The 56,863-nt window shown below is 69.0% G+C and carries 54 protein-coding genes and 2 pseudogenes (1 of these 56 cut by a window edge); 43 read left to right on the top strand and 13 right to left on the bottom strand.

Translation table 11 applies throughout. The features are described from left to right. The 3 genes from ACWCO2_RS13605 to ACWCO2_RS13595 all read left to right on the top strand — a co-directional run. Window positions 1-169, top strand: partial view of a hypothetical protein gene (locus ACWCO2_RS13605; RefSeq protein ID WP_450128046.1) — the 3' portion only. The gene continues 17 nt to the left of window position 1, outside the view; only the last 169 of its 186 coding nucleotides appear in the window; the start codon falls outside the window, past its left edge; it ends in the stop codon at window positions 167-169. 43 nt (window positions 170-212) lie between these two features. Further along, window positions 213-854: a class I SAM-dependent methyltransferase gene (locus tag ACWCO2_RS13600; protein WP_450128045.1), complete on the top strand. Its 642-nt coding sequence runs from the start codon at window positions 213-215 to the stop codon at window positions 852-854. Window positions 855-1,171: 317 nt separating this feature from the next. Next, window positions 1,172-1,633: a DinB family protein gene (locus ACWCO2_RS13595; RefSeq protein ID WP_450128112.1), complete on the top strand. Its 462-nt coding sequence runs from the start codon at window positions 1,172-1,174 to the stop codon at window positions 1,631-1,633. A gap of 4 nt (window positions 1,634-1,637) precedes the next feature. Here ACWCO2_RS13595 and ACWCO2_RS13590 read toward each other — a convergent pair whose 3' ends face one another. Both ACWCO2_RS13590 and ACWCO2_RS13585 read right to left on the bottom strand, forming a co-directional pair. Continuing rightward, complete coding sequence (locus ACWCO2_RS13590; RefSeq protein ID WP_450128114.1) at window positions 1,638-1,847, bottom strand: hypothetical protein; 210 nt, start codon at window positions 1,845-1,847, stop codon at window positions 1,638-1,640. An 84-nt stretch (window positions 1,848-1,931) separates the two neighbouring features. Beyond that, window positions 1,932-3,092 (bottom strand): trans-sulfuration enzyme family protein, encoded by a 1,161-nt coding sequence (locus ACWCO2_RS13585; RefSeq protein WP_450128044.1) that lies wholly within the window; start codon window positions 3,090-3,092, stop codon window positions 1,932-1,934. Between the two features lie 551 nt (window positions 3,093-3,643). Here ACWCO2_RS13585 and ACWCO2_RS13580 point away from each other — a divergent pair. The 5 genes from ACWCO2_RS13580 to ACWCO2_RS13560 all read left to right on the top strand — a co-directional run bounded on the left by ACWCO2_RS13580 (window position 3,644) and on the right by ACWCO2_RS13560 (window position 8,565). After that, entirely contained in the window at window positions 3,644-4,213 is a 570-nt protein-coding gene (locus ACWCO2_RS13580) for a M23 family metallopeptidase (RefSeq protein ID WP_450128043.1), read from the top strand. A 271-nt stretch (window positions 4,214-4,484) separates the two neighbouring features. Further along, window positions 4,485-5,297, top strand: coding sequence for a DUF4231 domain-containing protein (locus ACWCO2_RS13575; RefSeq protein WP_450128042.1), 813 nt, complete (start codon window positions 4,485-4,487; stop codon window positions 5,295-5,297). A 164-nt stretch (window positions 5,298-5,461) separates the two neighbouring features. Beyond that, entirely contained in the window at window positions 5,462-6,244 is a 783-nt protein-coding gene (locus ACWCO2_RS13570; protein WP_450128041.1) for a hypothetical protein, read from the top strand. 305 nt (window positions 6,245-6,549) lie between these two features. Then, a complete protein-coding gene (locus tag ACWCO2_RS13565) occupies window positions 6,550-6,792 on the top strand; it encodes a hypothetical protein (protein ID WP_450128040.1) in 243 nt (80 codons plus the stop codon). 159 nt (window positions 6,793-6,951) lie between these two features. Then, window positions 6,952-8,565: an MDR family MFS transporter gene (locus ACWCO2_RS13560; RefSeq protein ID WP_450128039.1), complete on the top strand. Its 1,614-nt coding sequence runs from the start codon at window positions 6,952-6,954 to the stop codon at window positions 8,563-8,565. A 208-nt stretch (window positions 8,566-8,773) separates the two neighbouring features. On the opposite strand, the gene ACWCO2_RS13555 is transcribed toward ACWCO2_RS13560, so the two are convergent. After that, window positions 8,774-9,262: an inorganic diphosphatase gene (locus ACWCO2_RS13555; protein ID WP_450128038.1), complete on the bottom strand. Its 489-nt coding sequence runs from the start codon at window positions 9,260-9,262 to the stop codon at window positions 8,774-8,776. Window positions 9,263-9,408: 146 nt separating this feature from the next. On the opposite strand from ACWCO2_RS13555, the gene dacB reads away from it, so the two are divergent. The 11 genes and pseudogenes from dacB (at window position 9,409) to ACWCO2_RS13500 (ending at window position 22,665) form a co-directional block, all read left to right on the top strand. Then, window positions 9,409-13,008, top strand: a complete 3,600-nt coding sequence (dacB, locus tag ACWCO2_RS13550) for a D-alanyl-D-alanine carboxypeptidase/D-alanyl-D-alanine endopeptidase (RefSeq protein ID WP_450128037.1) — start codon at window positions 9,409-9,411, stop codon at window positions 13,006-13,008. A gap of 323 nt (window positions 13,009-13,331) precedes the next feature. Then, window positions 13,332-14,414, top strand: a complete 1,083-nt coding sequence (locus tag ACWCO2_RS13545; protein ID WP_450128111.1) for a zinc-dependent metalloprotease — start codon at window positions 13,332-13,334, stop codon at window positions 14,412-14,414. A gap of 47 nt (window positions 14,415-14,461) precedes the next feature. Then, window positions 14,462-15,448 carry a tRNA lysidine(34) synthetase TilS gene (gene tilS, locus ACWCO2_RS13540; RefSeq protein ID WP_450128036.1) on the top strand — a complete coding sequence of 329 codons (987 nt, stop codon included), beginning with the start codon at window positions 14,462-14,464 and terminating at the stop codon, window positions 15,446-15,448. Between the two features lie 77 nt (window positions 15,449-15,525). Beyond that, on the top strand, window positions 15,526-16,080 hold the full coding sequence (gene hpt, locus ACWCO2_RS13535; protein ID WP_450128035.1) for a hypoxanthine phosphoribosyltransferase: 555 nt from the start codon (window positions 15,526-15,528) through the stop codon (window positions 16,078-16,080). A gap of 221 nt (window positions 16,081-16,301) precedes the next feature. Then, entirely contained in the window at window positions 16,302-18,644 is a 2,343-nt protein-coding gene (gene ftsH / locus ACWCO2_RS13530) for an ATP-dependent zinc metalloprotease FtsH (protein WP_450128034.1), read from the top strand. Window positions 18,645-18,701: 57 nt separating this feature from the next. Then, a pseudogene (locus ACWCO2_RS13525) lies at window positions 18,702-18,977 on the top strand (GTP cyclohydrolase I); the annotation flags it as partial. Between the two features lie 969 nt (window positions 18,978-19,946). Further along, a pseudogene (gene folE / locus ACWCO2_RS13520) lies at window positions 19,947-20,288 on the top strand (GTP cyclohydrolase I); the annotation flags it as partial. After that, a complete protein-coding gene (gene folP / locus ACWCO2_RS13515) occupies window positions 20,288-21,136 on the top strand; it encodes a dihydropteroate synthase (RefSeq protein WP_450128033.1) in 849 nt (282 codons plus the stop codon). The pseudogene folE and the gene folP, both read left to right, overlap by 1 nt. Then, on the top strand, window positions 21,129-21,518 hold the full coding sequence (folB, locus tag ACWCO2_RS13510) for a dihydroneopterin aldolase (protein WP_450128032.1): 390 nt from the start codon (window positions 21,129-21,131) through the stop codon (window positions 21,516-21,518). The genes folP and folB overlap by 8 nt, the downstream gene beginning before the upstream one ends. A gap of 148 nt (window positions 21,519-21,666) precedes the next feature. Beyond that, a complete protein-coding gene (gene folK, locus ACWCO2_RS13505; protein WP_450128031.1) occupies window positions 21,667-22,161 on the top strand; it encodes a 2-amino-4-hydroxy-6-hydroxymethyldihydropteridine diphosphokinase in 495 nt (164 codons plus the stop codon). 66 nt (window positions 22,162-22,227) lie between these two features. Beyond that, a complete protein-coding gene (locus ACWCO2_RS13500; RefSeq protein WP_450128030.1) occupies window positions 22,228-22,665 on the top strand; it encodes a hypothetical protein in 438 nt (145 codons plus the stop codon). Between the two features lie 83 nt (window positions 22,666-22,748). Here ACWCO2_RS13500 and ACWCO2_RS13495 read toward each other — a convergent pair whose 3' ends face one another. Further along, window positions 22,749-23,687: a MerR family transcriptional regulator gene (locus tag ACWCO2_RS13495; RefSeq protein WP_450128110.1), complete on the bottom strand. Its 939-nt coding sequence runs from the start codon at window positions 23,685-23,687 to the stop codon at window positions 22,749-22,751. Between the two features lie 91 nt (window positions 23,688-23,778). Between ACWCO2_RS13495 and ACWCO2_RS13490 the strand changes: the two genes are divergently transcribed. The 13 genes from ACWCO2_RS13490 (at window position 23,779) to ACWCO2_RS13430 (ending at window position 38,614) form a co-directional block, all read left to right on the top strand. After that, window positions 23,779-24,267, top strand: coding sequence for a DUF3180 domain-containing protein (locus tag ACWCO2_RS13490; protein WP_450128029.1), 489 nt, complete (start codon window positions 23,779-23,781; stop codon window positions 24,265-24,267). 246 nt (window positions 24,268-24,513) lie between these two features. Next, window positions 24,514-25,428 (top strand): DUF6779 domain-containing protein, encoded by a 915-nt coding sequence (locus tag ACWCO2_RS13485; protein ID WP_450128028.1) that lies wholly within the window; start codon window positions 24,514-24,516, stop codon window positions 25,426-25,428. 50 nt (window positions 25,429-25,478) lie between these two features. Then, window positions 25,479-26,747 carry a PrsW family glutamic-type intramembrane protease gene (locus ACWCO2_RS13480; RefSeq protein WP_450128027.1) on the top strand — a complete coding sequence of 423 codons (1,269 nt, stop codon included), beginning with the start codon at window positions 25,479-25,481 and terminating at the stop codon, window positions 26,745-26,747. Window positions 26,748-27,177: 430 nt separating this feature from the next. Beyond that, window positions 27,178-28,077 (top strand): Rossmann-like and DUF2520 domain-containing protein, encoded by a 900-nt coding sequence (locus tag ACWCO2_RS13475; protein WP_450128109.1) that lies wholly within the window; start codon window positions 27,178-27,180, stop codon window positions 28,075-28,077. 29 nt (window positions 28,078-28,106) lie between these two features. Beyond that, window positions 28,107-28,994, top strand: coding sequence for a pantoate--beta-alanine ligase (panC, locus tag ACWCO2_RS13470; protein WP_450128026.1), 888 nt, complete (start codon window positions 28,107-28,109; stop codon window positions 28,992-28,994). Window positions 28,995-29,072: 78 nt separating this feature from the next. Further along, the gene (panD, locus tag ACWCO2_RS13465; RefSeq protein ID WP_450128025.1) at window positions 29,073-29,549 is read left to right on the top strand and encodes an aspartate 1-decarboxylase; all 477 of its coding nucleotides are present in this window, start codon (window positions 29,073-29,075) and stop codon (window positions 29,547-29,549) included. Window positions 29,550-29,586: 37 nt separating this feature from the next. Beyond that, entirely contained in the window at window positions 29,587-30,384 is a 798-nt protein-coding gene (locus tag ACWCO2_RS13460) for a type III pantothenate kinase (RefSeq protein ID WP_450128024.1), read from the top strand. Window positions 30,385-30,520: 136 nt separating this feature from the next. Then, on the top strand, window positions 30,521-31,975 hold the full coding sequence (lysS, locus tag ACWCO2_RS13455) for a lysine--tRNA ligase (RefSeq protein WP_450128108.1): 1,455 nt from the start codon (window positions 30,521-30,523) through the stop codon (window positions 31,973-31,975). Window positions 31,976-32,161: 186 nt separating this feature from the next. Then, window positions 32,162-32,521 carry a histone-like nucleoid-structuring protein Lsr2 gene (locus tag ACWCO2_RS13450; protein WP_450128023.1) on the top strand — a complete coding sequence of 120 codons (360 nt, stop codon included), beginning with the start codon at window positions 32,162-32,164 and terminating at the stop codon, window positions 32,519-32,521. 268 nt (window positions 32,522-32,789) lie between these two features. After that, the gene (locus tag ACWCO2_RS13445) at window positions 32,790-33,860 is read left to right on the top strand and encodes a FecCD family ABC transporter permease (protein WP_450128022.1); all 1,071 of its coding nucleotides are present in this window, start codon (window positions 32,790-32,792) and stop codon (window positions 33,858-33,860) included. Continuing rightward, the gene (locus ACWCO2_RS13440) at window positions 33,857-34,939 is read left to right on the top strand and encodes a FecCD family ABC transporter permease (protein WP_450128021.1); all 1,083 of its coding nucleotides are present in this window, start codon (window positions 33,857-33,859) and stop codon (window positions 34,937-34,939) included. Before ACWCO2_RS13445 ends, ACWCO2_RS13440 begins: the two co-directional genes overlap by 4 nt. Then, on the top strand, window positions 34,936-35,793 hold the full coding sequence (locus tag ACWCO2_RS13435) for an ABC transporter ATP-binding protein (RefSeq protein ID WP_450128020.1): 858 nt from the start codon (window positions 34,936-34,938) through the stop codon (window positions 35,791-35,793). The genes ACWCO2_RS13440 and ACWCO2_RS13435 overlap by 4 nt, the downstream gene beginning before the upstream one ends. 268 nt (window positions 35,794-36,061) lie before the next feature. Next, a complete protein-coding gene (locus tag ACWCO2_RS13430) occupies window positions 36,062-38,614 on the top strand; it encodes an ATP-dependent Clp protease ATP-binding subunit (RefSeq protein WP_450128019.1) in 2,553 nt (850 codons plus the stop codon). A gap of 69 nt (window positions 38,615-38,683) precedes the next feature. On the opposite strand, the gene ACWCO2_RS13425 is transcribed toward ACWCO2_RS13430, so the two are convergent. Beyond that, window positions 38,684-39,415 carry a DedA family protein gene (locus ACWCO2_RS13425; RefSeq protein ID WP_450128018.1) on the bottom strand — a complete coding sequence of 244 codons (732 nt, stop codon included), beginning with the start codon at window positions 39,413-39,415 and terminating at the stop codon, window positions 38,684-38,686. A gap of 201 nt (window positions 39,416-39,616) precedes the next feature. On the opposite strand from ACWCO2_RS13425, the gene ACWCO2_RS13420 reads away from it, so the two are divergent. The 3 genes from ACWCO2_RS13420 to ACWCO2_RS13410 all read left to right on the top strand — a co-directional run bounded on the left by ACWCO2_RS13420 (window position 39,617) and on the right by ACWCO2_RS13410 (window position 42,392). Beyond that, a complete protein-coding gene (locus ACWCO2_RS13420) occupies window positions 39,617-40,306 on the top strand; it encodes a helix-turn-helix domain-containing protein (protein WP_450128017.1) in 690 nt (229 codons plus the stop codon). 53 nt (window positions 40,307-40,359) lie between these two features. Continuing rightward, complete coding sequence (locus tag ACWCO2_RS13415; RefSeq protein WP_450128016.1) at window positions 40,360-41,247, top strand: hypothetical protein; 888 nt, start codon at window positions 40,360-40,362, stop codon at window positions 41,245-41,247. 152 nt (window positions 41,248-41,399) lie between these two features. Beyond that, window positions 41,400-42,392, top strand: a complete 993-nt coding sequence (locus ACWCO2_RS13410; RefSeq protein ID WP_450128015.1) for an endonuclease/exonuclease/phosphatase family protein — start codon at window positions 41,400-41,402, stop codon at window positions 42,390-42,392. Window positions 42,393-42,442: 50 nt separating this feature from the next. Here ACWCO2_RS13410 and ACWCO2_RS13405 read toward each other — a convergent pair whose 3' ends face one another. From ACWCO2_RS13405 to ACWCO2_RS13385, 5 genes are all read right to left on the bottom strand, one after another. Next, a complete protein-coding gene (locus tag ACWCO2_RS13405; protein ID WP_093156509.1) occupies window positions 42,443-42,751 on the bottom strand; it encodes an antibiotic biosynthesis monooxygenase family protein in 309 nt (102 codons plus the stop codon). A 43-nt stretch (window positions 42,752-42,794) separates the two neighbouring features. Further along, a complete protein-coding gene (locus tag ACWCO2_RS13400) occupies window positions 42,795-44,735 on the bottom strand; it encodes a YhgE/Pip family protein (protein WP_450128014.1) in 1,941 nt (646 codons plus the stop codon). Continuing rightward, window positions 44,732-45,415, bottom strand: coding sequence for an ATP-binding cassette domain-containing protein (locus ACWCO2_RS13395; protein WP_450128013.1), 684 nt, complete (start codon window positions 45,413-45,415; stop codon window positions 44,732-44,734). The genes ACWCO2_RS13400 and ACWCO2_RS13395 overlap by 4 nt, the downstream gene beginning before the upstream one ends. A 301-nt stretch (window positions 45,416-45,716) precedes the next feature. Beyond that, on the bottom strand, window positions 45,717-46,232 hold the full coding sequence (locus ACWCO2_RS13390) for a 2'-5' RNA ligase family protein (RefSeq protein WP_450128012.1): 516 nt from the start codon (window positions 46,230-46,232) through the stop codon (window positions 45,717-45,719). Then, window positions 46,232-47,137 carry an A/G-specific adenine glycosylase gene (locus ACWCO2_RS13385; RefSeq protein ID WP_450128011.1) on the bottom strand — a complete coding sequence of 302 codons (906 nt, stop codon included), beginning with the start codon at window positions 47,135-47,137 and terminating at the stop codon, window positions 46,232-46,234. The genes ACWCO2_RS13390 and ACWCO2_RS13385 overlap by 1 nt, the downstream gene beginning before the upstream one ends. A 170-nt stretch (window positions 47,138-47,307) precedes the next feature. Here ACWCO2_RS13385 and ACWCO2_RS13380 point away from each other — a divergent pair, with 170 nt between their 5' ends. Further along, on the top strand, window positions 47,308-47,883 hold the full coding sequence (locus ACWCO2_RS13380) for a hypothetical protein (protein ID WP_450128010.1): 576 nt from the start codon (window positions 47,308-47,310) through the stop codon (window positions 47,881-47,883). A gap of 38 nt (window positions 47,884-47,921) precedes the next feature. On the opposite strand, the gene disA is transcribed toward ACWCO2_RS13380, so the two are convergent. The 3 genes from disA to ACWCO2_RS13365 form a co-directional block, all read right to left on the bottom strand. Beyond that, window positions 47,922-49,028 (bottom strand): DNA integrity scanning diadenylate cyclase DisA, encoded by a 1,107-nt coding sequence (disA, locus tag ACWCO2_RS13375; RefSeq protein ID WP_450128107.1) that lies wholly within the window; start codon window positions 49,026-49,028, stop codon window positions 47,922-47,924. Between the two features lie 2 nt (window positions 49,029-49,030). After that, window positions 49,031-50,401: a DNA repair protein RadA gene (gene radA / locus ACWCO2_RS13370; protein WP_450128009.1), complete on the bottom strand. Its 1,371-nt coding sequence runs from the start codon at window positions 50,399-50,401 to the stop codon at window positions 49,031-49,033. A gap of 110 nt (window positions 50,402-50,511) precedes the next feature. After that, on the bottom strand, window positions 50,512-51,069 hold the full coding sequence (locus tag ACWCO2_RS13365; RefSeq protein ID WP_450128008.1) for a hypothetical protein: 558 nt from the start codon (window positions 51,067-51,069) through the stop codon (window positions 50,512-50,514). Window positions 51,070-51,368: 299 nt separating this feature from the next. Between ACWCO2_RS13365 and ACWCO2_RS13360 the strand changes: the two genes are divergently transcribed. The 7 genes from ACWCO2_RS13360 (at window position 51,369) to rlmB (ending at window position 56,737) form a co-directional block, all read left to right on the top strand. Next, window positions 51,369-51,857, top strand: coding sequence for a CarD family transcriptional regulator (locus ACWCO2_RS13360; RefSeq protein WP_009947449.1), 489 nt, complete (start codon window positions 51,369-51,371; stop codon window positions 51,855-51,857). 19 nt (window positions 51,858-51,876) lie between these two features. Next, window positions 51,877-52,581, top strand: coding sequence for a 2-C-methyl-D-erythritol 4-phosphate cytidylyltransferase (gene ispD, locus ACWCO2_RS13355; RefSeq protein WP_450128007.1), 705 nt, complete (start codon window positions 51,877-51,879; stop codon window positions 52,579-52,581). Continuing rightward, a complete protein-coding gene (gene ispF / locus ACWCO2_RS13350; RefSeq protein ID WP_450128006.1) occupies window positions 52,578-53,060 on the top strand; it encodes a 2-C-methyl-D-erythritol 2,4-cyclodiphosphate synthase in 483 nt (160 codons plus the stop codon). The genes ispD and ispF overlap by 4 nt, the downstream gene beginning before the upstream one ends. Window positions 53,061-53,170: 110 nt before the next feature. Next, entirely contained in the window at window positions 53,171-53,371 is a 201-nt protein-coding gene (locus tag ACWCO2_RS13345) for a hypothetical protein (RefSeq protein WP_450128005.1), read from the top strand. A gap of 258 nt (window positions 53,372-53,629) precedes the next feature. Further along, a complete protein-coding gene (locus ACWCO2_RS13340) occupies window positions 53,630-54,310 on the top strand; it encodes an HAD family hydrolase (protein ID WP_450128004.1) in 681 nt (226 codons plus the stop codon). 72 nt (window positions 54,311-54,382) lie between these two features. Beyond that, window positions 54,383-55,777 (top strand): cysteine--tRNA ligase, encoded by a 1,395-nt coding sequence (gene cysS, locus ACWCO2_RS13335; protein WP_450128003.1) that lies wholly within the window; start codon window positions 54,383-54,385, stop codon window positions 55,775-55,777. A 3-nt stretch (window positions 55,778-55,780) separates the two neighbouring features. Next, a complete protein-coding gene (gene rlmB / locus ACWCO2_RS13330) occupies window positions 55,781-56,737 on the top strand; it encodes a 23S rRNA (guanosine(2251)-2'-O)-methyltransferase RlmB (RefSeq protein WP_450128002.1) in 957 nt (318 codons plus the stop codon). The last annotated feature ends 126 nt before the right edge of the window (window positions 56,738-56,863 follow it).

The following is a 56,863-nucleotide window of genomic DNA, read 5'->3' as shown; positions in this document are numbered from 1 at the left end:
GCGGTTGTTCCAAAGCGTCGGTCGTGCCTTGGGCGACGAGTCCCGGACGCTGTCCCAGCTCGCGGCGGGCCACGAGACGCCGAACGGTATCAACGAGCGCATCCGGACCATCTGGTTCGACCCGGCGAACGCCAACGCCCTCGACGAACTCCTGCACGACCTCACCTAGAGCCTGTCCGTTTGGTCGGTCGGTGGCTCTAGAGTTCTCGCTCGTGGCTGAACCTTCCTCGTACCTCGAAGCAACGGCGGGCGCCTACGATGCCGTTGCTGTCCTTTATGCCGAACTCTTCCGCGATTCGCTTAACGGATTTCCGCTGGACCGCGCCATGATCGCCGCGTTCGCCGAGCTCGCTCGGACCCCTGGTGCCGGACCCGTCGCAGAGCTGGGGTGCGGCCCCGGATTCCTGACCGCGCATTTGCAGGGCCTGGGGCTGGACGTCTTCGGCGTCGACCTGTCGCCGGTGATGATCGATCTGGCTCGCGAGGCGTACCCGGACCTGCGGTTCGAGGTCGGCTCCATGGACGCCCTGGACATCGCCGACGGGACGCTGCAGGGCATCCTGTCCTGGTACTCGGTCATTCACGCCCCGCCGCAGGACATGCCCTCGTACTTCGCCGAGTTCCAGCGGGTGCTCGCGCCTGGCGGTCACCTCTTGCTCGGCTTCTTCGAGTCGGAAGACGGGCTGATCGAGGCGTTCGACCACAAGGTGACGACCGCCTACCGGTGGCCGATCGACGATCTCGCGGAGCTGGCCGGCAAAACCGGGTTCGTCGAAGTCGGACGGATGTTGCGCGAGCCGCACGAGGAGGAACGGCAGCTCCGCCACGGCCACCTGCTGATGCGCAAGGGCTGATCGCCTGCCCATCCACGGTTGTCGGCCCGTCGCACGACTCATCGGACAGGCCCTGATCGTGGGGCACCCGGGGCTGTGTCAATTTCTCGCGAAATTGACCATCACCCGGGTGACGCCGCCGCAAGGAGGTGCGGAAGTGGTTGTGGGGTTGGGCGTTTCGTTCTGTGGTGCTGCGTTCGATGCAGTCCGGGGTCAGGAGGGACCGGGCGTGGAAAACCTGTTTTTCGGGTCGGCAGAAGGGGGCATGATGACCGGGGAACCAGGAGAGGGGCGTCGTGGAGCGAGTTGGACCGCCGATCGTCGGTGCTGAGCGGGAGATGTTGCGGGGGCACTTGGACTTTCACCGCGCCACGTTGGCGATGAAGTGTGCGGACCTCGGCGACGACGAGCTGCGGCAGCAGGCGATGCCACCGTCGACGTTGTCGTTGCTCGGGTTGGTTCGGCACATGGCCGAGGTGGAGCGGGCGTGGTTCCGGCGGACCATCAACGAAGAGCACGACCTCCCATTGGTGTGGTCGGACGAAGGCGACTTCCAGGCTGCGTACGCCGCGAGTAGATCTAGTCGGGAGGAGGCGTTTCCGGCTTGGCAGAACGAGATCGAGCACGCGCGCAGGATCGAGCGCGCGGCTGAGTCGCTGGACGTGACCGTGCACAACGCCAGGTGGGGCAAGGACGTGTCGCTGCGAATGGTGATGTTGCACCTGATCCACGAGTACGCCCGCCACAACGGCCACGCGGACCTCCTCCGCGAAGCCATCGACGGAACCGTCGGCGTGTGAGCTGTCAGGCTTCGGCGAGGGTTGCGGCGAAGGCTCGCAGTTGCGACGTTTCCGCTGCTCGCGGATAGGTCAGGGCGAGCGTTGACGGCGGGAGTCCGGTCACCGGGACGAGGCTGATGTCCCGGCGGGCGTGGTGCTGGGCACGCTCCCGCTCATCGCCGGACGTTGGGCGCTCGATCCGCTGCACTCCTCGGTCGGCTTCCCGATCCGGCACCTCGGGGTGTCGGAGGTGCGCGGCCGGTTCACCACGTTCGACGCCGAACTCGTGGTCGGGGAGGGGATCGCGGACGACGCGAGGTCAGAGCTTGGTGAGGGCTTGGGTGAAGTCTGCGATGAGGTCCTCGGTGTTCTCGATGCCGACGCTGATGCGGACCAGGTCGTCGGTGATGCCGAGGGCCTCGCGGTCTTCGCGGCTCATGCCCGCGTGCGAGGTCGCGGCTGGGCGGGTGATCAGGGACTCCACTCCGCCGAGACTTGGTGCTTCGTAAGGGAGTTGGAGCGCGTCGATCAGGGATTGGGCCGCTGATATGCCGTCGGTGAGACGGAGGCTGAGCATTCCGCCGAAGCCGGTGAACAGCTCTGCGGCGTGCTGGTGGTCCGGGTGTGTGGGCAGACCGGGGTAGTTCACCTCGCTGATTTTCGATTGTGCGGCGAGGAATTCGGCCAACTCCAGGGCGCTGGCGTTCTGCGCTTTGACGCGCAGCGCCAGCGTCTTCAGGCCGCGGGCCAGCAGGAATCCGGCGTGCGGGTCGAGGCTTCCGCCGAAGTGGTTCAACGTGGTGCGGACGCGTTCGACGCGGTCCGCGCGGCCGATGACGGCACCCGCGACGATGTCGGAGTGGCCGTTGAGGTACTTCGTCGCGCTGTGCAGGGAGAGGTCGAAACCGAGCTCGGCAGGGCGGAAGTTGACCGGCGTGGCGAAGGTGTTGTCGATCAGACTCACCAGGCCGTTGAACTGCGCGAACTCCACCACCTCGCGCAGCTTTCCGACGCGCATGAGCGGGTTCGCGATGCTCTCCACCAGGATCGCCTTGGTGTTGGGCGCTGCTTCCCAGGTGTCCGGTCGCTGCGGGTCGATGAACGTGACCTCCCAGCCGAAGTCGGTGGCGTGCTCGGTCAGGAAGTCGTGCGTGCCGCCGTAGAGGCAGTTGCCAACGAGCAGGTGGTCCCCGGCGCGCAGCACGCTGTGCAGGGCCGTGGTGATCGCTGCCATGCCGGACGTGGTCGCCAGCCCGGCCTCGGCGCCTTCCAGCGCGGCGAGCTTGTCGTGCAGATACGACTGGGACGGCGTCGAATTCAGCCGGATGTAGCGGAGGTCGTGGTAGTCGGTGCCGGGCGGCACGGAGTAGACCGTGCTCTGGTAGATCGGGAACACCACGGCGCCCTCCGGGCCCGGACGCCGTTCGCCGCCGTGCACCGCCACTGTCTCGATCCGCGACATCGCAACCTCCATCGGCATGGACCCGCTCCGCCGTCACACTAGGTTCGCGGTCACCGGGGCGGAAGCCGCTGATCCCGCGATCGCTCACCGCAACCGGACCGCCGTGTCCGCACCCGGTCGAGTGGATCTTGGGGATGAAGCGTGTCGACGCCCGGATTGCGAAGGATCGACGTCGGTCACGGCGCCACGCCGGGACGGTGATCACTCGATCAGGTGAGTTTTGCGGAGTTGAAGGGGTGAATCGGAGCCCGGATGTCCGCTCGACACCGTCCGTGAGGAGCCGAACGGTCTTCGGATTCCACCAGGCTCCGGTTCACCGAAAATTGTGACCACTGTGGACTCAGGGTGTTCGTCGCGGTTTCTTGTGGCGGACTTTCCAAGTCCTCCGGGCGATGTGCGCAAAACCTTTCCCGCTCATGCCATCGGGCCATTCCGGAATGCATTCCCCGAGCACCTCGGCTGGAATCTTCCTGGGCCGCCCCGCGCCGGATCGAACGGCATTCGGCGCCTATGCGGAATTCAGCCCGGCCACCGCCCGATGCGGCGGATGGCGGGAGGAGTGGAATCCGATGGCAATTCGAGAGAAGACCGCACTCGGCGGTCTCGCCGCGTTGTTCGCAGTCAGCATCCTGTGCACCGCGACCGATCTGTCCGCCGCCATGACCGCGCCGGACCTCGACCCCGGTCCCGCGGGCAACTTCGCAGCCGACATCGCTGCTCCGAGGCCTGTGCAGGCCCCGGAGTCCGACGCGGAGTGGGTGCCGCCGACCACGGGCGAGATCAGCAGCGAATTCGGCGATCGTTGGGGGACCGTGCACAACGGCGTCGACATCGCCAACGACGAAGGCACCCCGATCCGGGCCGCTTCGGAAGGAGTCGTCATCGATTCCGGACCGGCCAGCGGATACGGCATGTGGATCAGGATCCAGCACGACGGCGACATCATTTCGACGTACGGGCACATCGACTCCAACTTCGCGGAAGTTGGTGAATCCGTGCGGGCCGGTGAGGTCATCGCGACGATGGGCAACCGCGGCCAATCCACCGGACCGCACCTGCACTTCCAGCTCGACGTCGCCGGACGACCGGTCGACCCAGTGCAGTTCTACGCCGACCGTTCCGCCGAATTGCTCGGCTGAAAACCGGTCCACGCGCTCCAGCCCCGGTTGGTCGTCGCGCGATCGGCGCTGCCACAGTGGCAGGCCCCGGAGCCGGTCGAGCCGCCCGACGGGCGGTAACCGCTGTTATCACTGCGGAGTGTCGCGCGGCGAACGACCTCCGAACCCAGCGGCGATCACCCGGCGCAGCCGGAAGTCGTCCGGAAGGACGAACCGACCATCACCCTCCTGGTCGATTGTCGTGGTGCTCCGGTAGCTACTTCGATCGCATTAACGCGCTGGAAGGATAGTGATGGAGCGAGTGGACATGGCTGGGATCGTCGGCGGCGGAGTGCTCGCCGGGGACAACCGACCGGATGACTGGGAGCGCCGGATCACGGTGCGCTCCGAGCAGCTCTACCGCACTCGGATGGTTCAGCGGATGCTGCTGCTCTGGGCGGTGCCGGGCAACTTGTTGCTGGTGGTCCTCGGAGCGATCGCGCTGGCGTTATGGGGGATAGCGGTACCGGCCGCGGTGGTGTTCGTGCTGGCGGTTGCCTCGATCGCGGTGGCGGCGAGGTTCGTCTACCAGCAGCACTTTAAGGTGCGCGCGGTGGAGACGGAACTGCGTGCGCTGGAGCACGGCTACCGCGAGAACCTGCTGGACGAACTGGGGAACGGGGACCTGCTGGGGGTGCACAAGCGCTACCGGGCGCAGCTGCCGGAGCTGGTCGAGCGCTACCGCGGCGAAGCGCGGCGCGACCAGTGGAAGGACAACGCCCTGCAGACCGTGGTGGTGGGCGGCTCGATAGTTGCTGCTGCGGTCACCGCCACTGCTATGTCCATTGTGGATATGCGTTGGGTGGCTGCGGTGCTGAGCCTGCTGGTCGCGGTGTCCGCGGCCTTCGCCGGGTACGCGAAGTACCGGGACCGCGCGCAGGCGCTGCAGCGGACCGCGGACTCCTTGGAGCGGGAGTACGAATCGGTGGAGCTGCGGGTCGGGCGGTACCGTCGGTTCGACAGCGAACGCCAGGCGTACGCGGAGTTCGCCGATGCGGTGGACGCGCTGCGGGCCGAGCAGGCGCGGCGGTTGCCGTCGGCAGCGATCAATGGGCCGAGCCAGTAATCACGCCAGGTCTGTTCGCTCGAAAGTGGGGCGCAGGGACGGGAAATCGGTCACCAAGTGTCTACATTTCCCACCTAAGTGATCGCTGAATAGTGGAGGTTGATCCTTCCGTAATCTCCGCCCGGGCACAGGAATTTCGGCCTGTGCAGAGAGGAGATTGCGAGATGAAGCGCACCCTTACGGCCGCGGCGGCTGTGCTGGTCGGCGGCGCTGGTGCCGTCGGATTCGCCGGTGCTGCGAACGCCGAACCCGTTCCGATGCCGGCGCCGGCGCCGGCGCCGGGGCAGTTGCCCGCCGAACTGCCCACGGACAACAACCTCGCGCAGACCGCGTTCCACGCTGCGGGGACGCTGCACTCCGCGCAGCAGACCATCGGCGACGTGGTTCCGCTGGACAGGCAGCTCGCCGGCCGCAGCGGCGACCCGCTCGGCGACCTCGCCAGTGGCCTCCTGGGCGGCCTGCCCGCCAAGGACCTGCTCGGCGGTCTCACCGGTGTGGCCGGCAAGGCCGGCGGGCAGACCAACGCGGTCACCGGCCTGCCGGAGCAGCTGCTCGGCACCCTGCCGGTCGGCGACGTCGTCCCGGTCGCGCACACCATGCCCGTGGGCAGGAGCGGCGTCACCGACATGCTGCCGCCCGGCGTTGCGCCGTCGGTGGACTACCTGAAGCCCACCACCAAGCCCGCGCAGCTGCCGCAGCAGCTCCCGCAGGACGTGGACCTGGTCGGCGAGACGGTCAACGGCGTCGTGAACAGCACCCCGCTGGGCCGCGTCGGTGACCCGGCGGAGGTCCTCGGTGGCGGTAGCGACGTGGTCGGCGGCCTCGCCGGCAACCTGACCCAGAGCCTGCCGGTCGGCAGGGCGGCCGCGGGCGATCTCCCGCTGGAGCCGGTCACCGACCTGATCCAGCACGGCCCGCTCGGTGGAAACCAGCAGCTGGGCGGCTGATCCAGCACAGCGGTCCGCCACATCTCCGCCCGCGTCGGAGCGCTGAACTGCAACGGGCGGCCCCGAAACCCGCGCTGTCGGCGATCGGTAGCGCGGTCGTAGGACCGAACCGGCGAGTGCGTAGCCGGTAGCGCCCTCGAATCAAGACTCGATGGCCCTCGCGAACACGCGGGGGCCATCGTCATGCCTCGTGAGCGGTCGCAAGCGCCACCACCGCCGCGTTGGGCCAAAAGGGTGGAGCGCGTCCGACCCGCATCATGAACCGGCGCCCCGCGCATTTCCCTTCCGCGACGGGAGGGGACGCGATGTTGTGGTCGACGGTGGTGGTCGTGGCGGGACTGGCGCTCGCCGTTCCGGGAATCCGCAGGTACTTGCGCCGACGCCGGGCGGTGTCCCGCGCGCGGACCGAACTGGCCTGGTTCTACCAGCAGCGACCGCAGCGCGAGCGGTTCACGCCGGGCAGCGGCAAGCACGCATCGACGGTCCCGGTCGTCGTGCTGCGCCGCGTCGACGGCACGGCGTTGGGGAGGGTGCCCCGGCATCGGTGACGTGATCCGGTGCGCGAGAAAGGAAGTTGCTCCGCCCGTTCGGGGGGTGGATATTGGTCTCCGTCTACTAGTTGAGTGCTGCAAGCAAATTTCTGGGGATGTCGGGGTGCCGCAGCGCTCCAGCCGGATTCGCACGCCGGCTCCGAACGAGGAGAACAGATGTCGGAAACGGCTGTGCCGTCAGCACGGCCCGCGGCTTCCGCGCTCAGCCACCGCCAGATCCTGACCGTGCTCACCGGCCTCCTGCTGGGGCTGTTCCTGGGCGCGCTCGACCAGACCATCGTCAGCTCCGCGATCCGGGTGATCGCCGACCAGTTGCACGGCCAGACCGCGCAGGCGTGGGTCACCACCGCCTACCTCATCGCCTCGACCATCACGACCCCGCTGTACGGCAAGCTCTCCGACATCTACGGTCGGAAACCGCTGTACCTGACCGCGATCTCGCTGTTCCTGGCCGGATCGCTGCTGTGCGGCATGGCGAACTCGATCTACGAGCTGGCCGCCTTCCGCGCGGTCCAGGGCCTCGGCGGCGGTGGCCTGATGTCGCTGGCGCTGACGATCGTCTCGGACATGGTTCCGCCCCGGCAGCGCAGCCGATACCAGGGCTACTTCATGGCGACCTTCGGCAGCGCCAGCGTGATCGGGCCGGTGGTCGGCGGACTGTTCGCCGGGATGGACAGCTTCCTCGGCATCGACGGGTGGCGCTGGGTGTTCCTGGTGAACCTGCCGGTCGGGCTGGTCGCGCTGGCCGTCGTGACGAAGGTGCTCAACGTCGCCACCGAGCGCGTCCAGCACCGCATCGACTACCTGGGCGCGGCGTCGCTGGTCGTGCTGCTGGTGCCGCTGCTGACCGTTGCCGAGCAGGGACGCGAGTGGGGTTGGCTGTCGTCGCTGTCGCTGACCATGTTCGGCATCGGGACGCTGGGTCTGGTGCTTTTCGTGCTCGCCGAGCGGCGGATGGGGGCGGAGGCGCTGCTGCCGCTGCGGATGTTCCGGCTGCCGTCGTTCCGGATGGGCAACATCCTCAACTTCCTGGTCGGCATCGGCATGTTCGGCGGGCTGAGCTCGGTGCCGCTGTACCTGCAGATCGTCAAGGGCCTGAACCCGACCGAGGCCGGTCTGATGCTGCTGCCGATGACCGCCGGGATCATGATCTCCAGCGGAACGGTGGGGCAGCTGATCGCCCGCACCGGCCGGTTGAAGGTGTTCCCGATCATCGGTTCGGCGCTGATGGCCAGCTCGCTGTTCCTGTTCAGCCTGATCGAGGTGGACACGTCGCTGGTCCAGGTGGGGGCGACGGCGCTGCTGATGGGCGGCGGGCTCGGCATGCTGATGCAGACCCTGACCCTGGTGGTGCAGACCGACGCCACCCCGCGCGACCTGGGTGTGGCGACGGCGTCGGTGAACCTGTTCCGCCAGACCGGCGGCACGGTGGGCGCGGCGGCGTTCCTGTCGATCCTGTTCAGCACGGTCGGCGGCCGGATCGCGGACGCGATGCGAGCCGCGGCGTCCTCGCCGGACTTCATCGCGGCGACGCAGGACCCGGCGGTCAGCGCGGATCCGGCGAACCAGGCCTTCCTGCAGGCACTGCGCGACGGCCAGCCGATGGACCTGAACGACACGTCGTTCCTGCACCACCTGGACCCGCGCCTGGCCCACCCGATCCTGGAGGGCTTCGCCAGCTCGATGAGCACGGTCTTCTTCATCGGAGGCTGCGTGGTGGTCCTGGCCTTCGCCCTGACCTGGTTCCTCCGAGACGTCCGCCTGGACTGATCCCGTTCCACAGACTTGTCCACAGAACCCGCCAGTTATCCCCAACCCTGTGGACAACTAAGAGATCAGTCCTGTTTGGCCTGGTAAAAGCCCGTGAGTCTTTTGTGCTGCTAGAACGACACCGAAGACTCGCGGGTCACGACCAGCCGAAACGAAAAAGCCCTCCCACGCGCTTGAAGCGGGGAGGGCTTGTTCTTGGAGCCGGGGTTCAGTGACCGTGTTCCTTGGCTCGTTCGTACGAGCGCTTGATCTCGGCCTCGGCCTCGACGCGGCCGACCCACGTCGCACCCTCCACGCTCTTGCCCGGTTCCAGATCCTTGTACACCTCGAAGAAGTGCTGGATCTCCAGCTTGTAGAACTCGGCGATGTGGTGGATGTCGCGCAGGTGCTCCTGGCGCGGGTCGTCCGAGGGCACGCAGATGACCTTGTCGTCGCCGCCCTTCTCGTCCCGCATCCGGAACATGCCGATGGCGCGCGACTTGATCAGGCAGCCCGGGAAGGTCGGCTCCTGGACCAGCACCAGCGCGTCCAACGGGTCGCCGTCCTCGCCGAGGGTGTCCTCGATGAACCCGTAGTCGGCCGGGTACTGGGTGGCGGTGAACAGCGTCCGGTCGAGACGGATCCGTCCCGTCTCGTGGTCCACCTCGTACTTGTTCCGGTTCCCCTTGGGGATCTCGATCGTGACGTCGAAGTCCACGCGGTTCCTCACTCGTCTTGCGTCGGATGCAGCCGCCCGCTCCCGCGCGCGGCCACGTCTAGTGTGGACCACGGCAGCGCACCGAGCCCCACCGCAGTGTGGGAGCTCGCAATCTGGCAGTCTGGCGATCCGTCGAGGAGGAGCACGTGCCCGAACCCCAGAACAGCCGGGGTGAGGTGGCCGAATCCGACGCCGGGACGTCGTCACCGGACAGCGAGAGCCCGAGCCGAACCGCTGCGCCGTCGCCGAACCGACCTGCGGAAGCCCCCGCCCCGGAGGCGTCGGACACCACCCCACCCGAGACCGACCGAACCGCGGATGGCAAAGCTGTGACCTCGGATGATGTCGAGAAGACGCCGGAGTCGGCCGAGTCGGCGGACGACGCTGAGACCAAGCGCACAACCACCGTGTCGAAGCGCGTGTCGGGCGCGCTGGTCGGCCCGGAACCCGAGGATCCGGCGGAAGCCGAGACGGCTCGGTCGAAGACCGTCGAGAAGGCGGAGTCGGGCGGCGAGGCGAGCGCCTCGAAGCGCGTCGCGGGCAGCCTCGAGGCCGACTCGGTTGCCGAGGACGCGGACGCTGATCAGGGTGACGCTGAGGGGTCGACCTCCGCTGACGACTCGGCTGATCAGCCAGACAGCAGCAATGACTCGAAACCTGCCGCTGAGGACGACAGCGCGGCTGCCGAGACCGAAGCTGCTGCCGAGAAGTCCGACGCTGCTGAAGCGTCTGATGATGACGTCAGCGCTGATCAGGACGCATCCGAGACGCCGGCGAGCGACGACGACTCGACCGAGGAGCAGGAGACTTCGGAGTCTGCTGATCAGGACGCTGCTTCGGACGAAGCCGATGGCGACGCTGCTGCGGAGGAGACCGACGTAGCGGACTCGACCGATGCCGACGCTGGTCAGGACGACGACGCCGAGGCAAGCGACGACACCACCGATGAGTCGGAGTCCACTCCGGCTGATCAGGACGTTGAGGAAGCCGCCGAGAGCGACGCGGAAAACCCCGCCGCTGCCGAGAGCGCGTCGGCTGACGAGGAGTCTGACAGCGCTGCGGAGGCCGAGAGCTCGGACTCCGAGGACAGCGACGCCTCGGGTGCAGTGACGTCCGGAGCTTCCGGGCGAGTGACCGGAACCGTTGACCTCAGCGACGAAGCGGACTCCGAGGACTCCGCTGATGCGCAGAAGGAGTCGGCTGAGAAGGACGAATCCGCCGCCGACGAACCGTCCGACGACGCTGCCTCCGAAGCGGAGGAGGACGAGAAATCAGCCGAGGAGCCCGCTGAAGAGTCGTCGTCTGACGAAAAGGCAGCCGAGGCGCCGGAGAACGCCGACGAGAAGTCCGATGACGCGGAGAAGTCGTCGTCGGAGGACGTCGAGTCGACTCCGTACGAGTCGCAGGCGGCTGAGCAGTCGACCTCCGACGAGCAGGACTCGGACACCGCTGACGACCAGGAACCGTCCTGGCCGTCGGACGAGTCGACTCCTGCCGAAGGGTCCGAAGCCGAGCAGTCGTCGGAGGATGCCGAAGCCGAGCAGTCGTCGGAGGACGCCGAAGCCGACGAGTCGTCGGAGGACGCCGAGTCGGAGGACGCCGAGTCGGAAAGCTCTGACGAGAAGGAAAGCTCTGACGAGAAGGAAAGCTCTGACGAGAAGGAAAGCTCTGACGAGAAGCCGCCTGCTCCGGCCGCTCCGCCGGAGACCGCGGTCGAGCAGACTCAGCAGTTCCGGCCGATCACCGACGTGCCGCCGGTCGCAGGCGTCGAGCAGACGCAGCAGATCAGCCGGGTCGACGTCGCCGGGCTCGGGCCGATCGACAGCACGCAGAAGATCTCGCGCGTCCCCGACGAGCGGCCGGTCGAGTCCACCCAGAAGATCGCCAAGATCCCCGCCGAGTCGGAGGTGGAGCGGACCACCCGCCTCGAGCTCTCCGACCTCGCCGACCTGCGCGCCCCGGCAGATCCGGGTCCGGCGACGCAGCGGATCCCGGTGGTGCCGCCGGTCGAACCGGCCGAGCAGACCCAGCAGTTCGTCCGCCCGGACTTCGACGCTCCCCGCTCGGCGTCCGCCGCGGACTTCGCCGGCCTGAACGCCCTGACCACGCCCACGAACAACCGCGGCGGCCTGGGAGTTCCGGCCGCCTCACCCGAGGACTTCGCCGGTCTCACAGCCCCGTACGCCAAGCCGTCGCAGGGCCTGACCCCGCCCGCCGCGTCACCCGCCGACTTCGCCGGGATGACCGCGCCGCGGGCGGAACCCGAGCCCACGGCTTCGCCCGAGGACTTCGCGGGCCTCACCGCACTGCGAGCCCAGCCGCAGCACATCGGGCCCGTCCCGGAGCAGCCGCAGCGGGTCGCGGCGCCGCCGAAGCGGAGCCGCAAGGGCCTCATCGCGGTCGCGGCGGTGCTCGTCGTGCTGCTCGGCGCGGGCATCGGCTTCGGTCCGCAGGTGGTCGACGCGCTGATGAAGGCGCAGATCGCCGATGCGCCGCCGCCCGTCCGGCTCAACCCGCAGATCAAGCCGCTCGGCCAGGACGCGCCGGCGCCCACCAGGTCCGGGCTTGACGCAGCGCTCGCCGGCCCGCTGGGCAATCCCGCGCTGGGCACGCTCGCCGGTGTCGTGAAGGACGCCCGGACCGGGCAGGTGCTGTGGGAGCAGAACACCGGTCAGGCGCTGGTCCCGGCGTCGACCGGCAAGCTGCTCGCGATGAGCGCCGCGCTGCTCGTCCTCGACCACGACCAGCGGCTGACCACCAAGGTGGTGCGCGGCAGCCAGCCGGGCAGCGTGGTGCTGGTCGGCGGCGGTGACGTGACGCTGTCGACGCTGCCGGCCGGGCAGGAGTCGGTGTACCCCGGGGCCGCCCGGTTCGACGACCTGATCGACCAGGTGCGGGCCGCGACCGGCGGGAACGTGACGTCGGTGCAGGTCGACACCAGCCGGTACACCGGTCCGAACCTCGCACCGGGCTGGCTCCCGGAGGACGTGGGCGCGGGCATGATGGCGCCGATGGAGCCGGTGATGCTCGACGGCGGCCGCAACGACCCGACCCAGGACTACAGCCCGCGGACCAACGAGCCGGCGATGCAGGCCGCGCAGCAGCTGGCCGATCGCCTCGGCGCGACGCAGGTCTCGAAGGGTTCGGCGCGGCCGAACGCGGAGGTCCTCGGCCAGGTCGAGTCGCCGACGGTGCAGCAGATGGTCGACATCGCGATGCTGCACTCGGACAACATGCTCGCCGAGGTGCTCGCGCGCGAGGTGGCCATCGCCACCGGCGCTGATCCGTCGTTCGCGGGTTCGACGAAGGCTGTGCGCGACGTGCTCGCGCAGCACGGCTTCGACGTCAACGGCACTGCGATGTCCGACGGCAGCGGGCTGTCGGTGCACGACAAGACCACGCCCAAGCTGCTCGGCGAGCTGCTGAGCTCGGCGACCACCACGGCCAGCCCGGAGGGCGGGCTGCCCCCGGACGCGGCGAAGCTGCGAGGCCTGCTGTCCGGCATGCCGATCGCGGGTGGCACCGGAAGCCTGCGGGACCGCTACGCCGGCAGCGACGGCCGAGGGTGGGTGCGGGCGAAGACCGGCACCCTCGACGGGGTCAACAGCCTGGCGGGCACGGTCGTGACCAAGGACGGCAGGCTGCTGGTGTTCGCGCTGATGTCCAACGGCCCGAGCTCGGCCGAAGACGGCCGCCGAGCCCTGGACGAGGTCACCGGAGCACTCCGGGAATGCGGCTGCAGCTGAAGGCTTGCCTTCGAACTCGTTTTGCGTGGCGGTGCAAGTGGCGGAACTTCAGCGTCCGCCTGGTCTGCGGGTGCCCAGCCCTATGTATGTGGACCGTCCTCGCCAGGACGAACGCTGAGAACCCGCGGCGGCACAAGCGCCGAGGGTGGGTTAAACGCCTGCGGCATTTCAAAGACGAAGATCAAAAACAAGGATCAAAGACAGGCACTGCGGTTCTGTCACCCGAAACGAGTTCGCCGGACACGTTTCCGAGGTACCTGCGGGCCCGGCAGGCGGGTACGGTCAGTCGTGTGAACGAGCGACCTTCCACCTTGCCCGTTTCCATGAGCGCGGCTGCGGAGCATCGGGCGCTGGACTGGAACATCGCTGTCGCGACCGCCGTCCGGTTGATGAAGCCGGGTCCGGAGGTGCCGCGGGCAGAGGCTGAGCAGGCGGTTCGCTCGTTGCGGCGGTTCAGCGTCGACGCCGAGACCCACGTCCGCGAGCGGACCGGCCTCGGCCAGGACCTGCCGATCATCGCTGGTGACGTCGTGGACCGGCCGGCTTGGGTGCGCGGGGCCGCGCACGGCCTGGCCGCTCTGACCGACGCCGCGCTGTCCTCCGCCGACGCCCGCATGCAGCGGGCCTACGACCTCTTCGGCGGGTTGAGCGCGCGCAGCGCCGGGGTGCAGGCCGGGCTCGTGCTGGCCTACCTCGGCGGCAAGGTGCTGGGGCAGTTCGACCCGTACGGCGAGTCCGGGGTCGCCGGCCAGCGCGGAAGACTGCTGCTGGTGGCACCGAACATCGTCGCGGCGCAGCGCTCCCTCGGCGTTCCGGCCGAGGACTTCTCGATGTGGGTGTGCCTGCACGAGTCCACGCACCGCCTGCAGTTCAACGCGGTGCCGTGGCTGCGCGAGCACTTCACCGAGAGCCTGGGCATCCTGCTCGCGGAGATGGAGGGCACCACCGGTGAGCTGCTGAGCAGGATCCCGACGATCCTGCGGGAAGCCCGCGCGGTCCGCTCCGGCGACTCCAGCCCGGGCATGCTCGGCGTGATCGAGCTACTCCAAACGCCGCAGCAGCGGCTCGCGCTGGACCGGATCATCGCGATCTCCACGCTGTTGGAAGGCCACGCCGACCACGTGATGGACGCGGTGGGCCCGCAGGTGGTGCCGAGCGTGGCGACGATCCGCAGCCGTTTCACCGAACGCCGCAAGGGCGGCGGCCTGCTGGACCGCCTGCTGCGCAGCCTCCTCGGCGTGGACGCCAAGATCCGCCAGTACGCCCAGGGCGCGGCGTTCACCCGCCACGTGGTGGACGAGGTGGGCATGACCGGCTTCAACGCGGTCTGGACCTCGCCGGACCACCTGCCGATCCGCGCCGAGATCAGCGACCCCGCCGCCTGGATCCGCCGGATCCACGGCTGACGCCGCCCGCTCCGCGGGACCGTCGCCTCCGGCGGGAGAATGGCGGCGTGCCGCCGCCTCCCGCCGTCAGCGCCGTCCGAGGCGCCGTCCGGCGCTTGCTCGGCTCCGCCGAGGCCGCGCCGTTCCGGGGCGCTCCGCTGGTCGTCGCGTGCTCCGGCGGCGCTGACTCGCTGGCGCTCGCCGCTGCCGCCTCGCACGCCGCCCGCCACGCGGGCGTCCCGTTGCACGGCCTGGTGGTGGATCACGGGCTCCAGGTCGGCTCCGCCGACGTCGCCGCTCGCGCTGCCCAGCAGCTCGCCGAGCTCGGAGCCGTAGCCGAGGTGATCGAGGTCGAGGTCGAGGGCTCCGGTGGTCCAGAGGCCGCCGCGCGTCGCGCGCGCTACCGGGCGCTGCGCGAACGACGTCCGCCCGGCTCGCTCGTCCTGCTCGGCCACACCCTCGACGACCAGGCGGAAACCGTGCTGCTCGGGTTGGGGCGGGGTTCCGGGGCGCGGTCGATCGCCGGGATGCGGCCGGTGGATCCGCCGTGGGCGCGGCCGTTCTTGGGCGTGCGGCGGGCGACGACCGAGGAGGTGTGCCGGGAGCTCGGGCTCGAACCTTGGCAGGATCCGCACAACGCCGATGCCCGGTTCACCCGTGTGCGGTTGCGCACAGAAGTTCTTCCGCTGATGGACGGAGTCCTGCAAGGCGGAGTTCACGAGGCGTTGGCCCGGACCGCGCAGCAGCTGCGCGAGGACGCTGACGCGCTGGACGAGTTGGCCGCCGCTGAGCGCCGTCGGGTCGAGGCCGGTGAAGGGCTGGATGCGTTGGCACTGCGGGAAATTCCGGCAGCGCTGCGGCGTCGCGTGGTGAAGGCGTGGCTGCTGGATCGGGGCGTCCCGGAGCTCACCGATGCGCACCTGAGGGCCGCCGACGCGTTGCTCACCGAGTGGCGTGGACAGGGTGGGCCGAGGTTGCCGGGTGACTTTGTGCTTCGCCGTGCGCATGGCACGCTTCAAGTCGTAGCCGCGGGTCGCAAGCCGCCGAATGGCTGACGGGCGCCGCGTTGTCGAGACCGGGGCGTTGCAGCACCGGGGGAACTGTCTTATCGCCGAAGAGGGGAAGCCGGGCCGTGTACGACGGCGACATTGCGTCAGTGCTCATCAGCGAGCAGCAGATCAAGGACAAGGTCACCGAGCTGGCCAAGCAGGTCAACGAGGACTACCAGGACTCCGGTGGCGATCTGCTGCTGGTGGGCGTCCTCAAGGGCGCGGTCATGTTCATGACCGACTTCGCGCGGGCCCTGCCGCAGCCCGCCCAACTCGAGTTCATGGCGGTCAGCTCGTACGGTTCCTCGACCTCGTCGTCCGGCGTGGTGCGGATCCTCAAGGACCTGGACCGCGACATCGCCAACCGGCACGTGCTGATCGTCGAGGACATCATCGACTCGGGTCTGACGCTGTCCTGGCTGCTCAAGAACCTCAGCTCGCGCAACCCCGCCTCCCTGGAGGTGTGCACGCTGCTGCGCAAGCCCGATGCGGTCCAGGTCGACCTGCCGGTCAAGTACGTCGGGTTCGACATCCCGAACGAGTTCGTCGTCGGCTACGGCCTCGACTACGCCGAGCGCTACCGAGACCTTCCTTACATCGGCTCGCTCGACCCCAAGGTCTACACCTCGGGCGTCTGACGCCTGGAACACGTATGTCCGGTTCGCCCCTCCTGGCCCACTGGGGCGGGGCGACCGGATACGCTGTTCATCCTGTGTCGGGCGCGGCGTGGTCGGGCCCGCACATCGGCCGGTACGCTGGTCTGAAGGGGTTGATGGCCAGGGCTAACTGTGCCTGCCGAGCAGCCGTCGCCCGAAGTGACAGTCAGGGAGGGTCGAGGCCGCCCGTCGGCCGCAAGTGAATGGACCGAAAGCGCCTGCTCCGCAACCCGCTGCTGTGGATCCTCATCGCATTTCTGTTGATCTTGTCCTTCAACGTGCTCTTCGACGAGACGCGCGCTTACCGCGAAGTCTCCACGTCGCAGGCGCTCGAGCAGATCGCTCAGGGCAAGGTCAAGGAAGCGACGATCGAGGACAAGGAGCAGCGGGTCCGGCTGACCCTGAATGACGGCCAGAACTTCGACGGCAGCAAACAGCTGATCGCGCAGTACCCGGCCGGGTCCACCGACCAGGTGGTCAATGAGATCCGCAACGCGCATGTCCCGACCTGGAACACCAAGGTCTCCCAGGACTCGTTCTGGGTGCAGATGCTGTTCTACCTGGTGCCCATCGGCCTGCTCGTGCTGCTGCTGATGTGGATGATGAACAACGTCCAGGGCGGCGGCAACCGCGTCCTGAACTTCGGCAAGTCCAAGGCCAAGCAGCTCACCAAGGACATGCCCAAGACGCTGTTCACCGACGTCGCGGGTGCCGACGAGGCTGTCGAGGAACTGCACGAGATCAAGGACTTCCTGCAGAATCCCGGCCGCTACCAGGCCCTCGGCGCGAAGATCCCGAAGGGCGTTCTGCTCTACGGCCCGCCCGGCACCGGTAAGACGCTGCTCGCGCGCGCTGTCGCCGGTGAGGCCGGCGTGCCGTTCTACTCCATCTCCGGTTCCGACTTCGTCGAGATGTTCGTCGGCGTCGGTGCCTCCCGCGTGCGCGATCTGTTCGAGCAGGCCAAGCAGAACGCGCCGTGCATCATCTTCGTCGACGAGATCGACGCGGTCGGTCGTCAGCGGGGCGCCGGCCTCGGCGGTGGCCACGACGAGCGGGAGCAGACCCTCAACCAGCTGCTGGTCGAGATGGACGGCTTCGACTCGCGCGGCGGCATCATCCTGATCGCCGCCACCAACCGCCCGGACATCCTGGACCCGGCGCTGCTGCGCCCGGGCCGCTTCGACCGTCAGATCCCGGTGTCCGCGCCGGACCTGCGCGGTCGCCGCGCGATCCTCGGCGTGCACTCCAAGGGCAAGCCGTTGGCCCAGGACGTCGACATGGAGAGCCTGGCCAAGCGCACCGTCGGCTTCTCCGGTGCCGACCTGGAGAACGTGGTCAACGAGGCCGCGCTGCTCACCGCGCGTGAGAACGGCCAGCTGATCACCGCCGCGGCGATGGAGGAAGCTGTCGACCGCGTGGTCGGCGGTCCGCGCCGCAAGAGCAAGATCGTCTCCGAGCGGGACAAGAAGATCACCGCTTACCACGAGGGCGGGCATGCGCTCGCCGCGTGGGCGATGTCCGACTTGGAGCCGGTCTACAAGCTGACGATCCTGCCGCGCGGTCGCACCGGCGGGCACGCCCTCGTCGTCCCCGAGGACGACAAGGACATGATGACCCGCTCGGAGATGATCGCCCGCCTGGTGTTCGCGCTGGGTGGCCGCTCCGCCGAGGAGCTGGTCTTCCACGAGCCGACCACCGGTGCGTCCAGCGACATCGAGCAGGCCACCAAGATCGCCCGCGCGATGGTCACCGAGTACGGCATGACCGCCCGCCTGGGCGCGGTGAAGTACGGCAAGGAGGAGGGCGACCCGTTCCTCGGGCGCACCGCCGGCCAGCAGCCGAACTACTCGCTCGAGGTCGCGCACGAGATCGACGAGGAGGTGCGTCGCCTCATCGAGGCCGCGCACACCGAGGCGTGGGAGGTGCTCAACACCTACCGCGACGTGCTCGACGACCTCGTGCTGGAGCTCATCGACAAGGAGACGCTGAACCGCAAGGACCTGGAGCGGATCTTCGCCCGCGTGGAGAAGCGCCCCAGGATCACCGCGTTCAACGACTTCGCCGGTCGCACCCCGTCGGACAAGCCGCCGATCAAGACCCCCGGCGAGCTGGCCAAGGAGCGCGGCGAGCCGTGGCCCCCGGTCAAGGAGGAGCCGACCCCGGCGCCGTCGGCGATCGGTGCGGGCGACCAGAACGGCGCCCAGCCGAGCCACGGTCAGCACGAGCCGACCCTGGCCGGTGCCGGTGCGAACCAGGGCACGGTGCAGATCCAGCAGCCGCAGCCGCCGCAGCAGCAGGGCCAGGCCCCGCAGGCGGTGCCGCCGAACTACGGTGCCCCGCCCGGCTGGACCCCGGCGACGACGCCGTCGGGCTCCAACTACTCCGGCGGTCAGAGCCAGTACAACTGGACGCCGTCCTGGGAGCGCGGGGCGCAGCAGCCCGAGCAACCGGCGGCGCCGGAGCACGGCGAGCAGCAGGCCGAGGAAGCTCCGCGGTCGGAGGGACCGGATTCGGCCCAGGACAACGGCAGCGGCACCAACCGCTGATACTGGCCCTGCGGCCAGTGGAGGAAAGAACAATTGACCAGTTCGGTCGACGAGCCGATCGGGGCGGGAGACAACTCCCGTCCCGACGGCTCTTTCCACATTCCCCAGTTCGACTATGACCGCGCTGAAGCCGCGGTGCGGGAACTGCTCCTCGCGGCGGGCGAGGACCCGGACCGGGAGGGTCTGCGCGACACTCCCGCCCGCGTCGCTCGCGCCTACCGCGAGCTGTTCGCCGGGCTCTACACCAACCCGGACGAGGTCCTGGACAAGACCTTCGACGAGGCCCACGAGGAACTCGTCCTGGTCCGCGACATCCCGGTGTACTCGCAGTGCGTGCCGAGCAAGCAAACCGTCAACTTGGTCGGCGGTGCGAAGCCAGCTCGGGACGTCCAGATCGGAGATCGTTTCTGGACCCTCGTCGACGGCAAGGTCGAGCAGACCGAAGTCGTCGAGGTCAGCTCTCACCAGAAGCGCGAACTCGTCGAAGTCGTCACGGAGAAGGGCCGGTTCCAGGTCACTCCTGATCATCCGTTGGCCACCCCGCAGGGTTGGCAGGAAGCCAAGGACGTGGCGGGTTCCTACATCGAGTGGACTCCGCCGAGGAAGTTGCGCCGCCAGCGGTGGCAGCCGCGCGTGGGTTACGAGTTCGGTTACGTGCTGGGAGCCTTGTGCTCGGACGGCACGGTCGGCGACAGATACGTGTCGTTGGTGGTGAACGACCGCGACTTCGCGAAGAACTTCACCTACGCGCTCGACTGCGCCTTCGGCATCGATGCTTCGATCGAAGAGATCGAGAGGCCGTCCGGTTATTTGCAACGCCAGGTCGAAGGCTTCCGAGTGCGAGTCGTTTCGTCCTATTTGGCGGACTTGGTGCGGCAGTACGTCGGCGGGGACGCGCATCACCAGCGGCAGCGGTTCCCGCGAGTCGTGATGTCGAACCAGATCACGTTCCATGGATTCCTGGACGCCTATGTTGACGGGGACGGGGACCGGTCGAAGTCTGGGCGTGGGCGGATGTTGACGAGTATGAACGTCGGCTTCTTGGAAGACGTCGCTCAGGTGATCGGTGCTCGGTTCACGCCGAAAACTTCCGAGATCTCGAGGTTGTGGATCGCCGATGACTGGCTTCTGCGGCACGGCTTCAGCCAGGAGTCCCATCGCACCGACTTGATCGAGTCGCAATGGGTCAAGGTCGAGTCGGTTCGGCGCTTGGAGGCAACCGGGGCCAAGCCGTACACGGTTTACAGCTACAAGTGCGAACCGCACCCGACCTTCCTGATCAACGGGCATCTGACCCATAACTGCGAACACCACCTCCTCCCGTTCCACGGGTACGCGCACGTCGGATACATCCCGAACGAGCGGGGGCGGGTGACCGGGCTGTCCAAGCTGGCCCGGCTGGTCGACCTCTACGCCAAGCGCCCGCAGGTGCAGGAGCGGCTGACCTCGCAGGTCGCCGACGCGCTGGTGCGCAGGCTGGAGCCGCGCGGGGTGATCGTGGTGATCGACGCCGAGCACCTGTGCATGGGCATGCGGGGCGTGCGCAAGGCCGGTTCCACCACCACGACGTCCGCGGTGCGCGGCCAGTTCCGCACCTCGGCATCCTCGCGTTCCGAGGCGTTGTCGCTGATCAGGGGACGCTGATGCACCCGCGGTTGCCGAACCCGCCGCGCTGCGTGGTGATGGGCGTGCTGAACGTGACGCCGGATTCGTTCTCCGACGGCGGGCGCTACCTGGACCGCGACGCGGCCATCGCGCACGGCGTGGAGATGCACCGGATGGGTGCCGACATCATCGACGTGGGCGGGGAGTCGACCCGGCCCGGATCCGAGCGCGTCGACCCGGCGACCGAGATCGAGCGGGTGCTGCCCGTGGTCCGTGAGCTCGTCGCCGCAGGCGTCCCGGTCAGCGTCGACACCACTCGTGCCAAGGTCGCCGCGGCGACCGCGGAGGCCGGTGCCGCGGTGATCAACGACGTGTCCGGCGGGTTGGCCGATCCGGACATGGCGCACGTTGCCGCCGACACCGGGCTGCCGTGGGTGCTGATGCACTGGCGCGGCCACAGCAAGGGCATGAACGACCTCGCGGTCTACTCCGACGTGGTCGGCGAGGTGCGCGACGAGCTGCTGCACCAGGTCGACGTCGCGCTGAAGGCAGGCGTGGCCGAAGAAGCGATCGTGCTGGACCCGGGCCTGGGCTTCGCGAAGACCGGGCAGCACGACTGGCAGCTCCTGCAGCGGCTGGAGGTCTTCGTCGAGCTGGGCTTCCCAGTGCTGGTCGGGGCTTCCCGCAAGCGGTTTCTGGGACGGCTGCTGGCCGATGACGAAGGCACCCCGCGTCCGCCCGCCGGGCGCGAGACCGCGACCGCGGTGGTGTCGGCGCTGGCCGCTGACCGCGGCGCCTGGGGTGTCCGGGTGCACGACGTGCGGCAATCGTTGGACGCCGTCGCGGTGACCGCCGCGTGGCGCAGCGGAGGGGAGTTCGGTGGCTGACCGGATCACGTTGACCGGCCTGAAGGTTCGCGGCAACCACGGGGTCTTCGACCACGAGAAGCGCGACGGGCAGGACTTTTTCGTCGACATCACGGTCTGGATCGACCTCGGCGAGGCTGCGGCCACCGACGACCTCGCGAAGACGATGCACTACGGCGAGCTGGCCGAACGCGCGGCGGCGATCGTGGCCGGGCCGTCGAAGGACCTGATCGAAGCGGTGGCGGGCGAGATCGCCGACGACGTGATGACCGACGAGCGGGTGCACGCCGCGGAGGTCACCATCCACAAGCCGAGCGCGCCGATCCCGCTGACCTTCGCCGACGTGGCGGTGACCATCCGCCGCTCCCGCCGCGGCGGTCGCGGCCGCGCCGCCGCGGAGTGACGCGGCCACCCGGGATGTCACCTGGGTTTCCAACTTTAGGGAAATTTGGACGTCCCACCCCATCGCCGGTGCATGGTTCGGGTGGTTCCAATTTTAGGGAAATTTGGGAGCCTCCCCTTCGGGGCCGGAGGCTTTTGGGGAGGGTGAGATGAGCCGGGCGGTGCTTTCGCTGGGGTCGAACCTCGGGGATCGGCTCAGCTTCCTCAAACTCGCCGTCGACGGGTTCGCCGACGTGCTGGTCGCGACCTCGCCGGTGTACGAGACCGCGCCGTGGGGCGTCACCGACCAGCCGGACTTCCTCAACGCGGTCATCGTCGTGGAGTCCCCGGAGCTGGACGAGTGGGGCTGGCTGCGCCGCGGCCAGCAGCTGGAGCAGCAGGCGGAACGCCGGCGCGAACAGCGCTGGGGCCCGCGCACCCTGGACGTCGACGTGGTCACTGTGGACGGTGTCCGCAGCGACGACCCGGAACTCCTGCTCCCGCACCCGGGAACGCCGAGCCGCGCGACGGTGCTGATCCCGTGGCTGGCGATCGACCCGGACGCAGAGCTTCCGGGGCACGGCCGAGTCGCGGAACTCCTGAAAGCCCTGCCGGACGACGAAATCGCCGACGTCCACCTCCGCGAGGACCTCACCCTCACCTGAGCCCGCTGCCGGCCTGACCAGATCCTGTCGATTGGCTCCAACCTGTGCGGCTGCACTACGAGCTGGATGACGAGGAGTGCGGAGTGCTCGAGCGATTCGTGGCGGCTGCGCATCCCGGTGAGATCGCCGTCGACGAGGAGCTGCTGGAGACTGCGCGAAGACGCGGTGCTCGGGCCGTTGGCGACGCACGAGCTGGTCTTCAGCGGGGCCCTCGAACAGACCGACCTCCCGAGCACCGACATGTTCTCGCTGTTGGCCGAGCAGCTGATCCAGGTGCTGGAGACATCGGGCCCGGAGGCGACCAGCCGCGTGGTCGAGCAGCTGCCACGCGCGGAACGAGCTCGGCTGTTCGAGGATGCGCTGGCGTCCGGCCATCCGGATTCGGCCGGAATCGCCGACCTGCGCGAGCTCGTCCAGCCGCTAGCGGTGAGCTCGGCCCAGGTGCACCCGTTGGCGGGTCTCACCCGGCGCGGCCTCTCGAGCAAGAAGCGCCGGCGGCGTTGACCCAGCGGTGCTGACCCGTGAGCACTTCCTGGGGCTATGGCACCAGAAAGTGCTCACGGGGTTTGAGCGGCGAGGACGTTCCGCTACTGGGCGGAGGCGCGGAGGGCGGTGGCCAGCCAGTGGGTCGCCTCGTTGGTGGCCGGGTGCTGCGGCCAGCCGTTGATGATGGCCAGGAGCTCCCAGTAGCGGGATGTCCGCTCGTCGTGCTCCTCGTAGTACGCGGCCATCTCGCGGCGGAACTCCGGGGTGTCCGGCTTTCCCCACTCCTCGGTGGCCAGCTCCATCAGCCGATCGGCCAGGGCCCGAGCCTCGGCGCTGTCCGGCGCGGTCCCGGACTCGGCCGAGGTCTTCGCCTCGTCGGTGATCGCCCACCACTTGGGAGCGTTGGAGTGGTCGATCATCGTTTCGCCGGCCTCGCGGCGGTTCGAGTGCTCCTGGTACAGCGCCCGCACCGCGCGCCGGAAGTCCTGGTCCTGCACCAGTTCGGCGAGCTCGAGCCAGGCCTCCAGCTGCTCGGTGCTCGGGTCGTCGGGCAGGTTGGGCTTCGCCGAGCGCATCCACTCGGTGAAGCCCGGAGCCACGTTCAGGTCCGCGCTGACCTCGTCCCAGAACTCGTCGATGAGCCGGTTGCGCTCCTCGTCGGGCATCTTCGCCAATTCCTGCATGAGTCGTATCTCCTCGGTCGAACGGTCGAGCTTGACCACCGCCCGCAGCACGGCTCGCCGAGTCCGCAGCACGCGCATCTGCTCCTCCAGCAGCCCGAGATGGGCGCTGGCCAGCTGCGCGAGCGTCGTCTCGCGGGCGAGCACCTGCTTCACCTCGTCCAGCCCGGCGCCCAGTTCGCGAAGCGTGCGAACCAGTTCCAGGCGGCTGACGGCGGTCACGTCGTACTGGCGGTAACCGGCCGCGGTCCGGTCGGTGGGCGGCACCACGCCGATGTCGGAGTAGAACCGGATCGTCTTCACCGTCAGTCCGGTGCGACGGGCCAGTTCGCCGATCGTGTAGCGCGCGGTGTCGTTCACGTCGTCCACCTTCGACCCTCCTGTCGGGGGAGACTCAAGGCGATTTTCGCCCGGAACTCCTGCGGTGGCGATCAGGTGGGATCCTGGAGCCGTGGCACCGCGACGAGCAGAGCACATGACCTTCACCAAGCCCGGTCAGCTGATCGCCAATGGAGTGGCGGCGGCGGTCGTGATCTTCCTGCTCACCCGGATCACCTACGGGGACCTGCCGCGGTTGCCGCAGCTGGCCGGGGCGACCCTGCTGCTGATCGCGCTGGTCGACCTGGTACTGGCGCTGGTCATGCGTCCGCGCGTGAAGCGCAAGCCGGGCACCGAGCCGCTGGACGGGCCGACGGCGGCGCGCGCGGTGGCGCTGGCCAAGGCGTCCTCGATGGCGGGCGCGATCATGGCCGGGGTGTGGATCGGGCTCGGCGCCTACCTGCTGCCGATCGCCGGAACTGTGGAGGCGGCGCAGGACGACATGGTCGCCGCGGTGATTGGCCTGGTGAGTGCGGGCGCGCTGATCGCGGCGGGCCTGTGGCTGGAGCACTGCCTGCGCAATCCCGACGAGCCCGAAGAGCCCTACGACGACGAGGACTGAACGTCCCCGACACACTCCGGTGTGTCGTGCCCGGTGTCAGTTTTGCCGGAAACTGACCGCGAGAGCGGGGCGTCAGTTCTAGGCAAAACTGCCACCTCGCACCGGGTTTGGCGCCGTTGGGGAGCGCGTTCGCAGGCCACGTTTCGGCCGTTCGGGGGCGGGCGGTGTGCGCCACCGCGATCAATGTGGAATCGCGTTGCTCGCCTTCAGATCTCGAACTGATAACCGCCCGGTACCGTGGTAGGCATGTCCGACCGCGGCAGTACCGAGACCGAATCCCGCGCAGGCGGCTCGACCGCCCTGTGGGTCGGCGCGCTCGTGCTCGCCGCGGCCGCCACCGCAGTGCTGGTCGTCAGCAGCGACGCCCGTCTGCTGCGGTTAGGACTGGTCGCCGCGCTGTGGTCGGCGCTGATCGGAGCATTCGCGGTCGCCCGACTTCGCAACCGGGTCGCCGAGGACGAGAAGGTCGCCGAGGACCGGCAGCGGATCTACGAGCTCGAACTGGAGCGGGAGATCGCGGCCCGCCGCGAGTTCGAGCTGGAGGCGGAGGCCGAGGCCCGCCGGAAGGCGGCCGAGGAGTCCGACGGCGAGCTGAAGGCGCTGCAAGCGGAGCTGCAGCGGCTGCGGACGAGCCTGGAGCAGGTGCTCGGCGGCGACGTGCTGTTCGAGCGGGTCGCGCTGCGCGCCGAATCCACCCGTGTCCGCTCGCTGGGCGAGAACAGCAGCAAGTTCGAAGGCCAGCTCGTCCAGGCCCCGCAGGGCCGGGAACTGCCCGCCGCGCAGCCTCAGAACACCGAGCTGATCAGCAGGCTCTCCGGCGAGGAGCCGCGCGAGGAACCGAGGCCGAAGCAGCACCCGAAGCCGCGCCTCAAACCGCAAGCCGCGCAGGCACACCCATCCCGCCCGCGACCGGCCCGTCCGCAGGAGAAGGCGCACCACGAACCGCCGCAGCGCGCCCCGGAGCCCCCGAAGGCGCCGGTAGAGCCAGCGCCTGCTCCGGCACCCGCTGCGGTCGCTGCTCCCGCGCCCGCCTCGGCTCCCGCTGCCGCTCCGGTGCCGGACCCGGAGGGCGCGCACGCCGAGGGGACCTCGGTGAACGATCTGCTCGCGGCGTACGGAAACGCCTCCGACACGCAGCGCCGGAGGCGGCGCCGCGCCTGAGAAGGTGACTGTCCGGGCGGGGCTGGACTCCCTTCAATAGGGTTTTGTCCGTGTCGAGTCCTGATCTCCGGAAGCCCGCCGCCGATCTTTCCGGCGCGCGCAAGCTCCAGACCCGCAAGCACCACGCCGTCGGCTGGCCGGTCGCCGGCCTGATCGTGCTCGGGATCTGCGGGTTGGTGATGGCCGGTGTCACCACGTCGCGGGTCGGTCTGCTGCCCGCGCTGGTCGGTGCCGTAGCTGCTCTGCTGCCGGTTGGCGTCGTGTTCGCCGCGATCATCTGGATCGACCGGTGGGAGCCGGAGCCGCCGATGCTGCTGCTCGGCGCGTTCCTGTGGGGCGTGGGCGGGGCGACCGCCTGCTCGCTGCTGCTCAACGACACCGTCATCCAGCTCGTCGATTCCCTGTTCGGCGCCGGCGACCAGAAGTTCCTCCTGACCGCGGTGATGGGGCCGCTGGTGGAGGAGGGCGCGAAGGCGCTGTTCGTGGTCGCGCTGTGGTTCAAGCGCCGCTCGGAGTTCAACGGGATGGTCGACGGCATCGTCTACGCGGCGCTGACCGCGGCGGGCTTCGCCTTCACCGAGAACATCCTGTACTTCGGCAAGGCGTTCGCGATCGACGGTTTCGGCAGCTTCGGCGGCGGCGTGGTGGCGGTGTTCATCATGCGCGGCGTGCTGGCGCCGTTCTCGCACCCGCTGTTCAGCTCGATGTTCGGCATCGGCATCGGTCTGGCCTCGCGGACCGACAACAAGCGCCTGCGCCCGGTCTACCTGCTGGGAGGTTTCGCGGCGGCGTTCCTGCTGCACGCGGTGTGGAACGCGGCGACGCTGCTCGGCGGCGCGGAGTTCCTCAACGTCTACTTCCTGATCATGGTGCCGATCTTCCTGGGCACCTTCGGCCTGGTGCTGTGGCAGCGCAAGCGTGAGCAGCGGATCGTCATCGAGCAGCTGCCGGTGCTGGAGCGGGCCGGGCTGATCGTGCACAGCGAGATGGACATGCTGGCCACGCTGGCCGGCCGGAAGGGCTGGCTGCGCAAGGTGCGCCGCAGCGCCGGGCACGAGGCGGCCAAGGCGGTCCGCGACTACCAGATCGCGGTCACCGAACTGGCGTTCCTGCAGTACCGGGCGTCCGAGGGGCGCACCACCAGCGCGGCCCGCAGGTCACGTCGCGAGGAGCTGATCGAGGACCTCAAGCAGGCGAGGCGTTCGGCAGCGGGCACCCAGCAGGCGATACAAACCGCCCGGATCAAGCTCGACGAGCTGACCCAGCACAACCTCAAGCGCCCGCTCCCCAAGCACCCGCCCCAGCGCACCCGCGACTGACCGACAATCACAGTTTCAATTGAAACTGTGATCCGCCGTGGGTGGGATTTACAGTTTCAATTGAAACTGTAGATCAACATCCCGCAGCGGACCCCGGGGACAGACTCCGATCCGAACCCCTGGGCGGTGGTTCGGGGGGTGTTTGGTCCGACACACCGGCGGGTGTCCGGTTCCGACATGCCTAGAGGTGTGGACAGGCCTGGGGTCCTGTGGAGAACTTCCGCAATTTCAAGGGAAATCAGACCTCTGATTTCCCTTGAAATTGCGTCGTCGCAGGCGACTGGGCGATCCGGGGTGGTGTCGGAGGGGTGTCCCAGGTGGCGTGGTTCTCGCCACCTGGGAGGGTCTGCGGGCCGCTGGCGGGCTAGTCTCGCGCTGCTGTCCGGTACCCGGTGGTTGGGACTGGAACGGTATGGAGGACGACGTGGCGATGTCTGCTGGTCGCACGGGCCCTCGACTGCGCGTTGGAGTCATCTCCGCGGGTCGGGTGGGTGCCGTGCTGGGCGCGGCGTTGCAGCGAGCTGGGCACCAGGTGGTCGCGGTTTCCGCCGTGTCCGACGCGTCGCTGCGCCGCGCGGAGGAACTGCTGCCCGAGGTGGCCGTGCTGCCGCCCGACGAAGTCGCCAAGCAGGCCGATCTGGTGCTGCTGGCGGTCCCGGACGACACCATCGCCGGGCTGGTCCGAGGTCTGGTCGCGACCGAATCCTTGCGCGCCGGGCAGATCCTGGCGCACACTTCCGGCGCGCACGGCGTGTCCGCGCTCGCCGCGGCGGCCGAGGTCGGGGTGCTCACGCTGGCGCTGCACCCCGCGATGACCTTCACCGGACGCGCCGAGGACGTCGAGCGTCTCAGCAACGCCTGCATGGCCGTCACAGCGTCCACTGTGGACGAGGCAGGCTGGCACGTGGCGGAGGCGCTGACGTTGGAGCTCGGCATGGAGCCGGTGCGCGTGCCGGAGGAGTCCCGGCGCCTGTACCACGCTGCGCTCACCCACGGCTCGAACCACCTGATCACCCTGGTCAACGAGTGCGCGGAACTGCTGCGCAGCGCCGGTGTCGACAACGCCGACCGGGTCATGGCGCCGATCCTGTCCGCCTCGCTGGACAACGCGCTGCGCTTCGGCGACCGCGCGATCACCGGCCCGGTCATGCGCGGCGATGCCGGCACGGTCCGCGCGCATCTCGCCGCCCTGAACGAGGCGAATCCGGACGTAGTCCCGGGTTACCGGGAAATGGCCAGGCGGACCGCGGAACGGGCCGAGCGCGCGGGCATCCTGCGCGCCGACGGGGCCGCTGAGGTCCGCGAAGCACTTGATGAAGAGCCGTCGTGATCACGGCGCGCAAGAACGATGGAGTCGTGATGAACGCAGGTTTTGAACGCGGCGCGCTGACCGTGCACCGCGAGCCCGCCGACCTGACGCGGGTCACCCGCGCGCTGCGAGCCACCGGCCGCACGGTCTACCTGGTGCCGACGATGGGCGCGCTGCACCGCGGGCACATGGAGCTGATCGAACGGGCCCGCCGCGACATCAACGGCGTGGTGGTCGTGTCGATCTTCGTGAACCCGCTGCAGTTCGGTCCGAACGAGGACTTCGACCGCTACCCGCGCAGCTTCGACAACGACCTGGCGCTGTGCCGGGAGGCCGGGGTCGAGCTGGTCTTCGCGCCGTCGGTCGAGACGATGTACGGTGACGACCCGCAGATCACCGTCCACTCCGGACAGCTCGGCGAGGAGCTGGAGGGCGCCGCCCGGCCCGGCCACTTCGACGGCATGCTCACCGTGGTCCTGAAGCTGCTCAACATCGTGCGCCCGGACATCGCGTTCTTCGGTGAGAAGGACTACCAGCAGCTGGTGCTGATCCGCCGGATGGCGCGCGAGCTGAACCTGGAACCGCTGATCCAGGGCATCCCCACCGTGCGGGAATCGGACGGCCTGGCGCTTTCCTCCCGCAACACCTACCTCAGCGACGAGCAGCGCGACGCCGCGCTGGCGATCTCGGCGGCCCTGACCGCTGCGACGTTCGCCGGTTCGAACGGGTCCGAGGCGGTCCTGAAGGCCGCGCGCGAGGTGCTGGCCACCGAGCCGTCGGTGGAGCTCGACTACCTGGAGCTGCGCGACACCGAGCTCGGCCCGGTCCCGGTCGAGGGCGAGGCGCGGCTGCTGGTGGCGGCCCGCGTCGGCAGCACCAGGCTGATCGACAACGCGCTGGTGCTGCTCAACAACCCGGAAGCGTCCGAGCAGAACTGACAGGGCGACGGCGCGGGTGCCACGGCATCGCGCAAGATACGTCGAGACGATGCGGTATCAGCGGTAGGAGGTTCTGCGATGTTCCGCACCATGTTGAAGTCCAAGATCCACCGCGCCACGGTGACCCAGGCCGACCTGCACTACGTCGGTTCGGTGACCGTGGACGCCGACCTGATGGACGCCGCGGACCTGCTCGAGGGCGAGCAGGTGGCGATCGTGGACGTCACCAACGGCGCCCGCCTGGAGACCTACGTGATCACCGGCGAGCGCGGGTCCGGCGTGATCGGCATCAACGGCGCCGCCGCGCACCTGATCGAGCCCGGTGACGTCGTGATCCTGATTTCCTACGGCGTGATGGACGAGCTGGAAGCGCGCTCGATCCGGCCGAAGGTGATCTTTGTGGACGCCGACAACAAGATCCTGGAGGCCGGGGACCAGCCGGGTGTCGCGCCGGAGGGCTCCGGCCTGATCAGCGCGGCAGTTCCGGCGGAGGCACCCGCCGAGACCGACGACGCGGCCAAGCTCGACGCCCTTCTGCAGCAGCCCGAGCACTGATCGACCGGCACGAACCCGGAAGGAACGGACTGAGACGGTGTTGCTGGCCATCGACGTCGGAAACACGAACATCGTGCTGGGCCTCTACGACGAAAAGTCGGGGAGTTCCGACATCGCCGCGACCCTGGTCCACGACTGGCGGATGCGCACCGAACCGCGGATGACCGCGGACGAGATGGCGCTGACCATGCGCGGTCTGCTCGGCGAGCACGCGGACCGGATCACCGGCATCGCGGCACTGTCCACGGTGCCGGCCCTGCTGCGCGAACTGCGCGTCATGCTCGCCAAGTACTGGGACGACGTGCCGCGCGTGGTGGTCGAGCCGGGCGTGCGCACCGGGGTTCCGCTGCTGGTGGACAACCCGAAGGAGGTCGGCGCGGACCGGGTGATCAACACCCTCGCCGCCCACTACCTGCACGCCACGAACTGCGTGGTGGTCGACTTCGGCACATCCACCAACATCGATGTGATCTCGGCGAAGGGCGAGTTCCTGGGCGGAGCGTTCGCACCCGGCATCGAGATCTCCTTGGACGCCCTGGCCTCCCGCGCCGCACAGCTGCGCAAGGTGGAGCTGGTCCGCCCGCGCTCGGTGATCGGCAAGAACACCGTGGAATGCCTCCAATCCGGCATCCTCTACGGCTTCGCAGGCCAAGTCGACGGCCTCGTCCGCCGCATCGTCGCGGAGCTCGAAGCCACCCACAGCGGCCCCACCACGGTCCTGGCCACCGGGGGCCTAGCCCCCCTCGTGGTGGCGGAATCAACGACCATCACCCACCACGTCCCAGACCTGACCCTCCTAGGCCTCCGCCTCGTCTACGACCGCAACTTCGGCTGAAAAGCGCGAACTGGCACGGGACGAGCCCTCCTCATTCGCGAACAAACCGCGAACCGTACCCTTGGTGCTCGTGACTGAGGATCGTTCCATTCCCCCGGCAACCAGCGATGACGGCGTCGACGACCTGCCGGAGCAGATGCGGGTCCGGCGGGAGAAGCGCGAGCGCTTGCTCGACGCCGGAATCGACCCCTACCCGGTGACCCTGCCCATCACGCACGGCCTGGCCGAGATCCGCGCCGCCCACCAGGGGCTCGAGCCGGACATCGCCACCGGGGAGCAGGTCGGCGTCGTCGGCCGCGTGATGTTCCTGCGCAACACCGGCAAGCTCTGCTTCGCCACGCTGCGGGCCGGCGACGGCACCGAGCTGCAGGCGATGCTCAGCCTCAAGCAGGTCGGCGAGGACGCGCTGGCGACTTGGAAGGCGGAGGTGGACCTCGGTGACTTCGTCTTCGTGCATGGAGAGGTGATCACCTCCCGTCGCGGTGAGTTGTCCGTGATGGCCGATGAATGGCGAATGGCGTCGAAGTCGCTGCGCCCGCTTCCGGTCATGCACAAGGAACTCGGCGAGGAAATGCGGGTTCGGCAGCGCTATGTCGACCTGATCGTCCGAAAGCAGGCCGCGGAGACCGTGCGCACTCGAGCCGCGATGCAGCGCTCGTTGCGGGATTCGTTCGAAGGGCGCGGTTACATCGAGGTGGAAACCCCGATGCTGCAGACCTTGCAGGGCGGTGCCGCGGCTCGTCCGTTCGTGACGCATTCGAACGCCTTCGACATGGATCTTTTCCTGCGGATCGCGCCGGAGTTGTACCTGAAGCGTTGCGTGGTCGGTGGGATCGAGAAGGTTTTCGAGATCAACCGGAACTTCCGCAACGAGGGGAGTGATTCTTCCCACTCCCCGGAGTTCGCCATGTTGGAGTTCTACCAGGCGTACGCCGATTACAACGACATGGCCGACCTGACCCGCGCGGTGATCCAGGAAGCGGCGGAGAAGGTCACCGGTTCGCAGGTGGTCACCTGGTTCGACGGAACCGAGTACGACCTCTCCGGTGAGTGGGCGTCCTTGCGGATGTACGACTCGTTGTCCGAAGCGCTCGATTCGGAGATCACCCCGGAAACTCCGGTCGAGGTGCTGCGCAAGCACGCCGACTCGAACGGATTGCAGACCGATCCGGCGCACGGTCACGGAAAGCTCGTGGAAGAGCTGTGGGAGCACTTGGTCGGCGATCATTTGACCGCTCCTACGTTCGTGCGCGACTTCCCGGTGGAGACCTCGCCGTTGACCCGTCAGCACCGGGAGCAGCCGGGTGTGGCGGAAAAGTGGGACCTCTACGTCAGCGGGTTCGAGCTGGCCACCGGTTACTCGGAACTCATCGACCCGGTGGTGGAGCGCGCTCGCCTGGAGGAACAGGCCGCGCTCGGCGCTGCCGGTGACGACGAGGCGATGCCGATCGACGAGGACTTTCTGCGCGCGCTCGAGTACGGAATGCCGCCGAGCGGTGGCGTCGGAATGGGTATCGACCGGTTGTTGATGGCGTTGACCGGTCTCGGTATCCGGGAGACGATCCTGTTCCCGCTGGTCCGACCCGAATGACCCGATCAGGGTGGCGGTGCTGAATTTTCCGGCTGAGATGAGTGCATTGCTGGAGTTGCTGCGCTAACCTGACGTCAGAATGTTTCGGTGACGGCTTTTGGAGTACTCGCGGGGGAGTTCCCGCTCCCAGCAGTTCGTGCTGTCCCGTTCCTGGCACATTTTGCTCTTCCGGGGAGGACTTCGAAGATGGCGCAGAAGGTCACTGTCACCCTTGTCGATGATCTGGACGGCGGTCAGGCCGACGAAACCGTCGAGTTCGGATTGGACGGTGTGGCCTACCAGATCGACCTTTCCGCGGACAATGCTGGTGAGTTGCGGGACGCGCTGGCGAACTACGTCTCCAACGCGCGTCGCGCGGGCGGTCGCAAGAAGCCGGGTCCGCGTCCGGGTGCGGGTGGCGGGCGCGCTGCCGCCAGCGGTTCCACGAGTGCCGATCGCGAGCAGAACCAGGCCATTCGGGAATGGGCGCGCAAGCGCGGCCTGAAGGTCTCCGACCGTGGTCGTATCCCGGCGGACATCGTCGAGCAGTACCACCAGGCGAACTGACGCAGAAGCGAATTCGTTTCCGCGGCTCGCCGCACTCAGCAACGCGAGGGGCGTTTACCCGGCAAGCACCGGGTGAACGCCCCTCGTTGCGTTCGGATAACGCTATTCAACGCAAAACTCCCGAAAAGCGGGATGATCATTTCGCCGGGCTTTTCCCGTGGATCGCCCCTGCCGGTGTGACGGCGGACATCTCGCCCCGCTCTGGGCTCGATGCTTAGGTGCGCCTAACCTGACTGTCGATCGGGTGATCTGGCAGAGGGAGTGGGACGTGAGTGGCAGCCTGGCCGTCGACGGTCCACGCGCAGCTGATCAGGCCGCTGTGGGCGGTGCCCGGATGCGCGAACGCCGCCGCCGTCGGCTCATCGGCATCGCCGTCCTGCTGGCGGCCCTGCTGGTCAGCTGCGTGCTCAGCGTCGTGGTCGGCGCCAAGACCATCCCGCTGGGCGAGGTGTGGAGCGGGCTGATCGCGCCGACCGGCACCGAGAACGACCTGATCATCCGCGAGCTGCGGGTGCCGCGCACCATCGTCGGCGTGCTGGCCGGCGCTGCGCTGGGCCTGGCCGGGGCGTTGATGCAGGGCCACACCCGCAACCCGATCGCTGACCCCGGCATCCTCGGCATCACCCAGGGCGCGGCATTGGCCGTGGTCCTGGCCGTCTACACCTTCGGCGTCACGACGCTGCTCGGCTTCATCTGGTTCGGTTTCGCCGGCGCGGTGCTGGGCGCGCTGGCCGTGTTCGCGATCGGCTCGCTCGGCCGCGGCGGCCCGACCCCGGTGACCTTGGCGCTGGCCGGCACCGCGATCAGCTTCCTGCTGCAGGCGATCACCTCGGCACTGGTGCTCACCGACCAGCAGACGATGGACACCTACCGGTTCTGGAAGGTCGGTTCGATCGCGGTCAACGACCCCGCGGTGATCCCGCAGGTGCTGCCGTTCGTGCTGGTCGGGATCGTGCTGGCGCTGACCAACGCCAGCGGGCTGAACGCGCTGTCGCTCGGCGAGGACGTCGCCCGCTCGCTGGGGCACCGGGTGCAGTGGTCGCGCCGGGTCGGGATCGCCGGGATCGCGATCCTGGTCGGCAGCGCGGTCGCGATCTGCGGGCCGATCGGCTTCGTCGGGCTGATCGTGCCGCACGTGGCCAGGTTCTTCACCGGTGCCGACTACCGCTGGCTGCTGCCCTTCGCCGGGTTGCTGGGCGCCTCGCTGGTGCTGCTGGCCGACGTGCTCGGGCGCCTCGTGGCACGGCCGTCCGAGGTGCAGGTCGGGGTGATGCTGGCGATGGTCGGCGCCCCGTTCTTCATCGCGCTCGTGCGTCGCAGGAAGTTGGTGCGGTTGTGACCCAGGTGGTGGAACGACCGATCGCTGGGCGGCGTCCGGCGCGGCTCGGCCCGTTCTCCGGGGTGCTGCGCTGGCGACCGCTGCTGGCGTTGCTCGGCGGGCTGGTGCTGCTGCTGGCGGTCTTCGTGCTCAACATCGGACTCGGCGAGTACCAGATCAGCCCGGCGGAGGTGCTGCGGACGCTGGTCGGCGACGGTGACCGGGCGCAGCAGATCATCATCTGGGAACTGCGGATGCCCAGGTCGCTGACCGCGTTGCTGGTCGGCGCCGCGCTGGGCCTGTCCGGCGCGCTCATGCAGACCCTCGCCCGCAACCCGCTGGCCAGCCCGGACATGCTCGGCATCACCGCGGGCGCGGGAACCGCGGCGACCGTGGTGATCGTGCTCGGCGGCACCGCGGGCAGCCTCGCCGGAGCGCTGGCCGACTACGGCCTCCCGCTCGTCGCGCTCGCGGGCGGGCTGCTCACCGGCTTCGCGGTCTACGCGCTGTCCAACCGGCGCGGCATCGACTCCTACCGGTTGGTGCTGGTCGGCATCGGGGTCAGCGCCCTGGCGGGCAACGCCACCTACTGGCTGCTGACCGTCGGCGACGTCAACGAGGCAGGCCGGGCGCTGGTGTGGTTGACCGGCAGCCTCAACGCGCGCGGCTGGGAGCACGTGGTGCCCACGGCGATCGCGCTGGTCGTGCTGGTCCCGCTGGTCCTGGCCTGTTCGCACGCGCTCGGCGCGTTGCAGTACGACGACGACACCGTGCGCGGGCTCGGCGTGCGCACGGACCTGTCGCGCGGTGTGTTGCTGCTGGCCGCGGTGGTGCTCGCGTCGGTCGCGACAGCGGCGGCCGGGCCGATCCAGTTCGTCGCGCTGGCCACGCCGCAGATCGCGCTGCGCTTGGCGCGCTCCTCGCGCCCGCCGCTGGTGGCCTCGATGGTGTTCGGGGCCGCGCTGGTGGTCGGCGCGGACGTGATCTCGCGGACCGCGTTCGGCACCCTGGAGCTGCCGGTCGGCATCGTCACCGCGATCTTGGGTGCCCCGTACTTGATCTACCTGCTCGTCCGTCGGTACCGGGAGGTCCGAGCATGACCGCGTCCGCCACGTCCAGCGAGGAGACCGCCGCTGGCGCGTCCCGGCAGCGGCTGCACGCCACCGACCTGAAACTCGCCTACGGCGACCGGGTCATCGCCGACGGCCTGGACTTCGACGTAGTGGACGGCACGATCACCGCGGTGATCGGTCCGAACGGCTGCGGCAAGTCGACCCTGCTGCGCGCCCTCGGGCGACTGATCCAGCCGCAGCGCGGCAGCGTGCTGCTGGACGGCAAGCAGATCCACAAGATGCCGACCCGGGAAGTCGCGAAGGTGCTCGGCCTGCTGCCGCAGTCGCCGGTCGCGCCCGAGGGCTTGACCGTCGCCGACCTGGTCGCGCGCGGGAGGCACCCGCACCAGTCCTGGTACCGGCAGTGGTCCTCGGACGACGAAGCCGCCGTCGCCGAGGCGCTGGGCATGACCGGCATCAGCGACCTCGCCGACCGCGCGCTGGACGAGCTCTCCGGCGGGCAGCGGCAGCGGGCCTGGCTGTCCATGGCGCTGGCCCAGGGCACGGACCTGCTGCTGCTCGACGAGCCGACCACCTACCTCGACCTGTCCCATCAGGTGGACGTGCTGGAGCTGGTCGGCCAGCTGCACGACGAGAGCGGCCGCACCGTGGTGATGGTGCTGCACGACCTCAACCTCGCCGCCCGCTACGCCGATCGGCTGGTGGCGATGAAGGACGGCGCCGTCGTCGCCGAGGGCGATCCGGCCGACGTGCTCACCGAGCCGCTGCTGGCCGAGGTCTTCGGTCTCAACGCACGCGTGATTGCTGATCCGGTGGCGGGTACTCCAATGGTGGTGCCGATCGGCGGGCGCGGCGCCGGGAAAACCGACCGGCCCGCCTAGGGCCGCTACGCACGGCTTTCCGACGTGCGTGTTCGCGCTCAGCGGACACGTCCATCCGATCGGTCGAAAACGGGAATCCCGCAGGCCAGCGAATCGTTGGTCGGGGTGCCGGACAAGAATGTGGGCAGCAGGCCGTAGCGGGCACAGACCGCGACCGGGTGGGACTACTACAGTGGTCCTCAAGAGTGCTGAACCCGTCGTGGGCATCGGCGATGCAGGAGCCGTGTCCCGCCAACGAGACCGCCGGCGCAGCAGTCAGGGAGTGCGAATGTTCGAGAGGTTCACCGACCGCGCGAGGCGGGTGGTCGTCCTGGCCCAAGAAGAGGCCCGGATGCTCAACCACAACTACATCGGCACCGAGCACATTCTCCTGGGCTTGATCCACGAGGGTGAGGGTGTCGCCGCCAAGGCGCTGGAGTCGCTGGGGATCGCGCTGGAGGGCGTGCGCCAACAGGTCGAGGAGATCATCGGCCAGGGGCAGCAGGCCCCGAGCGGACACATCCCGTTCACCCCGCGGGCCAAGAAGGTGCTGGAGCTGTCGCTGCGCGAGGCGCTGCAGCTCGGCCACAACTACATCGGCACCGAGCACATCCTGCTCGGCCTGATCCGCGAGGGCGAGGGTGTGGCCGCCCAGGTGCTGGTCAAGCTCGGCGCGGACCTCAACCGGGTGCGCCAGCAGGTCCTGCAGCTGCTGTCCGGCTACCAGGGCAAGGAGCCTGCGGAGGCCGGCGGTCGCGGCGAGGGCACGCCGTCGTCGTCGCTGGTGCTGGACCAGTTCGGCCGCAACCTGACGCAGAGCGCGCGCGAGAACAAGCTCGACCCGGTCATCGGCCGGGAGAAGGAAATCGAGCGGATCATGCAGGTCCTCTCGCGGCGCACCAAGAACAACCCGGTGCTCATCGGTGAGGCGGGCGTCGGCAAGACCGCCGTCGTGGAGGGCCTGGCCCAGAAGGTCGTCAAGGGTGAGGTGCCCGAGACGCTGAAGGACAAGCAGCTCTACACGCTGGACCTGGGCTCGCTGGTCGCCGGTTCCCGGTACCGCGGTGACTTCGAGGAGCGCCTGAAGAAGGTGCTCAAGGAGATCAAGACCCGCGGCGACATCATCCTGTTCATCGACGAGATCCACACCCTGGTCGGCGCTGGCGCCGCCGAGGGCGCGATCGACGCGGCGAGCATCCTCAAGCCGATGCTGGCCCGCGGTGAGCTTCAGACCATCGGTGCGACCACGCTCGAGGAATACCGCAAGTACGTCGAGAAGGACCCGGCTCTGGAGCGCCGCTTCCAGCCGATCCAGGTCGGCGAGCCGTCGCTGCAGCACACTGTCGAGATCCTCAAGGGTTTGCGGGACCGCTACGAGGCGCACCACCGCGTGTCGATCACCGACTCCGCGCTGGTGGCCGCGGCCAGCCTGGCCGACCGCTACATCAACGACCGCTTCCTGCCGGACAAGGCGATCGACCTGATCGACGAGGCCGGCGCCCGGATGCGCATCCGCCGCATGACCGCGCCGCCGGACCTGCGCGAGTTCGACGAGAAGATCGCCGACGTCCGCCGCGAGAAGGAGTCCGCGATCGACGCGCAGGACTTCGAGCGGGCCGCCCGCCTGCGGGACGAGGAGAAGCAGCTCCTCGGTCAGAAGGAGGAGCGGGAGAAGCAGTGGAAGGCCGGTGACCTGGACGTCGTCGCGGAGGTCGACGACGAGCAGATCGCCGAGGTGCTGGCGAACTGGACCGGCATCCCGGTCTTCAAGCTCACCGAGGAGGAGACCACCCGTCTGCTCCGCATGGAGGAGGAGCTGCACAAGCGGATCATCGGCCAGGACGACGCGGTCAAGGCCGTGTCCCAGGCGATCCGCCGCACGCGCGCCGGCCTGAAGGACCCGAAGCGCCCGTCCGGTTCGTTCATCTTCGCCGGTCCGTCCGGTGTCGGTAAGACCGAGCTGTCCAAGGCGCTGGCGGAGTTCCTGTTCGGCGACGACGACGCGCTCGTCCAGATCGACATGGGTGAGTTCCACGACCGCTACACCGCCTCGCGGCTGTTCGGCGCCCCGCCCGGGTACGTCGGCTACGAGGAGGGTGGCCAGCTCACCGAGAAGGTCCGCCGCAAGCCGTTCTCCGTGGTCCTGTTCGACGAGATCGAGAAGGCCCACCAGGAGATCTACAACACGCTGCTGCAGGTGTTGGAGGACGGCCGCCTCACCGACGGCCAGGGCCGCACGGTGGACTTCAAGAACACGGTGCTGATCTTCACCTCGAACCTCGGCACGCAGGACATCTCCAAGGCCGTGGGTCTCGGCTTCTCCAGTGGTCAGGGCGCTGATTCCAACTACGAGCGGATGAAGTCCAAGGTCCACGAGGAGATGAAGAAGCACTTCCGGCCGGAGTTCCTCAACCGGATCGACGACGTCATCGTCTTCCACCAGCTCACCGAGCAGCAGATCATCCAGATGGTCGACCTGCTGTCGGGCCGCGTGGAGAAGGCGCTCAAGGGCAAGGACATGGCCCTGGAGCTGACCGAGAACGCGAAGAAGCTGCTGGCCAAGCGCGGGTTCGACCCGGTGCTGGGTGCGCGGCCGCTCCGCCGGACGATCCAGCGGGAGATCGAGGACAAGCTGTCCGAGAAGATCCTGTTCGGCGAGATCCAGCCGGGCCAGATCGTGATCGTGGATGTCGAGGGCTGGGACGGCGAAGGCGCCGACGACAAGGCCCACTTCACCTTCCGAGGTGAGGCGAAGCCGTCGCTGGTCCCGGACACCCCGCCGGTCGCAGTCTCGGCGAGCTCCGACGAGAAGCAGGAAGGCACGGACTCCGAGTCCGCCTGACCTTACTGCTCGAGCAGAAGGCCCCGCACCCACCAGGGAGCGGGGCCTTCCGCTTCGTTCACCCCGGATTCAGCGGAGGCGGCGGATCTCGTCTGTGGGAGCGTCCGCGGAGACTCGGGCGAACTGGACCGTCGGGGCCTGGTCCGGCTGTGCTTCGGGAGTGCGGCGGTTGTTGCGGATTCGGATCGCCACGAAGGCGATTACCGCGAGGACTGCCAGGACCAGGACTGTCTTGGAGAAGATTCCGGCGTACTCCTCGACGAGGTACCAGCTCTCGCCCAGGAGATAACCCGCGGTGACGAAGATCGTGTTCCAGATCAGGCTGCCGAGGGTGGTGAACAGGGCGAACGTGCTCAGGCGCATGCGTTCGACGCCGGCCGGTAGCGAGATGAAGCTGCGGAACAGCGGGATCATGCGGCCGAAGAACACCGCCTTGACGCCGTGCTTGGCGAACCACGCTTCGGTCTTGTCGATGTCGGAGATCTTGACCAGCGGGAGCTTCGCCGCGATGGCGCGGGTGCGGTCGCGGCCCAGCGTGGCGCCGATGCCGTAGAGCGCGAGGGCGCCGATCAGGGAGCCGAGCGTGGTCCACAGGACCGCGCTGAAGATCGTCATGTCGCCCTGGCTGGCGGTGAACCCGGCCAGCGGGAGGATCACCTCGGACGGGATCGGCGGGAACAGGTTCTCCAGCGCGACGATGGCCCCGGCGCCGGGGCCGCCGAGCACTTCCATCACGGAGATCACCCAGGCGGTGAAGCCGGTCGGTTCGGCGGAGGTGGCGGCTAGCGTCGTCAGATCCATTCGAGCGGCTCCGTGTCGGGGGCGTGGCAATAGCGGAACGGTGATCGGCAATATGTCTGCTTCGCTCCATGATTCCAGCCATTCGGCGTACTCCGACCACACGGGCGGTGATCTGCGACACCGCTGAGTCGGCTGCTTCGGGAGTCCGCGCCGTCCTCACCGCGGTTCTACGATGGCCACGCGGGATGGAGGTGGACCGACGTGGCGAGCTACGCGGCACGGCGCGGCACCCGAACCGGCGTGACGATCTGGCGCGTGCGGCCGGACGGCCCGCGGCAGCACGTCGTCCCCGACGGCGTGCTGGACTTGATGTGGTTCCGGCACCGCCTCGTCGTGGCGGGAGCCGACACCCGGGCGACGGTCGTGGAGACTCGGCCGGACGAGGTGACGTGGGGTCTCCGGCTCGCCCCGGGCGTGGCGCACGCGCTGCTGGGCGTGCCCGTTCACGAGCTGACCGACCAGCGGGTCGAGCTGTCCGAACTCGTCACCCTCCCCGAGAACCGCGCCTGGTCCTTCGAGGCCGACCCGGGCGATGCGCTCGAGCAGGTCTTCGTCGACATGTGGACGAGGGCTGTTCCCGATCGCTCCGTCCTGCGCGTCGCGGCCTCGCTGGACCGCGCAGCTCGCGACGGCTTGAGCGTGCGGGAGACGGCGGAGCTCCACGGCCTCCCAGAACGGTCGTTGCGCAGGCTCAGCAACCGGCTCTTCGGCTACGGCCCCAAGTCGCTCGTGCAGATCCACCGCTTCCAGCGCGCACTCCACCTGGCGCGATCGGGGCTGCCGCTGAGCGAGGCCGCCGCGACCGCGGGCTACGTCGATCAGGCCCACTTCAACCGCGAGGCCAAGCGGCTCGCAGGGCAGACCCCCGCCGCGCTCACCCGCATCGCGTAGCCGTGGCCGATTCGTCCAAGCCGGACCAGGCCGGCAGGTAGCAGGGTTCTCGCATGACCATCGATCTGGGCCGGGCGAGGACGTTCATGACCTCGCACGCGAGAGTTCTCGACCGGCGGCGCTTCGAAGCCGTGACCACCAGCGGCGATGCCGCTCGCCAGGCGATCATCGGCGGGCTCGACGCCTACCGGAATCCCGACGGCGGCTACGGATGGGGGCTCGAACCGGACCTCCGCGCGCCGGAGAGCCAGCCCGGAGGTGCGCTGCACGCGTTCGAAGCGCTCGCGGATGCTGAAGCAGAATCCCCGCACGCCACGGCGCTCCTCGACTGGCTGAACGCGGTGACGCTCTCCGACGGTGGCCTGCCCTTCGCGCTACCGATCAGCGACCCCGCAGCGTGCGCCCCGTTCTGGGCCCAGGCGGACCCAGCGGAGTCGTCGCTGCAGATCACCGCCGCCGTGGTGGCGCAGGCACACCGTGTCGCGCACTGGGACGAGTCCGTCCGCGATCACCCGTGGCTGGAGACGGCGACGCGGTACTGCTTCGACGCGATCCGGCGGATCGAGGAAGCCCCCTTCGCCTACGTCCTCTCCTTCGCGCTCCAGCTCCTCGACATCGCCTCCGACACCCACCAGGAGGCGCGCGAGCTGCTCGACCACCTCGGGCAGTTCGTCCCGGATGACGGGGCGGTTGCCGTCGTCGGCGGAGCGGAGGGCGAGACCCTCCACCTCCTCGACTACGCGCCCGAACCCGGGCGCCCGGTCCGCGCCCTGCTCGACCCCGAAGCAGTGTCCGCGGACCTCGACCGACTGGAGCGGGGCCAGCTCCCGGACGGCGGGTGGGCGGTGGACTTCACCAGCTATTCGGACGCCGCGTCCCTGGAATGGCGCGGATGCACCACCGTCCGCGCCATCTCCGTGCTGCGCCGGAACGGACGCTGAGCCCGCCCATCTCGACTGGGAAGAGCTCTCCCACAACTTCCGAGAACAGGGAACCTCCTCGAGGGCTTGCGGATCCGAACGTCCACGGGGGTGCGGACGGGGCGCGCACGGTTCGCTGACAGGCTTGGCGAGTTGAACGACAGGAGGTCTCAGTGACCCGGACTTCGGCCGAGCTGGAAGAAGAGCAGCTGGAACGGCGCAAGCCCGGTGGCGGGGTGATCACCGCGCTGCTGGCCCTGGCAAGCCTCGGATTCCTCGCCTGGGCAGCGCTGCCGCTGGCCGGGATGGAGTTCGACCGCTACACCGTGGCGCTGGTGGCGCTGACCCCGTACGCGCTGCTGACCGGCGCGGTGATCGCGCTGTTCGCGCTCCTGCTGCGCCGCTGGTTGACGCTGCTGATCGTCGGTCTGGTGACGGTGATGCTGGCGTTCTCCGTCGTGCCGCGGGCCATTTCGAGTGCGACGCCGGCGCAGGGCGGCGTTGCGCTGCGCGTGCTGTCGATCAACGCCTACTTCGGTCAGGCGGACGCGGCGGCGATCGTGGATCTGGTGCGGCAGCACGAGGTCGACGTGCTCAGCATGCAGGAACTCACCCCGGAGCTGGTCGACCGGCTCGACGCCGCGGGGCTGGCAGAGGAACTGCCGCACCGGGTGTTCCACGCGGGCCCGATGGCGGACGGTTCCGGGATCGCTGCGCGCTACCCGCTGCGCGAACTGGACCTGCTGCCGAAGTCGACGCTCGCCCAGCCGACGGCGCTGCTGCAACGGCCGGGCAGCCCGCCGGTCGAGATCGTCTCGGTGCACCCGCTGTACCCGATGGGGCGCGACACCTACGACGTGTGGCGGCGGGAGCTGATCGACCTGGGCCAGCTGCAGCTGACCGGCACGCCCCGCGTGCTCGCGGGCGACTTCAACGCGACGCTCGACCACGTCCGGCTCGGCGACCTGATCGGCCGTGGCTACACCGACGCCGCTGCGGCCACCGGCTCGGGCCTGCACGCCACCTGGCCGGCGGGCTGGTTCCCGCCGCCGGTGGCGATCGACCACGTCCTCACCACGCCGGAGATCGCTCCGCAGTCCTTCGACGTCTTCCCGGTGAGCGGCGCCGACCACCGCGCGATCCTCGCGACCCTCGTCGTCAATTGAGCCCGTGAGTCCTTTGGGCTGCTCCAGCGGCCCAAAGGACTCACAGCTGGTCACTTCTCCGGGTAGGACTCCTGGACCAGCTCGAACTCCAGCAGGCTGGAGCCGGAGGCGACCGGGTTCTTCGCCTCGCCGGCGTGCGCGGCCTTCGCCGGGCCCGACGCCCAAGCCTGGAACGCCTCCTCGGATTCCCACTTCGTGTAGACGAAGTAGCGGTTGTCGCCCTTCACCGGACGCAGCAGCTCGAACCCGAGGAAGCCCGGAGCGCTGTCCACCGAACCGTGCCGAGAAGCGAACCGCTTCTCCAGCTCCGGACCAGCACCTTCGGGAACCTCGATCGCATTGATCTTCACAACAGCCATGTAGCCAGCCTACGAGCCCAACAGGGTGATCGGCGACCTCGCGCTACAGCTCGATCTGGGGGTGCAGGCGGGCCACCGACCAGGTGCGTTGGCGTTGGACGACCAGGGTGGTCAGGAGCAGGAAGATCACCAGGAATCCGCCGAGCACCACGGCGTCCTTCAGCAGGTTCTGCATCTCGCCGCCTGAGATCGTCACGCGCAGCCCGTCGACCAGGTAGCTCATCGGCAGGAACGGGTGCACCGCCTGGAACGGCACCGGCGCGGTCTCCATCGGGTACAGGCCGCCGGAGGCGGTGAGCTGGATGATCAGCAGCACCAGCGACAGCAGGTTGCCGACCGCGCCCAGCGAGGTGCGCAGGAAGTGGTCGATCGCCACGAACGCGAGCGCGGCCAATGAGATCAGCCCGAGCGTCCACCCCAGGTGCACCGGATCCAGCCCGAGCCCGAAGTCGACCACTGCGTACAGCACGAACCCGCCGATCACGCCCAACCCGGCGGCGGGCAGGAACCCGGCCAGCGCGATCGTCCACGCGTTCACCCGGTCCGCCATTGCCCGCTGGTTCACCGGCTTGAGCAGCAGGTACGCGAACAGGCCGAACACCCACAGCGCGATCGCGAAGAAGAACGGCGCCAGCCCGCGCCCGTAGACGTGCGCCGGGTTGATGTTCTCGTCGTGGATCTCGGTCGGCGAACCCAGCACGTCGGCGGCCTGAGCGACCTCGGTCGGGTTGGTCGGCGGGATCTTGCCCAGTGTGTCGTCGACCAGCCCCTGCAAGGACTTGGCGCCGTCGTTGAGCTGCCCGGCGCCGGTGCGCAGCACGCCGCTGCTCGCGACCAGTGTGTTCAGCCCGTTGGTGACGCCGTTGGTGCCACCGGACAGCTCCGACGTGCCCGCGCGCAGCGTGTCGGCCGGTGCGGTGATCGCGCGGACCTTGCTCTGCAGTGGGCCGAGGTTGTTCTGCAGCTCGAGCGCCTGCTGATTGGCGTCCTGCGCGGTCGTCAGCGCCTTCTTCGCATCGCCGTCGGCAGTGGACGCGGAGTCGGCGATTTTGCGGGAGGTGTCCAATGCGCGCTGGTAGACGGGGTCCTGCGAGAGGTCGGGGTGCCGCTGGCCGAGTTCCTCGACGGCCGCGCGCCCCTCGCTGGCCCGCTGCCTGAGGAACCCAGTGGTGGTCTTGATCGCGCTCAGGCTGCTGACCGCGGTGTTGCTCGCTTTGACCAGCGCGTTCACCGTTCCGGGCAGCTGCTCGGCGGTGAAGTCGGTGACGGCGTTGAGCTGCTGGTCCAGCTGGGCGCTGGCGTCCGCGATGCTCTGCACACCGCGCGCGATCTCGCCGGTCCCGTCCCGCACGCCGCCGAGGCCGGTGGTCAGCGCGTCCGTGCCCTGCTTGCTCAGCTCGGTGCCCTCGACCAGCTGCTTGGACGCCTCCGACGCCAGCTGCAGCTTCTCCCGCGCCTGATCCAGCTCGCCGTAGAGCGTGCGGGCGTAGGTGGTGTGCGCGGCGGCGTTGATCTGGTTCTGCAGCTCGGTCTTCACCGTGTCGGCCATGATCCCGACGATGAAGCCGTTCGCGTCGTTCTTGACGATGTTGAGCCTGGCCCGCTGCGGGTTGCGGTCCGCGGCGGTGGCCAGCTTGGCGCTGAAGTCCGCAGGCACCTCGATGGTGAAGTAGTAGGTGCCCTCCACCAGGCCGCGCCGGGCGTCGGCGGAGTCCACGAAGTGCCAGTCGAAGGTGTCGGTCGCCTTGATCTGCTGGACGAACTGCTCACCGGCGTTGATGCGCTCGCCGCGGCTGTCCACCGGCTGGTCGGAGTTCACCACCGCGACCGGGACCCGCCCCAACTTGCCATAGGGATCCCAGTTCGACCACAGGTACAGCGAGCCGTACAGCAGGGGGACCAGCACCAGCACCAGCGGAACCAGGCGGCGCAGCGGTCCGCGGAAGCGCCGCAGCTCCAGCCAGGCCAGGTTGAACGCTTTCACGGCGTGTCCTCCTCCAGCAGGTCGAAAATATCGGTGGGCAATTCCTCCAGCTCGAGCGCGGGGAGGTGGATCACCTCGACGTCCCCGGACGGTGCGTCGGTGGCGCTGGCCAGCACGGTCATCCCGGTCTGCGTCACCTCGTGCAGCGCGGCCCACACCTGCGCCCGCGACGCCATCGGCAGACCGACGTCGACGTCGTCGACGAGGATCCCGGCGGGCAAGGACGCGATCGTGAGCGCGATCGCGAGCAGTAGCTGATCGGCGGCGTGCAGTTCGCCGACCAGCGCGGATCGATCGGGGGCGAGTCCGACGAGGGAGAGCGCGGCGTCGATGTCGCGGTTGGGCGCACCGCTGATCAGATGGCGCTCCCGGATCGCCTCGCGCACCCGGTGCTGCTCCTCGAGCTCGTAGCCCGGCCGCAGCCGTGCCGGGCGGATCAGCTGCCGCACCGCTTTGGCCTGCGCGGGCAGCACGTGTCCGGAGACGTCGAGGTACCCGGTGATCAGGGGGAGACGACCGGACAGCGCGAGCAGCAACGAGGTCCGTCCGGTTCCTCCGGGACCGGCGACCACGGCGAGGGATCCGGAGGAGACCTCGAGGTCGAGGTTGGCGAACACGACGCCTTTCGGCCCCTTGGCGGCGATCCCGCGGCCGAGGATGCTCACGCCGTCGACATTCATGCGTCCTCCTGCCGTGCGCGGACTGCTGATCACAAAAATGGCGCCTCGCCCACCACTCGGCAACTCGTGATCGGCAACGATGTCCACTATGGACCAGATCTCCGCCGCTCCCAGGCGGACACGCGATTTCAATGGAACTCAGACGTGCGATTCCCCGCGGAAGTCCTCCACAGTCAGTACGACCTGTCCGCAGGTGTCGGCATGTCGTGATCCCGACACGCCGACGGGTCACAGTTTCAATTGAAACTGTGACCCGTCGTGGGTGGGTTTTGCAGTTTCAATTGAAACTGTGGTTCCGGGGTCAGCGGGTGAGGACGGTTTCGGTGTCTCCGGTGCGGGTGTCGACGATGGCGACTTCGCTGATCGCGGCGCGCACCGCCTCCGGAGGTTGCAGGGTGCGGAAGCCCGTGGCGAGTTGGTCTTCGGTGAGGCCCTGGGCGAGGGTGCAGTGCGGGATCCAGCCGCCCGGGAAGTAGTAGGCCGAGGGGTTCTGGACCCGGCCGGCCAGGGCGTCGTGGACCGCGGAGTGCACCGCGAGCAGCTCGGCGTCCACCACCGCACCCAGCAGCAGCGTCCGGTCCTCGCCGGGGAACGTGCCGAGGGTGTGCAGCCAGAGGTCCGGGATGGACAGCAGGTCCAGTTCCGCGCGGACCGCCTTGCGCGCGGCGGGCGGGATGCTTCCGGCTGCCGCCAGTGTCACGTGCGGGCGGTGCTTGCCGTTCGGGCTCGGCACGCCCGCGGCGTCCAGCCGCTGCCACAGGCCGCGGATCTCCGACTCCGTGCTGTCGTCGAAGAAGAACACCAGCGCGTGCGCCATCAGTGCTCTCCCGGCAGCGCGAAGCGGCCGTCGTCGGTCTGCTCGACGAGCCCGTCCACCAGCAGCGAGTCCAGGCAGCGGTCGCGCTGCCCGGCGTCCGACCACACCGCGTCCAGCTGCTCGCGCTGCACCGGACCAGTCGATCCGCGCAGCACGTCGAGCAGCTTGCCGCGCACCTGGCGGTCGGTGCCCGCGAACTTCTGCACCTTCTTCGGCGGGCCCGCGTAGGCCGGCCGCCCGGCGTGCTGCCAGGCGCAGTCGTGCGCGATCGGGCACGACTCGCACAGCGGCGAGCGCACCGTGCACACCACCTGTCCGAGCTCCATCAGAGCCGCGGAGAGCTGTGCAGCGGACGCATCATCGTCGGGGAGGAGGGCGTCGACGTCGTCGAGATCGCGCTTGGTCGACGGAGGGCCCGCGTCACCGGCGCCGTGCACGGCTCGCGCCACCACGCGCCGGACGTTCGTGTCGACCACCGGAGCGCGCTTGCCGTAGGCGAAGGCCGCCACCGCACGCGCGGTGTAGGCGCCGATGCCCGGCAGGGCCAGCAGGGTGTCGACGTCCGAGGGCACGACGTCGCCGTGCTCGACCGCGATGATCCCGGCGGCTTCGTGCAGGCGCAGCGCACGGCGCGGGTAGCCCAGCTTGCCCCAGGCGCGCACGACCTCGCCCTGCGGTTCGGCGGCCAGGTCGGAGGGGAGCGGCCAGCGGCGCATCCACTCCTCCCAGATCGGCTGGACCCGGTTGACCGGCGTCTGCTGCAGCATCGTCTCGCTGACCAGCACGCCCCATCCCGTGATGCCGGGAGCGCGCCACGGCAGCGGTCGGGCGGTGGCGGCGAACCAGTCGATCAGCTCGATCGGGTTCAGCGGCGGGGCAACGGGGTTCGCGGCGGAGGTCTTCATGGCACGGCCGATCCTGCCAGGCCCCCGGATCCGGTGAAAAGCCACGCCCAGCCAACCACGCTCTCACTCGGCCGGGTGACGACGTTGGAAGGGAAGATTTGACGAGCTGCACCTTATTGGGCGATCGACGATAGGACTGTTTGGAGTAGTCATCGCGCTACTGTCGGTCTGTGCTTGATCCGAACGGGCCGTTGTCGCCTGCGGTGTACTGGCGTCGCCGCGCGGTGGCGATCGCCGCTGCCCTGCTCGCGTTCGTCCTGCTCGTCTGGGGAGCGATAGCGCTCCTGGGCGGTTCGGAACCCCGGCCGCAGGCGGCACCGCCGCCGGTCGCGATAGCCGCGGACGAACCGCCGCCGCAGTGCCCGGACGACGCGATCCGGGTGGTCGCGGAACTGCCCCGTCCGGAGTTCAAGGCCGGCGACCGGGTCCCGATGAGCATCGTGATCACCAACGCGGGCGACCGGCCGTGCGTGCGCGACACCAACCGCACGCTGCGCGAGCTGACCGTGACCTCCCAGGCCGGCAAGCACGTGTGGTCCAGCAACGACTGCTACGCCGAGTCGACCAACGAGCAGCCGCTGCTCCAGCCAGGCCAGTCGGTCCGCAACGACGTCGAGTGGTCCGGCCTGACGTCCACCCAGGACTGCGCCCCCGATCAGCCCAAGGCGCCGGAGGGTCAGTACCAGGTGGTGGCCAAGCTCGCGTCCCTCAACAGCGCCCCGGCCGAGTTCCGTCTGACTCCCTGAGTCTCGGGAGTTCCCAACTTCAGGGAAATTCAGGAGCGTCAGGCGAACGGATCCACAATGGACGATTCGGCCAGGCGGGAGAGACCTTCGCGCGCCATGCGAGCTTGCGCGTCGCTGACGCCGCACACCTCGCGAAGTTCCTCCACCGTCGCGGCGAGAAGTCGTTGCAGAGATCCGAAGTGCCCCACCAGCTGGTGGCGAGCCGTTGCGGGCAAGCGAGGAATCCTGGCCAGGAGGCGGTAGCCGCGCGGGCTCAGATGCTGGTCCAGCGCTTCCGGCGTGTCCGGATATCCGAAGGCCCCGGCGATCGCCGTCAGGTCCAGCAGCTCGGTCGCAGCGAGCTTGCGCAGAGCCCTCTTCACCTGCTCCGACGTCGGCATCGCACCGCTGGTCGGCAGGTACTCGTGCACGATCAGCTCGCGGTCCAGATCGACGCCGTCGCGCGTGCCGTGCTTGGTGCGGGCATCGCGCAGCGGGCCGACCAGCTCGTCGAGCTGCAGCTCGATCAACCGACCGTCGCCGCCGAGCTCGACCACGTCGCCCTCGATCTCGTCGGCGATCCGCCGCACCATCTCCATGCGCTGCACGACGGTCATCGCGTCCCGAAGCGTCACGTAGTCCTCGATCTCCAGCGCCGACAGCGCCTGCGCGACCTCGGCCAGGCGCGCGGTGTAGCGCTCCAGCGTGGACAGGGCCTGGTTGGCGCGGGACAGGATCTCCGGCGATCCGATCAGCACGTGCCGGTGGCCCTGCGTGTAGACGCTGATGATGCTCATCGACTGGCTGACCGACACCGCCGGGTAGCCGGTCTGGATCGCGGTGCGCTCCGCCGTGCGGTGGCGGGTGCCGGACTCGTCGGTGGGCGTGCTCGCGTCGGGTACCAGGTGCACGTTCGCGCGCATGATCCGCCGCGCGTCGGTGGACAGCACCACCGCGCCGTCCATTTTGGACAGTTCGCGCAGCCGGGTGGCGCTGAACTCGATGTCCAGGTGGAAACCGCCGTCGCAGAGCGCTTCCACGGCCGGGTCGTAGCCGAGCACGATCAGCCCGCCCGTGCGGCCGCGCAGGATGCGCTCCAGGCCGTCGCGCAGGTCGGTGCCGGGAGCTAGCCGGGCCAGCGTGGCGCGCAGCGCCTCGTGGCTCATCGTCACCTCACGATCTTGAGCGCGTCGCCGATGTTCGACACGACCGTGGCCCGCACGCCCTTGGGCAGCGGACCCGAGTCCGGGGGCACCAGGGCACGGTCGAAGCCGAGCCGCGCGGCCTCGGCCAGCCGCCGCCCGACCCCGTTGACCCGGCGGATCTCGCCCGCCAGGCCCACCTCGCCGACCACGACCAGGTTCGGCGGCAGCGGTTTGCTCTTGCGCGAGGAGGCGATCGCCATCGCCACCGCGAGATCCGCGGCGGGTTCGCTGACCTTCTGCCCGCCGACCGTCGCGGCGAACACGTCGTACTCGCCGGTGGGGATCTTGCCGTGCTTGCCCAGCACGGCCAGCGTCATCGACACCCGCGCCGAGTCCAGCCCGCTGACCGACCGCCTCGGCATCGCCATCTGGGTCTGCATCAGCAGCGCCTGGACCTCCACCAGCAGCGGCCGCTTGCCCTCGACCATGACGGTCACCGCGGTGCCGTCGACCACCGACTCCTGCCGGTTGATGAACAACCCGGACGGGTCGGGCACCTCGGCGATGCCGTCGTCGCGCTGCTCGAAGCAGCCGACCTCGTCGGCGGGGCCGAACCGGTTCTTCACGCCGCGCAGCATCCGCAGCGCCGAGTGCCGGTCGCCCTCGAAGTGCAGCACCACGTCGACCAAGTGCTCGAGCACGCGCGGGCCGGCCACCGCGCCGTCCTTCGTGACGTGCCCGACCAGCACCACCGGCAGCCCGCGCTCCTTGGCCAGCGCCACCAGTGCGGTGGTGACCGCCCGGACCTGGGTGACGCCCCCGGGCGTGCCCTCGGCATCCGGGGACTGCACGGTCTGCACCGAGTCGACGATCAGCAGCCCGGGCCGCACGGCGTCGACGTGCCCGAGCACGGCGGACAGGTCGCTTTCCGCGCCGAGGAACAGCTGCGGGTGCACCGAATCCGTCCGCTCCGCGCGAAGACGCACCTGACCTGCGGATTCCTCGCCCGTGACGTACAGCGACGGGCCGCGAGCGGAGTTGGTGGCCCAGCGGTGGGCAACCTCCAGCAGGAGTGTGGACTTGCCCACACCCGGCTCGCCGGCCAGCAGCACGACCGCGCCGGGCACGATGCCGCCGCCGAGCACCCGGTCCAGCTCTCCGATACCGGTGGACACCGCGCGGGCCGAGTCCAGGTCGACCTCGGCGATCGGCCGCGCCGGGGTGGCCGGAGCACCGGCGCTGACCTTGGCCAACGCGGGTCTGGCCGGGGCGGCTTCCTCGACGGTGCCCCACGCCTGGCAGCTCGGGCAGCGCCCGACCCACTTGGCGACCTCGTGGCCGCAGTCGGCGCAGCGGTAAGCAGGGCGAGCGGCTTTGGCGTTCTTCGGCGGCACGAGGCCGAGGCTATCCGTCTACGCAGGCGCCGCGCCCGCGCGCCCTTCTAGCGGAAATGCGAATCGGGCCGCCCGCATCAGCGGACGGCCCGATTCGGTGAAGCTTGGAGTCAGTGCTCGCCACCGTGGTCCGGGCGTGCCGAGTGGTCGGTGCCGATCGGGACCTGGACGGTCACCTGGCCGGCGTTCTCGAACACGAAGGTCACCGGGACGGTCACACCAGCGGTGATGTCCTGCTTGAACCCGTTCAGCGTGATCTCGACCCGGCGCTCACCGCTGGTCTTGGTCAGCTCCGGGGAAGCGCCGACGGCGTGCAGCGCGGTGTAGCTCGGCAGCTCGGTGATGCCACTGACGGTGGCCGGCGCCGTGGTGTACGGGCTGGTGACCTCGACGAGCTTGTCGGCCGGGCCCTCGTTGGCCAGCACGACCTCGAGCGGGGCGGACGAACCGGCCGGGTACGACGTGCCAGCGGTCGGGAAGGTGAACATCGCATTGCGAACGGAGACCTGCTGGGCCTGGCCGTTGCCGCCGTTCACGGCGGCGACCTGCGTGTCGGTCTCGGTCACCTGACCGGCGCTGCACCCACCGAGGGCGACGATGGCGCCGATCCCGAGTGCGGCCGGAATCAACCGCAGGCGGAGGGCCTTGTGGTGCTGAGAGCGGCTCACGGTTGCAGCGTCCTTCCTGATTGCCGGACAACCACGTGGAGCTTAATGCCCCGTCCCCCGCAGGGGTGGCTCAGGGTCTTGCCGAGCTACGCATCGAGGGGCGCCGAGGCGCCGAACATTCGCTCGACATAGGTGTCCACTGTGGACGTTTTCAGTGGGCCGAAAGGTTCTTCCTTGCACGTTCGGGTGCCCTTTGTCAACCCCAGTCCATGGCTTGACCTGCGATTACGGCTGGTGGGCCGTCGAAGGCGAGTTGCCCGGCGTGGTAAAGTGGGCATAGCGAAAGGGGCAGAGGACACATGGTTTTCAAGGTCGGAGAGACCGTCGTCTACCCGCATCACGGTGCCGCGCTCATCGAAGCAATTGAGACTCGTGTGATCAAGGGCGAGGAGAAGCAGTACCTCGTCCTCAAGGTCGCGCAGGGCGACCTGACCGTGCGCGTTCCCGCGGACAACGCCGAGATCGTCGGTGTCCGGGACGTGGTCGGCCAGGAAGGTCTCGATCGAGTCTTCGACGTGCTGCGAGCCCCGCACACCGAAGAGCCGACGAACTGGTCTCGACGGTACAAGGCCAACCTGGAGAAGCTCGCCTCCGGCGATGTGAACAAGGTGGCCGAAGTGGTGCGCGACCTCTGGCGACGCGAGAAGGATCGTGGCCTGTCCGCAGGCGAGAAGCGAATGCTGGCGAAGGCCCGTCAGATCCTGGTGAGCGAGCTCGCGCTGGCTGAGGGCACTGACGAGGGCAAAGCGGAAACGCTTTTGGACGAAGTCCTCGCCACCGCGGTTTGATCATCGGAAACGATCGAGCGTGAGTGTTGTCGCGCTGGTCCCCGCGGCTGGTCGTGGGGTGCGCTTGGGGTTGGGGATGCCCAAGGCGCTGGTTCCGGTGAACGGTGAATCGTTGTTGTTGCGCGCGGTCCGCGGCCTGTTGGTCGCGGGCTGCGTGCAGCACGTCGTCGTAGCGGCCCCGCCCGACCAGGTCGAGCTGGTGGCCGCGGAATTGGCCGAGCTCCCGGCCGCGCACGTGGTGCCCGGGGGAGCGGAGCGAACTGATTCGGTGCGCATCGCGCTCGACGCCGTCGAGCAGGTCGCGCCGGACGCACGGGTCGTCCTGGTGCACGACGCCGCGCGCGCCTTCACGCCGTCTTCGGTGATCCAGGACGTCGTGCGCGCGGTCGAAGAGGGTGCTCCGGCGGTGATCCCGGTACTGCCGGTCTCGGACACGATCAAGCAGGTCGACGAGGCCGGTGATGTCGTGTCGACCGTGGATCGGTCCAAGCTCCGAGCGGTCCAGACCCCGCAGGGTTTCGCCATCGACGTGCTGCGCGAGGCGTATGCGGCCGCGGGCGACATCGCCACGGACGACGCTGGGCTCGTGGAGCGGATCGGCGGCAAGGTGCGGACCGTGGCCGGTCACCCGAACGCTCTGAAGATCACCACGGCGTTCGACCTGGCCATCGCTGAATCGGTGCTGGTCGAGGGCGCGCCGCAGAACACTGGAGAACTCGCGTGACCGAGCTGCTTCCCCGCGTCGGACAGGGCGTCGACGTCCACCCCGTGGAATCCGGCCGCGACTGCTGGGTCGCCGGCCTGCTCTGGGAGGGCGCGGACGGCTGCGCCGGTCACTCCGACGGCGACGTCGCCTCGCACGCGCTGTGCGACGCGCTGCTGTCGGCGGCCGGGCTGGGCGACCTCGGAGCCGTGTTCGGCACCGACGACGACCGCTGGGCCGGTGCGCACGGCGTCGACTTCCTGGCCGAGGTCCGGGACCGCGTCGCAGCGGCCGGTTTCCGCATCGGTAATGCGACGGTGCAGGTCATCGGCAACGCGCCGCGCATTGGCAAGCGCCGCGGAGAGGCTCAGCAGGTGCTTTCGGAAGCGATCGGAGCGCCGGTGTCGGTTTCCGGCACCACCTCCGACGGCCTCGGCCTTACCGGACGCGGCGAAGGCATCGCCGCCATCGCGACCGCACTCGTCTTTCCCGCAGCCTGAACCGAGGCCCGAGTAACGGGCGGGTAGCTGGGGTTACGGGCTGGCAGAGTCGGGGAAAATTCAGGGGCCGGGGTCTTAACGTCGGGGCCGGTGCGCGCGATATTCGAAGCATGGAGATCGAGCGGAACCGGTGGATGCGTCGGCTGCTCGTTGTGCAGCCGGTGGTGGTGTGGCCAGTGTCGTTCGTGCTGTGGTCCGGGGGCGGCGGACTCGGCTTGGCGCTGGCAGTGGTCCTGTTGTGGATGAGCGCGGCGATCTGCGTCGCGGGCATCGTCGTCCCGATGCGTGGTCAGCAGAGCCCTCGCTGCTGACCGTTCCCGGAATTCGGCGCCGTTCCCGGTGGTGCTGAGTCGTGCCCTGGTCTCGGGCAGTTTTAGGCAAAGCTGACCAGGGCATTCCGGGCACCTGCAGTCCAGGGAACGTCTGAGGTTCCGCTACCCGCACCGCCACGCAATACGAGTTCAAAAACAGGTTTTAGGCAAAACTGGCAATTCAACGCGGGTGGCTGGGCGGGTGAGCTTGGCCGCATGTCGGTGCTGGGGGGGTTCGGCGTGCTTACCTTGGGGCTCGTGACTCTGCGCGCGGTGCTCTTCGACTTCTCCGGCACGCTGTTCCGGCTTGAGGAAGATCCGTCCTGGTACGCCGATCTCACCGATGCCGACGGCGCCCCGTTCGACCTGGCCACCCAGGCCGAGATCATGCGGCGGATGACCGCGCCGACTACGCAGGTCGTCGAGCTCGGCGCCGAGTACCAGCACGCGTGGGACAACCGCGACCTCGACCCCGAGCTGCACCGCAAGGTCTACGTGGAGGTGCTGCGCAGCTCCGGCGTGCACGACGGTCAGGCCGAGGCGTTCTACAAGCGCGTGATCGATCCTGATTGCTGGACCGAGTACCCGGACGCCGCCGAGACGATGCGCCGGCTGCACGAGTCCGGGGTGAAGATCGGCGTGATCAGCAACATCGCCTTCGACATCCGTCCCGCTTTCGAGCGGATCGACATCGCCCGATACGTGGACGAGTTCCTGCTGTCCTACCTCGAAGGCGTGATCAAGCCGGACGCGAAGATCTTCCTGCGCGCCTGCGAACGCCTCGGTGTGGCGCCGGAGGAGGCGCTGATGGTCGGCGACAGCGAGGAAGCCGACGGTGCTGCTGAGGCGGTCGGTTGCCAGGTAGCGATCGTCGAACCGGAGCCCACCGCGCAGCGTCCGGACGCGCTGCTGGCGGCTGTTGGCGATCTGCTGCGCTGACCGTCATTACGGCCTTGACGTGACCGCCCCTGTCGTGATTGGGCGCGGACTGACCCCCGTACCATCGGGGTTGTGAGCCTGCACCTGCATGACACCGCGACCCGAACGACGCGCGAATTCCACCCGCGCTGCGACGGAGTGGCGTCGATCTATGTCTGTGGTGCCACCGTGCAGGGCGTCCCCCACGTCGGCCACGTCCGCAGCGGCCTGAACTTCGACGTGCTCCGCCGATGGTTGCAGCACCACGGCTACGACGCGCGCCTGGTCCGCAACGTCACCGACATCGACGACAAGATCCTCACCAAGGCGGCCGAGGCCGGTCGGCCCTGGTGGGAGTGGGCCGCCACGCACGAGCGCGCCTTCGAGCGGGCCTACGACCAGCTCGGCTGCCTGCCGCCGTCGGTGCTGCCCCGCGCGACCGGGCACGTCACGCAAATGGTCGACCTCATCCAGCGCCTGATGGACAAGGGCCACGCCTACGCCGCGGGCGGCGACGTCTACTTCTCCGTCGACTCCTACGCCGACCAGTACGGCAAGCTGTCCGGGCAGCGCCTCGACGAGGTGCAGCAGGGCGAGACGCTGGCCAGCGGCAAGCGCGACCCGCGCGACTTCACGCTGTGGAAGGCCGCCAAGCCGGGCGAGCCGAGCTGGCCGACGCCGTGGGGCAACGGCCGGCCGGGCTGGCACCTGGAGTGCTCGGCGATGGCCACCTTCTACCTGGGCAGCGAGTTCGACATCCACGGCGGCGGGCTGGACCTGGTCTTCCCGCACCACGAGAACGAGATGGCGCAGGCCAACGCGGCCGGTGACGGTTTCGCGCGGTACTGGATGCACAACGCCTGGGTGACGATGAGCGGCGAGAAGATGTCGAAGTCGCTCGGCAACGTGCTGTCCATCCCGGAGGTGCTGAAGCGGGCCCGGGCGGCCGAGCTGCGGTACTACCTGGTCACCCCGCACTACCGGTCGACCCTCGAGTTCTCCGAGGTCGGGCTGGCCGAGGCGGTGGCCACCTACCGCCGCATCGAGTCGTTCGTGCGGCGGGTCGGGCAGCGCGCCGGTGCCGTCGGGCACGGTGCGGTGTGCGCGGAGTTCGCCGCGGCGATGGACGACGACCTGTCGACGCCGCAGGCGATCGCGGCCGTGCACAACGTGGTCCGCGAGGGCAACGCAGCACTGGACCGCGGTGACGACGAGGCGGCCCGCGGCGCTGCGGCGTCGGTGCGGGCGATGACCGATGTGCTCGGGCTGGACCCGCTGTCCGAGCAGTGGGCCGAGGACTCCGGCGCGGACGATGCCGCGCAGCGCGCACTCGGCGACCTGATCGAGGCCATGCTGGAGCAGCGCAAGCAGGCCCGCGCGGAGCGCGACTTCGCCACCGCCGACCTGTTGCGCGACCGGTTGCAGGCCAGCGGGATTGCCGTCGAGGACACCCCCGACGGTCCGATGTGGACATTGAAAGACGGGTAACACGTGGCTGGCAACGACAAGCGCCGCGGCGGCATGCGCAAGACCAACAAGAAGGGCATGGTCGTCGGATCCGGCGGGCAGCGACGCAGGGGTCTGAAGGGCAAGGGCCCGACACCGAAGGCGGAGGAGCGCGTCAGCCACCCCGCGAAGAAGCGTGCTGACCAGCGCGCGAAGGCCGACCAGCAGCGCGCGAAGCGCCAGGCGGTCGCGGATTCGCAGCCCGAGCTGGTGTGCGGGCGGAACCCGGTGGTGGAGTGCATCCGCGCCGGTGTGCCCGCGAGCGGGCTGTACGTCGCGCAGGGCATCGAGATCGATGACCGGGTGAACGAAGCGGTCCGCGAGGCGAAGTCGCGCGGCATCTCGGTGGTCGACATCCCGCGCTTCGAGCTGGACCGGATGACGAACAACGCGATGCACCAGGGCCTCGCGCTGCAGGTGCCGCAGTACAAGTACGCGCACCCGGAGGACGTGCTGAAGGCGGCGCACGACTCCGGCATGCCGCCGCTGATCGTGGCGCTCGACGGTGTCACCGACCCGCGCAACCTCGGCGCGGTCATCCGCTCGGCGGCGGCCTTCGGCGCGCACGGCGTGATCGTGCCGCAGCGCCGCAGCGCTGGGATCACGGCCGTGGCCTGGCGAACCAGCGCGGGCACGGCGGCCAAGCTGCCGGTGGCCAAGGCGGTCAACCTGACCCGCACGCTCAAGGACCTCAAGAGCGAGGGCCTGATGGTGATTGGCCTCGACGCCGACGCTGACGTGACCTCGGACGAGCTGGAACTGGCGACCGGGCCGCTGGTCGTCGTCGTGGGCTCCGAGGGCCGCGGTCTGTCCCGCCTGGTCCGCGAGACCTGCGATCAGACGGTCTCGATCCCGATGGCCGGTGGCGTCGAATCCCTCAACGCCTCGGTTGCAGCCGGCGTGGTCCTCTCCGAGGTCGCCCGCCGCCGCCGAACTCGCTGACGACGTCCAGTCTTCCGACCTGACGCGATTTCATTGAGGTTTTTCCAGGCTCGTTTTGCGTGGCGGTGCGGGTGGCGGAACCTCAGGCGCCGCCTGGCTGCGGGATCCCGTTTTTATGTATGCCAA

It is taken from the genome of Saccharopolyspora sp. NPDC002376, from assembly GCF_053593195.1.
Note: the sequence above shows the minus strand (reverse complement) of the source record. Positions and strands in the feature narration are given on the sequence as shown.

Excerpts from the sequence above, each read along its gene's own strand:
- ACWCO2_RS13595 (WP_450128112.1), top strand. The coding sequence starts at position 1,172 with ATGTTGCGGGGGCACTTGGACTTTCACCGCGCCACGTTGGCGATGAAG.
- ACWCO2_RS13585 (WP_450128044.1), bottom strand. The coding sequence starts at position 3,092 with ATGCCGATGGAGGTTGCGATGTCGCGGATCGAGACAGTGGCGGTGCAC.
- ACWCO2_RS13580 (WP_450128043.1), top strand. The coding sequence starts at position 3,644 with ATGGCAATTCGAGAGAAGACCGCACTCGGCGGTCTCGCCGCGTTGTTC.
- ACWCO2_RS13575 (WP_450128042.1), top strand. The coding sequence starts at position 4,485 with ATGGAGCGAGTGGACATGGCTGGGATCGTCGGCGGCGGAGTGCTCGCC.
- ACWCO2_RS13570 (WP_450128041.1), top strand. The coding sequence starts at position 5,462 with ATGAAGCGCACCCTTACGGCCGCGGCGGCTGTGCTGGTCGGCGGCGCT.
- ACWCO2_RS13565 (WP_450128040.1), top strand. The coding sequence starts at position 6,550 with ATGTTGTGGTCGACGGTGGTGGTCGTGGCGGGACTGGCGCTCGCCGTT.
- ACWCO2_RS13560 (WP_450128039.1), top strand. The coding sequence starts at position 6,952 with ATGTCGGAAACGGCTGTGCCGTCAGCACGGCCCGCGGCTTCCGCGCTC.
- ACWCO2_RS13545 (WP_450128111.1), top strand. The coding sequence starts at position 13,332 with ATGAGCGCGGCTGCGGAGCATCGGGCGCTGGACTGGAACATCGCTGTC.
- ftsH (WP_450128034.1), top strand. The coding sequence starts at position 16,302 with ATGGACCGAAAGCGCCTGCTCCGCAACCCGCTGCTGTGGATCCTCATC.
- folP (WP_450128033.1), top strand. The coding sequence starts at position 20,288 with ATGCACCCGCGGTTGCCGAACCCGCCGCGCTGCGTGGTGATGGGCGTG.
- folK (WP_450128031.1), top strand. The coding sequence starts at position 21,667 with ATGAGCCGGGCGGTGCTTTCGCTGGGGTCGAACCTCGGGGATCGGCTC.
- ACWCO2_RS13500 (WP_450128030.1), top strand. The coding sequence starts at position 22,228 with ATGACGAGGAGTGCGGAGTGCTCGAGCGATTCGTGGCGGCTGCGCATC.
- ACWCO2_RS13485 (WP_450128028.1), top strand. The coding sequence starts at position 24,514 with ATGTCCGACCGCGGCAGTACCGAGACCGAATCCCGCGCAGGCGGCTCG.
- ACWCO2_RS13475 (WP_450128109.1), top strand. The coding sequence starts at position 27,178 with ATGTCTGCTGGTCGCACGGGCCCTCGACTGCGCGTTGGAGTCATCTCC.
- panC (WP_450128026.1), top strand. The coding sequence starts at position 28,107 with ATGAACGCAGGTTTTGAACGCGGCGCGCTGACCGTGCACCGCGAGCCC.
- panD (WP_450128025.1), top strand. The coding sequence starts at position 29,073 with ATGTTCCGCACCATGTTGAAGTCCAAGATCCACCGCGCCACGGTGACC.
- lysS (WP_450128108.1), top strand. The coding sequence starts at position 30,521 with ATGCGGGTCCGGCGGGAGAAGCGCGAGCGCTTGCTCGACGCCGGAATC.
- ACWCO2_RS13450 (WP_450128023.1), top strand. The coding sequence starts at position 32,162 with ATGGCGCAGAAGGTCACTGTCACCCTTGTCGATGATCTGGACGGCGGT.
- ACWCO2_RS13435 (WP_450128020.1), top strand. The coding sequence starts at position 34,936 with ATGACCGCGTCCGCCACGTCCAGCGAGGAGACCGCCGCTGGCGCGTCC.
- ACWCO2_RS13430 (WP_450128019.1), top strand. The coding sequence starts at position 36,062 with ATGTTCGAGAGGTTCACCGACCGCGCGAGGCGGGTGGTCGTCCTGGCC.
- ACWCO2_RS13425 (WP_450128018.1), bottom strand. The coding sequence starts at position 39,415 with ATGGATCTGACGACGCTAGCCGCCACCTCCGCCGAACCGACCGGCTTC.
- ACWCO2_RS13415 (WP_450128016.1), top strand. The coding sequence starts at position 40,360 with ATGACCATCGATCTGGGCCGGGCGAGGACGTTCATGACCTCGCACGCG.
- ACWCO2_RS13405 (WP_093156509.1), bottom strand. The coding sequence starts at position 42,751 with ATGGCTGTTGTGAAGATCAATGCGATCGAGGTTCCCGAAGGTGCTGGT.
- ACWCO2_RS13395 (WP_450128013.1), bottom strand. The coding sequence starts at position 45,415 with ATGAATGTCGACGGCGTGAGCATCCTCGGCCGCGGGATCGCCGCCAAG.
- ACWCO2_RS13390 (WP_450128012.1), bottom strand. The coding sequence starts at position 46,232 with ATGGCGCACGCGCTGGTGTTCTTCTTCGACGACAGCACGGAGTCGGAG.
- ACWCO2_RS13385 (WP_450128011.1), bottom strand. The coding sequence starts at position 47,137 with ATGAAGACCTCCGCCGCGAACCCCGTTGCCCCGCCGCTGAACCCGATC.
- disA (WP_450128107.1), bottom strand. The coding sequence starts at position 49,028 with ATGAGCCACGAGGCGCTGCGCGCCACGCTGGCCCGGCTAGCTCCCGGC.
- ACWCO2_RS13360 (WP_009947449.1), top strand. The coding sequence starts at position 51,369 with ATGGTTTTCAAGGTCGGAGAGACCGTCGTCTACCCGCATCACGGTGCC.
- ACWCO2_RS13345 (WP_450128005.1), top strand. The coding sequence starts at position 53,171 with ATGGAGATCGAGCGGAACCGGTGGATGCGTCGGCTGCTCGTTGTGCAG.